The 47,956-nt window shown below is 67.8% G+C and carries 48 protein-coding genes and 1 pseudogene; 27 read left to right on the top strand and 22 right to left on the bottom strand.

Annotated features, from left to right (window positions below):
- The 4 genes from V6M56_RS01110 to V6M56_RS01095 form a co-directional block, all read left to right on the top strand.
- Positions 1 to 1,038 (top strand): endonuclease/exonuclease/phosphatase family protein (locus V6M56_RS01110; protein ID WP_332680724.1); only part of this gene is annotated, 1,038 nt, incomplete at its 5' end.
- On the top strand, positions 1,038 to 1,940 hold the full coding sequence (locus tag V6M56_RS01105) for a PhzF family phenazine biosynthesis protein (RefSeq protein ID WP_442881045.1): 903 nt from the start codon (positions 1,038 to 1,040) through the stop codon (positions 1,938 to 1,940). The genes V6M56_RS01110 and V6M56_RS01105, both read left to right, overlap by 1 nt.
- Complete coding sequence (locus V6M56_RS01100) at positions 1,937 to 2,674, top strand: NUDIX hydrolase (protein WP_332680723.1); 738 nt, start codon at positions 1,937 to 1,939, stop codon at positions 2,672 to 2,674. Before V6M56_RS01105 ends, V6M56_RS01100 begins: the two co-directional genes overlap by 4 nt.
- 163 nt (positions 2,675 to 2,837) lie before the next feature.
- Positions 2,838 to 4,910: a M3 family metallopeptidase gene (locus tag V6M56_RS01095; protein ID WP_332680722.1), complete on the top strand. Its 2,073-nt coding sequence runs from the start codon at positions 2,838 to 2,840 to the stop codon at positions 4,908 to 4,910.
- Between the two features lie 119 nt (positions 4,911 to 5,029).
- Here the strand turns inward: V6M56_RS01095 and V6M56_RS01090 are convergent, their stop codons facing one another.
- On the bottom strand, positions 5,030 to 5,359 hold the full coding sequence (locus V6M56_RS01090) for a hypothetical protein (RefSeq protein WP_332680721.1): 330 nt from the start codon (positions 5,357 to 5,359) through the stop codon (positions 5,030 to 5,032).
- A gap of 112 nt (positions 5,360 to 5,471) precedes the next feature.
- Here V6M56_RS01090 and V6M56_RS01085 point away from each other — a divergent pair, with 112 nt between their 5' ends.
- The 3 genes from V6M56_RS01085 (at position 5,472) to V6M56_RS01075 (ending at position 10,463) form a co-directional block, all read left to right on the top strand.
- A complete protein-coding gene (locus V6M56_RS01085) occupies positions 5,472 to 5,954 on the top strand; it encodes a hypothetical protein (protein ID WP_332680720.1) in 483 nt (160 codons plus the stop codon).
- A gap of 287 nt (positions 5,955 to 6,241) precedes the next feature.
- The gene (locus tag V6M56_RS01080) at positions 6,242 to 7,807 is read left to right on the top strand and encodes a 2-isopropylmalate synthase (protein ID WP_332680719.1); all 1,566 of its coding nucleotides are present in this window, start codon (positions 6,242 to 6,244) and stop codon (positions 7,805 to 7,807) included.
- Positions 7,808 to 7,952: 145 nt separating this feature from the next.
- Positions 7,953 to 10,463, top strand: a complete 2,511-nt coding sequence (locus tag V6M56_RS01075; RefSeq protein ID WP_332680718.1) for a tetratricopeptide repeat protein — start codon at positions 7,953 to 7,955, stop codon at positions 10,461 to 10,463.
- Between the two features lie 108 nt (positions 10,464 to 10,571).
- On the opposite strand, the gene V6M56_RS01070 is transcribed toward V6M56_RS01075, so the two are convergent.
- On the bottom strand, positions 10,572 to 11,054 hold the full coding sequence (locus tag V6M56_RS01070) for an Lrp/AsnC family transcriptional regulator (RefSeq protein WP_332680717.1): 483 nt from the start codon (positions 11,052 to 11,054) through the stop codon (positions 10,572 to 10,574).
- A gap of 122 nt (positions 11,055 to 11,176) precedes the next feature.
- Here V6M56_RS01070 and phhA point away from each other — a divergent pair, with 122 nt between their 5' ends.
- Positions 11,177 to 12,040: a phenylalanine 4-monooxygenase gene (gene phhA / locus V6M56_RS01065; RefSeq protein WP_332680716.1), complete on the top strand. Its 864-nt coding sequence runs from the start codon at positions 11,177 to 11,179 to the stop codon at positions 12,038 to 12,040.
- A 221-nt stretch (positions 12,041 to 12,261) separates the two neighbouring features.
- The gene (locus V6M56_RS01060) at positions 12,262 to 13,536 is read left to right on the top strand and encodes a solute carrier family 23 protein (protein WP_332680715.1); all 1,275 of its coding nucleotides are present in this window, start codon (positions 12,262 to 12,264) and stop codon (positions 13,534 to 13,536) included.
- A 59-nt stretch (positions 13,537 to 13,595) separates the two neighbouring features.
- Here the strand turns inward: V6M56_RS01060 and V6M56_RS01055 are convergent, their stop codons facing one another.
- Together V6M56_RS01055 and V6M56_RS01050 are read right to left on the bottom strand one after the other, a co-directional pair.
- Entirely contained in the window at positions 13,596 to 14,168 is a 573-nt protein-coding gene (locus tag V6M56_RS01055; protein WP_332680714.1) for a SoxW family protein, read from the bottom strand.
- Positions 14,169 to 14,177: 9 nt separating this feature from the next.
- Positions 14,178 to 14,945, bottom strand: coding sequence for a cytochrome c biogenesis CcdA family protein (locus V6M56_RS01050; RefSeq protein ID WP_332680713.1), 768 nt, complete (start codon positions 14,943 to 14,945; stop codon positions 14,178 to 14,180).
- A 23-nt stretch (positions 14,946 to 14,968) separates the two neighbouring features.
- On the opposite strand from V6M56_RS01050, the gene V6M56_RS01045 reads away from it, so the two are divergent.
- From V6M56_RS01045 to V6M56_RS01025, 5 genes are all read left to right on the top strand, one after another.
- Entirely contained in the window at positions 14,969 to 15,382 is a 414-nt protein-coding gene (locus V6M56_RS01045; protein ID WP_332680712.1) for a thioredoxin family protein, read from the top strand.
- Positions 15,379 to 15,759: a metalloregulator ArsR/SmtB family transcription factor gene (locus V6M56_RS01040; RefSeq protein WP_332680711.1), complete on the top strand. Its 381-nt coding sequence runs from the start codon at positions 15,379 to 15,381 to the stop codon at positions 15,757 to 15,759. The genes V6M56_RS01045 and V6M56_RS01040 overlap by 4 nt, the downstream gene beginning before the upstream one ends.
- Before the next feature lie 32 nt (positions 15,760 to 15,791).
- The gene (locus V6M56_RS01035) at positions 15,792 to 16,862 is read left to right on the top strand and encodes a YeeE/YedE family protein (RefSeq protein ID WP_332680710.1); all 1,071 of its coding nucleotides are present in this window, start codon (positions 15,792 to 15,794) and stop codon (positions 16,860 to 16,862) included.
- A 238-nt stretch (positions 16,863 to 17,100) separates the two neighbouring features.
- Positions 17,101 to 17,322: a YgaP family membrane protein gene (locus V6M56_RS01030; protein ID WP_332680709.1), complete on the top strand. Its 222-nt coding sequence runs from the start codon at positions 17,101 to 17,103 to the stop codon at positions 17,320 to 17,322.
- Between the two features lie 112 nt (positions 17,323 to 17,434).
- On the top strand, positions 17,435 to 18,064 hold the full coding sequence (locus tag V6M56_RS01025) for a rhodanese-like domain-containing protein (RefSeq protein ID WP_332680708.1): 630 nt from the start codon (positions 17,435 to 17,437) through the stop codon (positions 18,062 to 18,064).
- Between the two features lie 36 nt (positions 18,065 to 18,100).
- Here V6M56_RS01025 and V6M56_RS01020 read toward each other — a convergent pair whose 3' ends face one another.
- Complete coding sequence (locus V6M56_RS01020) at positions 18,101 to 19,003, bottom strand: MBL fold metallo-hydrolase (protein WP_332680707.1); 903 nt, start codon at positions 19,001 to 19,003, stop codon at positions 18,101 to 18,103.
- A 358-nt stretch (positions 19,004 to 19,361) separates the two neighbouring features.
- Here V6M56_RS01020 and V6M56_RS01015 point away from each other — a divergent pair, with 358 nt between their 5' ends.
- Positions 19,362 to 19,874 carry a DUF1801 domain-containing protein gene (locus V6M56_RS01015; protein WP_332680706.1) on the top strand — a complete coding sequence of 171 codons (513 nt, stop codon included), beginning with the start codon at positions 19,362 to 19,364 and terminating at the stop codon, positions 19,872 to 19,874.
- 6 nt (positions 19,875 to 19,880) lie between these two features.
- Complete coding sequence (locus V6M56_RS01010) at positions 19,881 to 20,300, top strand: DUF1801 domain-containing protein (RefSeq protein WP_332680705.1); 420 nt, start codon at positions 19,881 to 19,883, stop codon at positions 20,298 to 20,300.
- A 115-nt stretch (positions 20,301 to 20,415) separates the two neighbouring features.
- On the opposite strand, the gene V6M56_RS01005 is transcribed toward V6M56_RS01010, so the two are convergent.
- From V6M56_RS01005 to V6M56_RS00980, 6 genes are all read right to left on the bottom strand, one after another.
- Positions 20,416 to 21,249 (bottom strand): inositol monophosphatase family protein, encoded by an 834-nt coding sequence (locus V6M56_RS01005; protein ID WP_332680704.1) that lies wholly within the window; start codon positions 21,247 to 21,249, stop codon positions 20,416 to 20,418.
- A 45-nt stretch (positions 21,250 to 21,294) separates the two neighbouring features.
- Positions 21,295 to 22,137 carry an endonuclease/exonuclease/phosphatase family protein gene (locus V6M56_RS01000; RefSeq protein ID WP_332680703.1) on the bottom strand — a complete coding sequence of 281 codons (843 nt, stop codon included), beginning with the start codon at positions 22,135 to 22,137 and terminating at the stop codon, positions 21,295 to 21,297.
- A gap of 16 nt (positions 22,138 to 22,153) precedes the next feature.
- The gene (locus V6M56_RS00995; RefSeq protein WP_332680702.1) at positions 22,154 to 23,020 is read right to left on the bottom strand and encodes a carbohydrate ABC transporter permease; all 867 of its coding nucleotides are present in this window, start codon (positions 23,018 to 23,020) and stop codon (positions 22,154 to 22,156) included.
- On the bottom strand, positions 23,017 to 23,895 hold the full coding sequence (locus V6M56_RS00990; protein WP_332680701.1) for a carbohydrate ABC transporter permease: 879 nt from the start codon (positions 23,893 to 23,895) through the stop codon (positions 23,017 to 23,019). The genes V6M56_RS00995 and V6M56_RS00990 overlap by 4 nt, the downstream gene beginning before the upstream one ends.
- Before the next feature lie 125 nt (positions 23,896 to 24,020).
- The gene (locus tag V6M56_RS00985; RefSeq protein WP_332680700.1) at positions 24,021 to 25,310 is read right to left on the bottom strand and encodes an ABC transporter substrate-binding protein; all 1,290 of its coding nucleotides are present in this window, start codon (positions 25,308 to 25,310) and stop codon (positions 24,021 to 24,023) included.
- 53 nt (positions 25,311 to 25,363) lie between these two features.
- A complete protein-coding gene (locus V6M56_RS00980) occupies positions 25,364 to 26,407 on the bottom strand; it encodes an ABC transporter ATP-binding protein (protein ID WP_332680699.1) in 1,044 nt (347 codons plus the stop codon).
- Positions 26,408 to 26,737: 330 nt separating this feature from the next.
- Here V6M56_RS00980 and V6M56_RS00975 point away from each other — a divergent pair, with 330 nt between their 5' ends.
- The 4 genes from V6M56_RS00975 to V6M56_RS00960 all read left to right on the top strand — a co-directional run bounded on the left by V6M56_RS00975 (position 26,738) and on the right by V6M56_RS00960 (position 30,736).
- Complete coding sequence (locus V6M56_RS00975) at positions 26,738 to 27,802, top strand: ABC transporter ATP-binding protein (protein WP_332680698.1); 1,065 nt, start codon at positions 26,738 to 26,740, stop codon at positions 27,800 to 27,802.
- A gap of 14 nt (positions 27,803 to 27,816) precedes the next feature.
- A complete protein-coding gene (locus V6M56_RS00970; protein ID WP_332680697.1) occupies positions 27,817 to 28,947 on the top strand; it encodes an ABC transporter substrate-binding protein in 1,131 nt (376 codons plus the stop codon).
- 146 nt (positions 28,948 to 29,093) lie between these two features.
- Positions 29,094 to 29,924: an ABC transporter permease gene (locus V6M56_RS00965; protein ID WP_442881048.1), complete on the top strand. Its 831-nt coding sequence runs from the start codon at positions 29,094 to 29,096 to the stop codon at positions 29,922 to 29,924.
- Positions 29,924 to 30,736 (top strand): ABC transporter permease, encoded by an 813-nt coding sequence (locus tag V6M56_RS00960; protein WP_442881047.1) that lies wholly within the window; start codon positions 29,924 to 29,926, stop codon positions 30,734 to 30,736. Before V6M56_RS00965 ends, V6M56_RS00960 begins: the two co-directional genes overlap by 1 nt.
- An 18-nt stretch (positions 30,737 to 30,754) precedes the next feature.
- Here V6M56_RS00960 and V6M56_RS00955 read toward each other — a convergent pair whose 3' ends face one another.
- Together V6M56_RS00955 and V6M56_RS00950 are read right to left on the bottom strand one after the other, a co-directional pair.
- Positions 30,755 to 31,405: a hypothetical protein gene (locus tag V6M56_RS00955; RefSeq protein ID WP_332680694.1), complete on the bottom strand. Its 651-nt coding sequence runs from the start codon at positions 31,403 to 31,405 to the stop codon at positions 30,755 to 30,757.
- 55 nt (positions 31,406 to 31,460) lie between these two features.
- Positions 31,461 to 31,772 (bottom strand): hypothetical protein, encoded by a 312-nt coding sequence (locus V6M56_RS00950; protein ID WP_332680693.1) that lies wholly within the window; start codon positions 31,770 to 31,772, stop codon positions 31,461 to 31,463.
- Positions 31,773 to 31,901: 129 nt separating this feature from the next.
- Between V6M56_RS00950 and V6M56_RS00945 the strand changes: the two genes are divergently transcribed.
- Together V6M56_RS00945 and V6M56_RS00940 are read left to right on the top strand one after the other, a co-directional pair.
- Entirely contained in the window at positions 31,902 to 32,156 is a 255-nt protein-coding gene (locus V6M56_RS00945; RefSeq protein ID WP_332680692.1) for a hypothetical protein, read from the top strand.
- Between the two features lie 35 nt (positions 32,157 to 32,191).
- Entirely contained in the window at positions 32,192 to 32,464 is a 273-nt protein-coding gene (locus tag V6M56_RS00940) for a hypothetical protein (protein WP_442881046.1), read from the top strand.
- A 2-nt stretch (positions 32,465 to 32,466) separates the two neighbouring features.
- On the opposite strand, the gene V6M56_RS00935 is transcribed toward V6M56_RS00940, so the two are convergent.
- The 6 genes from V6M56_RS00935 to V6M56_RS00910 all read right to left on the bottom strand — a co-directional run bounded on the left by V6M56_RS00935 (position 32,467) and on the right by V6M56_RS00910 (position 39,416).
- Positions 32,467 to 33,855 (bottom strand): M20 family metallopeptidase, encoded by a 1,389-nt coding sequence (locus V6M56_RS00935; protein WP_332680690.1) that lies wholly within the window; start codon positions 33,853 to 33,855, stop codon positions 32,467 to 32,469.
- Between the two features lie 101 nt (positions 33,856 to 33,956).
- Positions 33,957 to 34,943: an ABC transporter ATP-binding protein gene (locus V6M56_RS00930; protein ID WP_332680689.1), complete on the bottom strand. Its 987-nt coding sequence runs from the start codon at positions 34,941 to 34,943 to the stop codon at positions 33,957 to 33,959.
- Entirely contained in the window at positions 34,940 to 35,917 is a 978-nt protein-coding gene (locus V6M56_RS00925) for an ABC transporter ATP-binding protein (RefSeq protein WP_332680688.1), read from the bottom strand. The genes V6M56_RS00930 and V6M56_RS00925 overlap by 4 nt, the downstream gene beginning before the upstream one ends.
- Entirely contained in the window at positions 35,914 to 36,825 is a 912-nt protein-coding gene (locus V6M56_RS00920) for an ABC transporter permease (RefSeq protein ID WP_332680687.1), read from the bottom strand. The genes V6M56_RS00925 and V6M56_RS00920 overlap by 4 nt, the downstream gene beginning before the upstream one ends.
- A 2-nt stretch (positions 36,826 to 36,827) precedes the next feature.
- Entirely contained in the window at positions 36,828 to 37,745 is a 918-nt protein-coding gene (locus V6M56_RS00915) for an ABC transporter permease (RefSeq protein ID WP_332680686.1), read from the bottom strand.
- 144 nt (positions 37,746 to 37,889) lie between these two features.
- The gene (locus tag V6M56_RS00910) at positions 37,890 to 39,416 is read right to left on the bottom strand and encodes an ABC transporter substrate-binding protein (protein ID WP_332680685.1); all 1,527 of its coding nucleotides are present in this window, start codon (positions 39,414 to 39,416) and stop codon (positions 37,890 to 37,892) included.
- A gap of 166 nt (positions 39,417 to 39,582) precedes the next feature.
- On the opposite strand from V6M56_RS00910, the gene V6M56_RS00905 reads away from it, so the two are divergent.
- Both V6M56_RS00905 and V6M56_RS00900 read left to right on the top strand, forming a co-directional pair.
- Entirely contained in the window at positions 39,583 to 40,554 is a 972-nt protein-coding gene (locus tag V6M56_RS00905) for a LysR family transcriptional regulator (RefSeq protein ID WP_332680684.1), read from the top strand.
- On the top strand, positions 40,551 to 42,002 hold the full coding sequence (locus V6M56_RS00900) for an SNF2-related protein (protein WP_332680683.1): 1,452 nt from the start codon (positions 40,551 to 40,553) through the stop codon (positions 42,000 to 42,002). Before V6M56_RS00905 ends, V6M56_RS00900 begins: the two co-directional genes overlap by 4 nt.
- Positions 42,003 to 42,112: 110 nt before the next feature.
- Here the strand turns inward: V6M56_RS00900 and V6M56_RS00895 are convergent, their stop codons facing one another.
- A complete protein-coding gene (locus V6M56_RS00895; RefSeq protein ID WP_332680682.1) occupies positions 42,113 to 42,325 on the bottom strand; it encodes a hypothetical protein in 213 nt (70 codons plus the stop codon).
- 161 nt (positions 42,326 to 42,486) lie between these two features.
- Here V6M56_RS00895 and V6M56_RS00890 point away from each other — a divergent pair, with 161 nt between their 5' ends.
- On the top strand, positions 42,487 to 43,248 hold the full coding sequence (locus tag V6M56_RS00890) for an SDR family NAD(P)-dependent oxidoreductase (protein ID WP_332680681.1): 762 nt from the start codon (positions 42,487 to 42,489) through the stop codon (positions 43,246 to 43,248).
- 69 nt (positions 43,249 to 43,317) lie between these two features.
- Here the strand turns inward: V6M56_RS00890 and puuE are convergent, their stop codons facing one another.
- Together puuE and uraH are read right to left on the bottom strand one after the other, a co-directional pair.
- A complete protein-coding gene (gene puuE, locus V6M56_RS00885; protein ID WP_332680680.1) occupies positions 43,318 to 44,739 on the bottom strand; it encodes an allantoinase PuuE in 1,422 nt (473 codons plus the stop codon).
- Positions 44,740 to 44,813: 74 nt separating this feature from the next.
- Positions 44,814 to 45,167, bottom strand: a complete 354-nt coding sequence (gene uraH, locus V6M56_RS00880; RefSeq protein WP_332680679.1) for a hydroxyisourate hydrolase — start codon at positions 45,165 to 45,167, stop codon at positions 44,814 to 44,816.
- Positions 45,168 to 45,319: 152 nt separating this feature from the next.
- Between uraH and V6M56_RS00875 the strand changes: the two genes are divergently transcribed.
- Positions 45,320 to 46,570: a urate hydroxylase PuuD gene (locus tag V6M56_RS00875; protein ID WP_332680678.1), complete on the top strand. Its 1,251-nt coding sequence runs from the start codon at positions 45,320 to 45,322 to the stop codon at positions 46,568 to 46,570.
- A 316-nt stretch (positions 46,571 to 46,886) separates the two neighbouring features.
- Positions 46,887 to 47,956, top strand: a pseudogene (locus V6M56_RS00870) (hypothetical protein); the annotation flags it as partial.

The following is a 47,956-nucleotide window of genomic DNA, read 5'->3' as shown; positions in this document are numbered from 1 at the left end:
ATCGACTTCGGCACGTCCAACTCCACCGTCGGCTGGCTGCGCCCCGGCATGGAAACGATGATCGCGCTGGAAGACGACAAGCGCCAGATGACCGCGCTGGCGCTGGCGGAGGCCAAGGCCGATCTCTGGATGCTGCAGGAGGTCGATTCGCTCGCCAGCCTGCAGGCCTTCTTCGCCAATTACGTCCACCGCATCGCCGATCATCGCTACGGCCATTTCACCCTGATCGACGGCAATGACCGGCGCAATATCGACATCGGCTTCGCCGCCCGGCGCGATCTCGTGGCGCCGCAGCAGGTCGCGGTACGCTCGCACAAGGAGATGAGCTTCGCGGAAGCGGGCGCCTTTTCGCCCGAGATCGCCGCCTTCGGCATCGGCCCGCGCGACAAGGTCTTCGCCCGCGACTGCCTCTCGGTGACGCTCGATCTCGGCGACCGGGAGCTGACGCTGTTCGGCTGCCATCTCAAGTCGATGAACAATGGCCGCGACGACGGCCGGCAGGCGACGCTGCCGATCCGCCGGGCCGAGGCGCTGGCGGTCAGGCGCATCGTCGAGGAGCGCTTCGGCGGCGGCTGGCACGAAGCGAACTGGGCGATCCTCGGCGACCTCAACGCCTATCGCGTCGGGCTGGGTCCGCTGGCGGCGCCGACGGACGAGGGCGAGAGCGGGATCGAGCCGCTGCTCGACGATTTCGCCATCGACCCGATGGGAGGCTTGCCGGAGCACGAGCGCTGGACGCATTTCCGGCGCTACTGGTCGGAGACGCAGCAGCGCCTGCTCGAGAGCCATATGCCGCTCGATCATATCCTGCTCTCGCCGGCGCTGGCGGCGGCCAATCCGGCGCCGAGGATGCAGATGATCCGGCGCGGCCTGCCCTATCGCGTGCCGCTCGACCCGCGCGAGGCCGACCGCTCGATGGGCAAGCTGGCGCTGACCAATGATCGCTATCCGCGCGTCGGCTGGGACCGGCCCAAGGCTTCCGACCATTGCCCGCTGACGATCGAACTGACGATTCCAAGACCGCAAGGGAAGTCCTGATGCAGCGCCGCTTCGTCACGCTCGACGTCTTCGCCGCCCGTCCTCACGCCGGCAATCCGCTGGCGGTGGTGCTCGATAGCGAGGGTCTCGATGCCGCGGCGATGCAGGCGATCGCCCGCGAGTTCAACCTGTCGGAGACGGTCTTCGTCCTGCCGCCCGACAACCCCGCGCACCGCGCCGCCATCCGCCTCTTCACGCCCGAGCGCGAACTGCCCTTCGCCGGCCACCCGACGGTCGGCACGGCGGTCCTGCTCGCCTTGCGCGACGCGGCCGAGGGCAGGCCCGCCGATCTGCTCGTGCTGGAGGAGAAGGTCGGGCTCGTGCCCTGCGCCGTCGGCCGCAGCACGGCGCGCTCCGGTCGCGCCACCTTCACCCTGCCGCGCCTGCCGGAGCAGGTCGAGCGGGCCGCTGCATTGTCGCTGCTGGCCGGTGCGCTGGGGCTCGACCGGCGCGACATCGGCTTCGACGAGCACGTGCCGAGCGTGTTCTCGGCCGGGCTCGGCTTCACGCTGGTGCCGGTGGCGACGCGCAAGGCCCTGGCCGGCATCCGTCTCGACACCAGCCTGTGGTCGCAGGCGATGCGGCCTGCCGGGCAGGAGAACGCCTTCGCCTATTGCCGCGAGACCGTCGAGACGGGTCATCATTTCCATGCGCGGATGTTCGCCCCCGGCATGGGCGTCGCCGAGGATCCAGCCACCGGCTCGGCGGTCGCTGCCTTCGCCGGGGCGGTCATGCGCTTCGAGAAGCCGGGCGATGGCGAGCATCGCCTTGTCGTCGAGCAGGGCTACGAGATGGGCCGGCCGTCGCAGATCGAGCTCGGGCTGGTGGTCGAGGGCGGCACACTGGTCTCGGCCACGATCGGTGGGGCGGCGGTGATGATGAGCGAGGGCGTGCTGCTGTGACGGGCAATGGCGTCGCCGATGGCAGCATCGTCGCGCTGAGCCGCGTCGAGGCTCTGGTCGAGCCCTATGACTGGGAGTTCGCGCGCGAGAAGGCCGACGGAATCGCCGAACATTGGGCGAAGCTGACCGTTGGCAAGCCTTCGATGTTCAACGGCCGCGTCATGCTGCAGCACCGGGCGGCGATCGAAGACGGCGTCTTCCGCGCCGGCTATTTCGGCGCCGACTACGCCGCCTTCCTGGCCTGGCGCGATTTTGGCCAGCCGCCACCCTCGATCCGCAACGGCTTCGGCATGGCGGCGCTCCGGGCGGCGGACGGCGCCTTCCTGCTCGGCCGGATGGGCGAGCACACCGCCAATGCCGGCAAGGTCTATTTCGCCGCCGGCACCCCCGACCAGGACGATGTCCGGCCCGATGGCAGCCTCGATCTCGCCGGCAGCGTCACCCGCGAGCTCTGCGAGGAGACCGGGCTGGAGCCCGGCGAGATCACAGTCGAGGAGCGCTGGACGGCGGTGATCGTGCCCGGCAAGGTTGCCTTCATGCGCCCGGTCGGGATCGACCTCCCGGCGGAGGCGGCCCGGGCCGTGATGCTGGAACGGATCGGCCGGCAGGAGGAGCCCGAGCTCTCCGACATGGTGATCGTCCGCAATCTCGGCGATTGTGCCGGCCACGACATGCCGCCCTTCATGAGCGCCTATCTCGCCCATATCTTCGGGCGGGAAGCGAAAACGCCGTGACCTCCACGCGCGTCATTCCGGCCGCAGCGCAGTGGAGCGCCGGAATCCATTGTAGAGCGCTGCGCCCTACGATGGATTCCGGAGCTGCGCCGCTACGCGGCTTGTCCGGAATGACAGCGATTGTTTTTGGGTGCCTGAGCCCGGCACGTTCGAGGATGACCAGATGACCGCATCCGAAGCCCTGAACCTGCCCGCGGGCAACCCGTTCGCGCAGGCCTGGGAGACGCCATTCGGCCTGCCACCCTTCGCCGAGATCACCCCCGAACATATCCGCGAGGCCTATCCGGCGGCGCTGGAGAAGCACCGGGCCGAGATCGAGGCGATCAAGGCCGAGCCCGCCGCGCCGGACTTCGCCAACACGGTCGAGGCGCTGGAGCGGGCAGGGCGCGGCATGAGCCGGCTCGGCGGCGTGTTCTACAATCTCGCCGGGGCCGACACCAACGAGGCGCTGCAGGCGATCGAGCGCGAGATGTCGCCGGTGATGTCGCGCCACTGGTCGGCGATCATGATGGATCCGGCCCTGTTCGCGCGGGTCGATGCCGTGTTCCGCCAGCGCGAGGCGCTCGGCCTCGACGCCGAGCAGACGCGCCTGCTGGAGCGGACGCATCGCGGCTTCGTCCGTTCGGGCGCGCAGCTCGGGCCTGAGGACAAGGCCCGGCTCGCGGCGATCAACGAGCGGCTGGCGGGCCTCGGCACCAGCTTCGGCCAGAACCTGCTCAAGGACGAGGCGGGCTATGCGCTGGTGCTGGAGGACGAGGCGGACCTTGCCGGCCTGCCGCCCTTCGTCGTCGCGGCGATGGCGCGCGCTGCCGCCGATCGCGGCCATCCCGGCAAGCATGCGGTGACGCTGTCGCGCTCGATCATCGAGCCCTTCCTGACCTTCTCGACACGGCGTGACCTGCGCGAGGAAACCTTCCTGGCCTGGAGCCGGCGCGGCGAGAATGGCGGCGAAACAGACAACCGCGCCATCGTCGCCGAGATGGTCGAGCTCCGGGCGCAGAAGGCGAAGCTGCTCGGCTTTGCGACCTTCGCCGATTTCAAGCTCGACGATTCGATGGCGAAGACGCCGGCTCATGTCCGAGAGCTGCTCGAGCTGGTCTGGAAGCCGGCCAAGGCGCGCGCCGCGCAGGAGGCCGCCGATCTTGCCGCGCTGGCCCAGGCCGAGGGCGAGAACGGGCCGATCCGCCCCTCCGACTGGCGCTATTATTCGGAGAAGGTCCGGCAGCAGACCTATGCGCTCGATGAGGCCGTGCTGAAGCCCTATCTCCAGCTCGACCGGATCATCGCCGCCGCCTTCGACACGGCCGGCAAGCTCTTCGGGCTTTCCTTCGCCGAGAAGCCCGAACTCGCCGGCTATCATCCCGATGTCCGCATCTGGGAAGTGAGCGAAGAGGCGAGCGGCCGGCATATCGGCCTGTTCCTCGGCGATTATTTCGCCCGCCCCTCGAAGCGTTCCGGCGCCTGGATGAGCGCCTATCGCGGCCAGCGCCGGCAGGACGGCGAGGTCCGGCCGATCATCGTCAATGTCTGCAACTTCGCCAAGCCGGCTGAAGGCAAGCCGGCGCTGCTCTCGATCGACGATGCGCGCACCCTGTTCCACGAGTTCGGGCACGCCTTGCACGGGCTGCTCTCGGACGTGACCTACGGGTCGCTCGCCGGCACCTCGGTGTCGCGCGATTTCGTCGAGCTGCCGTCGCAGCTCTACGAGCACTGGTTCCTGACGAAGGAGGTGATGCAGCGCTTCTGCCTGCATGCCGAGACCGGCGAGCCGATTCCCGACGCGCTGATCGAGAAGATCAGGAAGGCGCAGACCTTCAACCAGGGCTTCGCCACGGTGGAATACACCTCCTCGGCGCTGGTCGACCTCGCCTTCCATTCGCTCGAGGCCCCGGCAAAGGTCGATCCGCTCGCCTTCGAGGCCGCCGAGCTCGCAAGGATCGGCATGCCGGCCGAGATCACCATGCGCCACCGCACCCCGCATTTCAGCCATGTCTTCTCGGGCGATGGCTATTCGGCCGGCTATTACAGCTATCTCTGGTCGGAGGTGATGGACGCCGACGCCTTCAACGCCTTCATCGAGGCGGGCGACGTGTTCTCGGTCGAGGTCGCGGGCAAGCTCAAGCGCTACATCTACTCGGCCGGCGACACGCGCGATCCGGCCGAGGCCTATACGCTGTTCAGGGGCAGGTTGCCGACGCCGGACGCGCTGCTGGAGAAGCGGGGGCTGGCGGCGTAGGGCGGAGCGTCATTCTCGGGTCAAGCGAAGCGCAGACCCGAGAATCTCCGGCAGAAGGCGGCTTGCGTGCCTCTTCCGCAGGAGATGCTCGGGTCAAGCCCGAGCATGACGGACTGTTCTCACGGATAACCGAATTTCGTCTTGGTCGTCCGGAGCTGGGCGAGCGCGCCGCTCTCATTGCCGGAGGCGCAGGTCGCGCGCGCCTTTTCGATCTCGGCGCTGACGCGGACATGCACGTTCCGGGTCGTGTGCCCGGTCTGCACGTCGTTGTCGACAACCGCCTTGAAGCGCTCGATCTCGCCGCCGCAGCCGCTGCCGGCCGGCATGCGGAAGGTGTTCGGGGTCACGCCGGTCGGCGCCTGCTCGGGCGAGGGGGCCGGCGGCGGGCCGGCGGTCTGGCAGGCGGCGAGCGCGAGGCCGAGGGCGATAGCGAGAAGTCCGGCACGCATGATCGACTCCGAAACAGGATCGCCGCCGACCATGACCGATTCCATGCCGGCAGCCAATCAGCGGCGGCCGGCGGACACAGTCTTGTCACCACCCTACTGGATGCTGACCGCCATGACCGTCGAAGCCCAAATCGAGATCGCCGTCTTCGCCGACTATTTCCAGTTCTATGTGCAGGACGAAGCGGCCAACGAGGATTTTGGCCCGCTCTGGACGGACGATGCCGTCGAGCGGCTGATCGCGGTGGCGGAATGCAGCGTCGGCATCGGCACCGTTCGCAACATGGCGGTGCCGATCGTGGTTTCGCTCCACCAGGAGGAGCCGGAGGATGATTTCCGCGAATGGGATCTCGTCAACGAATGCTCCTTCACCGTGCGTTCCGGCCGGATCGCTGTCCTCGGCTGCACGGATGCGCTGCCGGAGGCGGCGCGGCTCTCGGTTCCGGCCGGCCCCTACCGGCTGCGCGCTTCCTATGTCGGTCTCGACAGCCTGAGCGAGGATGGGCTCGACGGTGACGATTTCTACCGCCTGCAGATCTGGCCGGCGCCGCTGGCCGGGCTGAGGACGCTGAAGGAGAAGGCCGGCGCGGCGCGCTGATCGGGCGCCTTGCACAGGCCACGCCAAATCGGTTACACAGCGTCATTCGAAGAGGAACGCCTGTGGCCGCATCCGCCACCCATGCCCTGACGCAGAACCGCGCGACCGCGCGGCGCACCGGCATGCGCTCTCCTCTCGGCCTTGGTCAGCTTCTTCTCCTTATCAGCCCCTGAGGGCCGGCCGGGCATGCATGCCTGGGCGCTCAGGGGAGTGACGAGAGCCGAAATCCAGACCCTCCGCGCCAGCCATACGAAATAGCGGCGCGTTCCGAGCCAAGGAACAGCAGCATGACCGTCTCCAGCAAGCCCGCCTCGTCGAAGGACCGGGTACTGATCTTCGACACCACCCTGCGCGATGGCGAGCAATGCCCCGGCGCCACCATGACCTTCGAGGAGAAGCTCGAGATCGCCGACTTCCTCGACGCGATGGGCGTCGACATCATCGAGGCCGGCTTCCCGATCGCCTCCGACGGTGATTTCGAGGCGGTGTCGGAGATCGCCAGGCGGATCAAGCGCGCGACCGTGGCGGGCCTGGCCCGCGCCATCAGCGCCGACATCGCCCGCGCCGGCGAGGCCGTCCGCCATGCGGTGAAGCCGCGCATCCACACCTTCGTCTCGACCTCGCCGATCCATCTGCAGCACCAGATGCGCAAGACCGAGGAGGAGGTGCTGGAGATCATCACCAGGACGGTCGCCCAGGCGCGCAACCTGGTCGAGGATGTCGAATGGTCGGCGATGGACGCGACGCGGACGCCGATCGACTATCTCTGCCGGACGGTCGAGACCGCGATCAAGGCGGGCGCCACCACGATCAACCTGCCCGATACGGTCGGCTATGCGACGCCGGACGAGTATCGCGCCATGTTCCAGCAGATCCGCGAGCGCGTACCGAACGCCGACAAGGCGATCTTCTCGGTGCATTGCCATAACGATCTCGGCCTGGCGGTGGCCAATTCGCTGGCCGGCATCGAGGGCGGCGCCAGGCAGGTCGAGTGCACCATCAACGGCATCGGCGAGCGCGCCGGCAATGCCGCGCTGGAAGAGGTGGTGATGGCGCTCCGGGTGCGCGGCGACGTGCTGCCCTACGACACCGGGATCGAGGCTGCCCTGCTGACCCGGGCCTCCAAGGCGGTCTCGACCGCCTGCTCCTTCCCGGTGCAGTACAACAAGGCGATCGTCGGCCGGAATGCCTTCGCCCATGAGAGCGGCATCCACCAGGACGGCATGCTGAAGCACCAGCAGACCTACGAGATCATGACGCCCGAATCGGTCGGCGTGACCAAGACCTCGTTGGTGATGGGCAAGCATTCAGGCCGCGCCGCCTTCCGCTCCAAGCTGAAGGAGATGGGCTACGACCTCGGCGACAACCAGCTGGAGGACGCCTTCACCCGCTTCAAGGCCCTGGCCGACCGCAAGAAGCATGTCTACGACGAGGACATCGAGGCCCTGGTCGACGAGAACATCGCCTCCGCCCATGACCGGGTGAAGCTGGTCTCGCTGACGGTGATCGCCGGCACGCGCGGCCCGCAGCGCGCCATGATGAAGCTCGATGTCGAGGGCCGGGTCGTCTGCGAGGAGGCCGAGGGCAACGGCCCGATCGACGCCGTCTTCAACGCGATCAAGGCGATCGTGCCGCATGAGGCGCGGCTCGAGCTCTATGACGTCCACGCCGTGACCGAAGGCACGGACGCGCAGGCCGAGGTCTCGGTCAGGCTCTCCGATGGCGGCTCCTCCGTCACCGGCCGCGGCGCCGATCCCGATACGCTGGTCTCCTCCGCCAAGGCCTATCTCGTCGCGCTCAACAAGCTGATCGCGCGGGGTGCGCGCGTGCATCCGCAGGCGGCTGCCGAGTAGAACGCGCCCGTCGAGCGCCCGCTGTGCCGCGCTGTGACCGGCGCGGCACAGCGGGCGATTTTCTGCCGGCGGCATGGAACAAAATCTGGATTCGCGAAACGGATGCCGCTCTCATGTTGCGGGTGTCATCGCGAGACGTTGTCCCATGAAGTCGCGTCGCCTTGTCCTGTTGGGCGCGCTGGCTCTGCTCCAGGCCGCGCCCGTATCGGCTCATGCGCCGCTACCGTCGATCTTTCCGGCGGAGCAGGCCAGCGAGCGCGCGCAAATCTGCATGGGCAGGATCGAGGCGCCGCGCGGCGAGCGCAAGGCGGCCTGCGACGACAGCCTGCGGGTGGAACTGAACCGCAGCGACCGGGCCGATTTCCTCGCCAGCCGTGGTTGGCTGGCGCAGGGCGAGCGCGCCCATGACGCGGCGCTGCGCGATTTCGAAGCGGCCCTGAAGGCGACACCCGGCCATCTCGCGGCGCTGCGCGGCCGCGCGGCGGTGCTTTCGGCGCTCGGGCGCCATCGCGAGGCGGAAGCGGTGATCGCTGCCGGCCTCGCCGCCGGCATGGCGCCGGCGAGCCTGCTGATCGATCGGGCCGGCCTGCGCGAGCGCCGTGGCGACCTCGCCGGCGCACGAGCCGATCTCGACCGCAGCCTGCAGCGCGAACCCTCCAGCGCCTGGGCTCGTGCGGCGCGGGCCCGGCTGCTGCAAAGCCTCGGCGAGCACGATCTCGCGCTGGTCGATCTCGACATGGCGCTCGAGCTGGAGCCCGCCATCGCCTCGCATCATTATCGGCGCGGCCTGTCGCTATCGGCGCTGAAACGCCCCGGCGAGGCGGTCGCCGCCTTCGACCGCGCCCTGCGGCTCGAACCGGCGGTGCCGCAGGCCTGGGTCGAGCGTGGGCGCGCTTTCGAGACCCTCGGGCATAAGGAGGCGGCGCTCGCGAGCTATGAGCGGGCGCTGCGGCTCGATCCGGATAGCCAGCCCGGCTTGTCTCGCCGCGCGCTGGTGCTGCAGCGGAGCGGCCGGCCGGTCCAGGCCATCGCGGCCTATGGTGCCCTGCTCGAAGCGTATCCGGACACCGTCTTCGCCTTCAACAACCGCGCCTTGCTGCTGATCGAGCAGGGCCGGCAGGCCGAGGCGCTGCGCGATCTCGACCGGGCGCTGGCGCTGGCGCCGCGGGATGGCAACAGCTTGCGCAACCGCGCCCGCCTGCTTCTCGCGCTCGGGCGGAACGGCGAGGCGCTGGGCGACCTCGACCGGGCCGGGCCGGGGCGCAACGCGATCGACTGGGGCGCCATGCGGGCCGACGCCCTGCTCGCGCTCGGCCGCGCCGCGCCTGCCCGCGAGGCCTATGCCTCGGTGCTGCGGGCGCGTCCGAACGATCTGGCGATGCGCTTCGGCCTGGCACTGGCCGAGGACATGCTCGGCGACCGGCTGGCGGCGCACGCGGCCTATGACGCCGTGCTGGCGCTCGATCCCGCCCATGCCGGCGCCATCGAGCGGCAGGAGGCGCTGCTGCCGGCGCTCGGGCGCTCCATCGAGGTCTGGCCGATGCGCCTGGCGGCCTTCCTCCATTCCGCTCGCCAGCAACTCCAGCGCGAGCGCGAGGCCTTCTGGCAGGCCTATCATGCGGCGCGGCCGCAGCCGGCCAGGCCGGCGCGCAACGAGATCGCCGAGCTCGATGCCGCCCTGGCGATCGACGGCCTCGACGTGGCGCGGCTGGTTCGCCGGGCCCGGTTCGGCATCGGCCAGCCGCAGCGCGAGGCGCAGGCGCGCCAGGATATCGCGACCGCGCTGGCGATCGAGCCCGGTCATCCCGTGGCTCTGGTCCAGCGGGCAAGGCTGCATTTGCGCGACGGCGCCTTCGCGGAAGCGGTTGCCGATTGCGAGGCGGCGCTGCGGCGCGCGCCCCGTTCGGTCGAGGCGCTGTTCCAGCGGGCCCGCGCGCTCGAGGCGCGGGGGCAGGGCGCGGCCGCCCTGAAGGCCTATGACGAGGTGCTCGCGGTCGCCCCGGCCAACCATGCGGCATTGCTCAATCGCGGGCAGCTTTTGCAGCGCTCGCGGCAGTTCCAGCGGGCGCTCGCCGATTTCGACGCGGCGCTCGCCATCGACCGTGGCGATGCCGATGGCTGGCTGTCGCGGGCTGCGGTGCGGCGCGCTCTCGGGGAGCCCGAGGCGGCGATCCCGGATTACCGCGAGGCGCTGGCCCTGGCGCCGCACCGCATCGACGCGGCGCTGGGCCTGACGCAGGCGCTGGTCAGCGCGCAGCAGCCGAGCCTCGCCATCGACGAGCTCGGCCGCCTGATCAAGCGTCATCCCGAGCAGGCCGGCTTCTGGAACATGCGCTGCCTGATCCGCGCCGTCAGCGGCCAGGTGGCCGGGGCGCTGCCCGATTGCGAGGAGGCGCTGCGCCTCGCACCGAACCAGAGCGGGGTCCTGCACACGCGGGCGCTGGTCCTGCTCAAGCGCGGCAATCTCGACGGCGCGATCGCCGACTACGACAAGGCGCTCTCGCTCGATGCCCGGCTGGCGCAGGCCTGGTATGGCCGGGGCATCGCGCATCAGCGCCGCGGCGACGCGGCCGAGGCAGCCTCCGATTTCGCCAGGGCGCTCGATCTCGACGGCAGCGCCGGCGAACGCTACCGCGCCTATGGCGTGACGCCCTGATTGCAAGGCCGAGCACCCAGAGTTCGCTCGGAAGGCCTTCGCGCCCTGACCTTCGAGACGCCGCTGCGCGGCTCCTCAGGATGAGGGCCGTGCGTTTCCAAGCAGCCCTCAGATCGGCCAGCCACGGTCGGGCTTGATCGTCGCCAGCACGAAGGAGGAGCGCATGTCGGCGATGCCCGGCAGCGTCAGCAGGCGCTGCATGGCGAACTCGCCATAGGCCTCGATGTCGCTGGCGACGATGTGGACGAGCAGGTCGCATTCGCCGGTCATCGCCTGGCAGGAGATCACCTCGTCGAAGGCCTTCAGCTTCTCGATGAGGCGGGTGCGCCAGTCCGGATCCGATTGCGCGAGCTTGACGAAGGCATAGGCCTCGACGCCATGACCGAGCGTGCGGCGGTCGATCAGCGCCCGGTAGCCGGAGATGACGCCGTCCTCCTCCAGCGCTTTCAGCCGGCGCAGGCAGGGCGAGGGCGCCATGCCGATCCCCTCGGCGAGCGCGGCATTGGTCAGCCGGCCATTGCGCTGCAGGGCGCGCAGGATACGCCGGTCGGTCTCGTCGAGGCGTGACGGCGGTTTTGCAGAATGAGGCATGATCGGACCTCATTATTTGAATTCAGGTCGGATTATTCTCGATGACGCCCGGGTTGGCAAGAGAAAGGCAGGACATGACCCGGGGCCGGGAGCAGCATGTTCCCAGCATTGGGAGGTGCGCCATGTCATCCGATCCCTTCATCCGCTCCGGCTTGCAGCCGCATCAGATTCCGGCCGATTTCGTCGTCGACCAGCGCCACGGGAGCTACACCGCCGCCGATCACGAAACCTGGTCGAAGCTCCACCGCCGGCAGTTCGAACTGCTGCGCGGCCGCGTCTGCGACGAGTACTTCGCCGGCCTCGCCGCGCTCGGCATCGCCGCCGACGGCATCCCCGATTTCCGTGACCTGAACCGGGCGCTGAAGGCGGCGACCGGCTGGGAGATCGTGGCGGTGCCGGGGCTGGTCCCGGACCGGGTCTTCTTCAGCCATCTCGCCGAGCGGCGCTTTCCGGCCGGGTTCTGGATCAGGCGGCCGGAGGAGTTCGACTATATCGAGGAGCCCGACATCTTCCACGATGTCTTCGGCCATGTGCCGCTGCTGATGAACCCTGCTTACGCCGATTTCGTCGCGGCCTATGGCGCAGCCGGCCTGCGCTATGGCGACCCCGAAGATCTTGCCCGGCTGGCGCGGCTCTACTGGTACAGCGTCGAGTTCGGGCTGGTCGAGACGGATCAGGGCCTGCGCATCTTCGGCGCCGGCATCGCTTCCTCGCCCGGCGAGACGGTCTATGCGCTGGAGAGCGGCAAGCCGAACCGCATCGCCTTCGATCCGGTGCGGGTGATGCGTACCCGCTACAAGATCGACGATTTCCAGCAGAGTTATTTCGTCCTGCCCGGCTTCGAAACCATGCCCGACCTTTCCGCCGAGCCGCTGGAGCGGGCGATGGCGCAGGCGCGGGCGCTGCCGGAGCTCGAGGCCGACGCGCTGATTGCCGAGGACAGGCGGATTGCGATCGATGACCGGCGGAGGCGGCCGGCGGCCTGAGCGAACGCCGATCCTGGTGGCCCGTGTGAGAGTATCGCCCTCATCCTTCGAGACGGCCGCTTTCGCGGCCTCCTCAGGATGAGGGCTGGATTCTTGATCAGGTTCTCGGGCGGCGCGCGCTGTTTGCGGTGGACGGCGCGCGCTGCTCGCTTGGCGCAGGCCCGATTCTTGCCACTATTCCGCTCCGATGCGCATGCGCGCGGTGGCTGGGAGCGGGCACGATGGCTGGCTATTTTCCGAACTGGACGCTGAAGACCTCGGGCGAGGTGATGCCGGATGAGCGCCTGCCGACCGGGCAGACCATCATCGCCGGGCTGCAGCATGTCGTCGCCATGTTCGGCTCGACGGTGCTGGCGCCGATCCTGATGGGCTTCGACCCCAATGTCGCGATCTTCTTCTCAGGCATCGCGACGCTGCTGTTCTTCGTCATCACCGGCGGGCGGCTGCCGAGCTATCTCGGCTCCTCCTTCGCCTTCATCGGCGTCGTCATCGCCGCCACCGGCCATTCCGGTTCGGGCCCGAACGTGAACCTGCCGGTCGCGCTCGGCGGCATCATCGCTTGCGGCGCGGTTTATGCGTTGATCGGCCTGGTCGTGCAGGGCGTCGGCACGCGCTGGATCGAAAAGACGCTGCCGCCGGTCGTCACCGGCGCGGTGGTGGCCGCGATCGGTCTCAATCTGACCTCCGTCGCGATGAACATGATCTCGGCCAGCCCCTATACCAAATGGATCGCGCTGTTCACGGTCGTGGCGGTGGCGCTCGTCGCCGTCTATGGCCGCGGCCTGGCGCAGCGCCTGCCGGTGCTGATCGGCGGGCTTGCGGCCTATATCCTCTATGCCGCGACGGCCGCGAGCTTCGGCGCGCCGCCGGTCGATTTCGCCAAGGTCAGCGCCGCCGCCTGGTTCGGCCTGCCGAACTTCGTCGCACCGGTGTTCGAGCCCAAGGCGATGGCGCTGATCGTGCCGGTCGCGATCATCCTGGTGGCGGAGAATCTCGGGCACATCAAGGGCATCTCGGTGATGACCGGGCGCAACCTCGACCACCTGATCGGGCGCGGCTTCTTCGCCGACGGCGTCGGCACGATGATCGCCGGCTCCGGCGGCGGCACCGGCGTCACCACCTATGCCGAGAACATGGGCGTGATGGCGGTGACCCGGGTCTATTCGACGCTGGTCTTCGTCGCCGCCGGCGCGATCGCGCTGCTACTCGGCTTCTCGCCCAAGTTCGGCGCGGTGATCGGCACGATCCCGGTCGCGGTGCTCGGCGGCCTCGCCGTCGTCGTCTTCGGCCTGATCGCCGCCACCGCCGGCCGCATCTGGGTCGAGAACAAGGTGAACTTCGCCGAGCCGAAGAACCTGCTGACGGTCGCGACCGCGCTGATCCTCGGCGCCGGCGACCTCAAGCTGCCGATCTTCGGCTATGAGCTCGGCGGCATCGGCACCGCGACCTTCGCCGCGATCGCGCTCTATCACCTGCTCGATCGCCGGAGCGCCTAGATGCGAGCGCATGCTTAGAGGCCAGAACGGGCTCGAGGCGCATGCCAGCGGGTGCCCGGTCAGCCGGTCTTGGGCAGGTTGCGCTTGAGCCAGTCGCTGAACGGGGCGCCCTCATAGCCCTTCTCGCGGACATAGCGGAACATCGCCAGGAATTGCGGCGGGTCGAGCAGGCCGGGCATCCGCGCCACTTCGCGCTGCTGCGGCTTGCGGTCCTTCAGCCCGGCGACGCTTTCCGGCAGAAACTGGATGGTCGGGGTGAACCTGACGCCGTAGCGCTCGCCGAGCGCCTTCTCGCCGAGCTTGCCGCCGTCGAAATCGGTGACCTCGCGGGCGCCGATATGGTTGAGGTGGAGCACCTCGAAATTCGCCTTGATGTAGCCTTCGATCGCCGGGTCGGCGAGGTGGACCTCGTGCATGCGGCGGCAGGCGGGGCAGCCCTTGAGCCCCCACATGATGGCGAGGCGCTTGCCGTTCGCGGTTGCGCCCTGCAGGTCCTCAGTGAGGTCGAGGAAGCTCTCGAGATACCAGTCGAGATGGTAGAGCCCGTCCTCGCCCAGCGTCGCACGGGCGGCGGCTGGCCTGGCCAGCGTGGCCGCGAGGGCCGTGCCCATCAGGGTTCTGCGCGTCAGCATGAGCCGCTCCTATCCAATCGTGCCGAGGGCCGGAATCGTCTGCAGGAGCCAGCCGGCAAGGACCGGCATGGCCCCGGTCATGAACAGCAGGCCGGTGACGACGAGCGCTGCGCCCATGGTCTTCTCGACCATCGGCATATGTCGGCGAAAGCGCGTCATCAGATTGAGGAAAGGTCCGGCGAACACGGCCGACAGCAGGAAGGGCACGCCGATGCCGAGCGAATAGGCCGCCAGCAGGACGGCGCCACGCGACGCCGTTCCCTCGGCGCCGGCCACCATCAGCACGGTCGCCAGCACCGGCCCGACACAGGGCGTCCAGCCGAAGGCGAAGGCGAGGCCGACCAGATAGGCCCCGAACAGGCTCGCCGGCTTGCGCTCGGTCTGGAAACGCGCCTCGCGATAGAGCAGCGGAATCCGCAGCCAGCCGAGGAAATGCAGGCCCATGACCAGGATGAGCCCGCCGGCGATGATCGAGAGCGTCTCGAAATAGGCGGTGACGATCGTCCCGATGGTCGAGGCCGTCGCTCCCAACGCCACGAACACGGTGGTGAAGCCGAGCACGAAGGCGCCGGCCATCATGACGATGCGGCGCGACTGGCGGGCCTCCAGCCTGCCGCTCGAGCCGGAGAGTTCGGCGATGCCGACGCCGGCCAGGAAGCAGAGATAGGGCGGGACGAGCGGCAGCACGCAGGGGCTCAGAAACGAGAGCAGCCCGGCGGTGAAAGCGCCTGCGATCGAGATGTCGAACACGCGTAGCCTTACCTCTAGTGTAAACATCTGAATACGACTATGTTAAGCGGATGAATGCAACTGCCAATGTCGTGCGAAGCGCCCTGGTCGGCTTGTCGGCCATGCTGTTGCCTGCGACGGCTGCCGGCAGCGCCGAGCTCCTGATGTTCGAGCGCGAGGGCTGCATCTGGTGCGCACGCTGGGATCGCGAGGTCGGCCCGGCCTATGACAGGACCGCGGAAGGGCGGGCCGCGCCGCTGCGGCGCATCGACCTCGGCAGGGGCGGTGCGGCCGATCCCGCTCTTGCCAGGCCGGTTCGCTACACGCCGACTTTCGTCCTCGTCGAGGACGGTCGCGAAGTCGGCCGGATCACCGGCTATCTGAGCAACGAGACTTTCTGGGGTTTGCTTGGCAGGATGCTTGCTGACATAGAAAAGCCCATTCAGCGAACGAGAGGCGTGGCCGCGACGATGGAAGCACAATGAGCGCGATCGTTTCCAAGGCTCTCGAGACCGAGCTGCGCGACGGCGAGGAGTTCTCGCCCGAGCTCGACATCCTGATGCGGAAGGCGCGCAAGGCGAGCGATTTCCTCAAGGCCCTGTCGCATGAGAATCGGCTGCTGTTGTTGTGCCTGCTCGCCGAGCGGGAGCGCACGGTGACCGAGCTCGAACACATCCTGTCGCTGCGCCAGCCGATGGTGTCGCAGCAACTCGCCAGGCTCCGGCTCGACCAGTTGGTGACGACGCGGCGCGACGGCAAGGCGATCTATTACAGCCTCGCCAATGACGATGTCCGGCGCATGATCTCGGTGATCTACGACATCTTCTGCGGACCGCAGAAGCCGGTGGCCGACGACCGATGACCGGCATCGCTCCGTCGCATTCGCGCTGAGCCATGGGTCCGTTGTCGCCTTGGGCGGTGACGCTGGTCGGCGCCGCGATCGGCGCCGCCTGCGGTTTCACGGCACGCCGGGCGCGGTTGTGCTCCTTCGGCGCCGTCGAGGATGTCTGGATCGGCGGCGATACGCGCCGGCTGCGGATCTTCGGGCTGGCGCTGGCCGTCGCTCTGCTCGGTACGCAGCTCTTGATCTGGCGCGGCGACCTGTCGCCGGGCTTCTCGACCTATGTCCCCAATGCGATCGCCTGGTTCTCGATCATCCTCGGCAGCACGCTTTTCGGCATCGGCATGGCGCTGGTGGGCACCTGCGGCTTCGGTTCGCTGATCCGGCTCGGCGCCGGCGATCTGCGCAGCCTGATCGTGATGATCGTCTTCGGCGCCGTGGCCTATGCGACATTGCGCGGCATGCTGGCGCCGCTGCGCATCGACGTGCTGGAGCAGGTCGCGATAGCCGTGCCCGGCTCGGTTCAGGGCGATCTGCCCTCGGTGCTGAAATGGCTGGGGGCGGGGGAGGTCGGCCTCGCGCTCGGCGTGACCGCTTCGGCCGTGCTCCTCGTGGCCGTGCTGATCGATCGGCGACTGCGGCGCTCGCCGCGCCTGCTGCTGGCGGGGCTGACGCTGGGCCTCGGCGTGGTGCTGGGATGGTGGGCGACCGGCGTTGCCATCGACGAGTTCACCATCAACCCCAGGGCCCAGAGCCTGACCTTCGTCTCGCCGATCGGCCGGGCGCTCTATGCCGTGCTGACCACGCCCGCCGGGCTGCTCGATTTCGGCGTCGGCACGATCTTCGGCGTGGTCTGCGGCTCGTTCGCCTCTGCGATTTTCGATGCGGAGTTCCGCTGGGAGGCCTTCGACGACCATCACGAGATGCGCCGGCATCTGCTGGGCGCGGTCTTCATGGGCGGAGGCGGCATCCTTGCCGGCGGCTGCACCATCGGGCAGGGCATCTCGGCCGGCTCGATGATGGCGCTGTCCTGGCCGATCGCGATTGCCGGCATGATGATCGGCGCCAGGCTCGGCATCGCCTTCCTGATGGAGGGCTCGATCCGGAACATCTTCCGCCATTGAGCGGATGTTGCGGGCGGTCTGCGCCTCCCGCCACTGCAGGCCCGTCGGGCGCCACGATGAAGAATCGGTGGTCGCAGCCATCGGCGCGGCGATTGATCGAGATCATCGCGCCTCGCCGTATTCCTTCTCACAATCGATTTCGTCGGCCGGCAGAATCTCGGTCGTCGCGAGGTGGTCGCTTGACAACTAATAATTCAAACATATGAATGTAAGAATGTTTTGACCGAGGAGCAGGTCGATGAATGTCGGTGTCCTTGATCGCTGGGTACGCTTCGTCTTTGGGCTTGTGCTCGTCATGGCGGCGTTCGTCTCGCCGTTTGCCGAACTTGTCGCTGGTTGGGGGGCGTGGAAATACGCGCTGACGATCTGTGGCGTGGTCATGCTGGCGACGGCACTGTTCCGCTTCTGCCCGGCCTACACCTTGCTCGGCATCCGTACCTGCGAGCGGGCGCAGCCCTGAGCGGGAAGGCCGCAAGTTTCGACACGAGCGCGGCTGCGTCGGTGACGCATCAAGCGACCGATCGCGGCGCGCTGCGTGAACGCGCATTTTGAAAAGGGCAGGGAAGTCCGCCATGAAACGTCAGATCGTCATCCTGTCGGTGATCATGATGGTCGCCGCTTCCTCTCCGAGCGGCGCCCAGGCACCGGCGCAGCCCGCCGCGCCGTCAGCGGGCATTGCCATCGCGGTGCCCAGAGCGGAGGTTCCCAAGGCCAAGCAGACCTCTCTTGGCCTCTATATGAGGCCGCGGGATGCAGCAGAGGCGATGAGCAAGGATGGCTCGCGCACCTTGTTCATCGACGTGCGAACCCGCGCCGAAATGATGTTCACCGGCTGGGCGCCGCTGATCGACGGGCATGTTCCCTTCGTCGAGGTGACCGAGTTCTGGGATTGGGACGATAGGGAAGGACGCTACAAGCTCGACGCTAATCCGGTCTTCAGCCAGAGCGTCCAGCGGCTGCTGGCCGCAAAGGGGCTGAGCAAGAATGACCGGGTCATCCTGATGTGCCGCTCCGGCGACCGCTCGGCCCGTGCCGCCGACAAACTGGCCGAGGCCGGGTTCACCCAGGTCTACAGCCAGTATGAAGGCTTCGAGGGCGACCTTTCGCCCTATGGCCAGCGTAGCGTCAACGGCTGGAAGAATGCCGGACTGGCCTGGACCTACAAGCCCGACAAGGCGAAGTTCCATGTCGGAGGCCGGTAAGCCAGGGGCAGCCGGCATCCGCTGCTTCGCCCGATGTCAGCCTGGGGTCGCGAAGCGGTAGGCATTGCCCGCGCGCTCGACCCGGCCGATGCCGCCCTCGAGATGATAGCCGATCACCTGCGCCTTCTCCGTGGCCGCCCGGTCCAGCAGCCGGCGCCTTGTCGCAACCGCCAGATCGGCATCGTGGTCGGAGGTGGGGCGCCATTCGGGATGGGCGAAGGAGGCGATCTTGTGCGTCAGCGCATCGCCGAGGACGAAAACCGGGCCGCTGGCATCCTTGAGCTCGAACGAGACGTGCCCGGGCGTGTGCCCGGCAGTGTCGAAGGCTGCGACGCCCGGGATCCATTCAGAGCCGGCATCGTGCAGTTCCAGCGTCTCGCCCAAGGCCTTGACGATCCGCTGCGCACCGGCGGCGAAGGCGTGCCGGTCTTCGGACAGCTTTTCGTAGACTTTGGCGTCGGTCCAGAAGGCGACCTCGCGCCTGTCGGCATGCCAGCGGGCATTGGGAAAGAGCGGCGTATCGAAATCGTCGAGCGCGCCCCAGAAATGGTCCGGGTGCAGATGCGTGAAGAGCACATGGGTGACGCTGTCCGGCGCGATGCCGGCCGCCTCCAGGCTGGCGCCGAGCTTGCCGGTGCCGGGCAGGAAATTCGAGCCCGAGCCGCAGTCGAACACGATCACCTGATCGCCCTGCCTGAAACAGGTCACGTTCAGCACGCTCGTGCTCGGGCCAGCCGCCCCGGTCGCCTGCGCGATGGTCTCAATCGGGATATCGCGTGCCAGCATCGAGCGCGGCATCTCGAAGGCGCCGTCGCTGAGAACCGAGATCGCGCGTTGTCCTTGCGCGGCGGTGGCGATCACCTGGGCGCGGGTTTCCGAGATCGACCCGGCCAGCGCAGCGGCCGCGCCGCCCACCAGCATGTCACGACGGTTCAGCATGTGGCTCCCCAATAGCTTGCCGAGTATCTAGCTCTATGTATCGTATTTTTTGAATATATCGAGTTTCCACGCGGGGGCAAGGCTGGTCCATCACAGCCGGCGAATCGAGGCCTATCCCTGGAATCGAGGCCTTCCTCAACCGGAACAAGGAGCCGCTCGCCCGCGCTGCCGACAGGGCTTGCGGCACCCTCGAACGCTTCTTGCGCCGCATGCAGGACCTGCGCGGGCTCGTAACCTGCTCCGAAAAAACCGCCGCAAAGCTGGATCATGCGTGTTGCCAGATGCCGGGAAAATTGAGACCACATCCTGAAATCAAGCATCCTTGCGCATTCATCCGTCCCTCAGCGGAGCGAACATAATGGCCGACAAGACGTCGATCGAAGCAACGAAGGGCGCGGCGAAGACGGTCAAACCGCGCAAGACGGCCGCCAAATCGGCAGCTCTCGAGCCCACAGCCGCGGCGGCCGCGGAGCCGACCCTCCTCTCAGGCGGCAACCCCCAGATCGCGAAGGGCTATGGCGATGCGCCGGTGCAGGCCTATATCGCGGCCATGCCGGGCTGGAAACGCGATGTCGGGCAGCGCCTCGACGCGCTGATCGCGCGCACCGTCCCCGGCGTCTGCAAGGCGGTCAAATGGAACTCGCCGCTGTACGGCGTCGAGGGCCAGGGCTGGTTCCTCAGCACCCATTGCTTCACGAAATACGTCAAGGTGGCCTTTTTCCGCGGCGCGTCGCTGCAGCCGGTTCCCCCAGGCCCGTCCAAGCAGAAGGAGGTGCGCTATCTCGACATCCATGAGGACGACCAGTTCGACGAAGCTCAGCTGGCCGCCTGGGTGAAGCAAGCCAGCCAATTGCCCGGCGAACGGATGTAAGCGGATATGAGGAAAGCGACCGCGACCATGAAGCAGAGCGAAACGAAGGCAGCAGAAGGCGGGGACACTCCCTCCCAGCTGATCGATGCGAGAATCAAGGAGCTGGGCGATTGGCGGGGCGAGACGCTGGCCCGGGTCAGGGCGCTCATCAGGCAGGCCGACGCCGAAGTGGTCGAGGAGTGGAAGTGGAGAGGCGTTCCGGTGTGGTCGCACGCCGGGATCATCTGCACCGGAGAGACCTACAAGAATGCCGTGAAGCTGACCTTCGCCAAGGGCGCTGCGCTGGAGGACCCCGCAGGCCTCTTCAACGCCAGCCTCGAAGGCAACACCAGGCGTGCCATCGATTTCCATGAGGGCGACAAGATCGACGAAAAGGCGCTGAAGGCGCTGATTCTCGCCGCCGTGGCCCTGAACACTTCGAGGTGAGCGCCGGCTCCGTCCGCTCTCGGAAGAGGCGACGGTCGAAACGGGAGATTGGCGATCCAGGAAATCCTCGGCGCCCGTCGCTCATCGCCGGGGCGGCGTGGTCTTGCCACCCGTCTCAGGCGAAGGAGGGCGCCAGAATGGCACGGGTCCGGAGCCAGCTTTCTTCGTCAGGCGCGCAGAGCAGGCCGAGCGTGGGCCTTGCCGGCTGATAGGGCTGCCCGTTCAGCGTGCGGACATGGCCGCCGGCCTCGCCATAGATCAGCGAGCCGGGCGCATGGTCCCAGGGGCTGAGGCGGCCATAGAGCAGGAAATGGCCGTTGCCGGCGGCGGCGAGCCGGTATTCATGGCCGCAGCAGCGCAGCGACGAGACATTGGCGAAGGCCGGCAGGCGCCCCGGAATCTCGCTGCGCAGCGGCTCGGGGAAATACTGCCAGCTGACCATGCCGGTCATCGCCGACGGATCGGCTCCCGGCGCCACCCGCAGGTCGCGGCTCTTGCCGTCGCCGCGGGCGAGCCAGGCGCCTTCGCCGCGCAGCGCCATGGCGCTGTCCTCGACGACCGGATCATGGATCACGGCGGCGACGACCTCGCCCTTGACGAGCGCCGCCGCCATCACCGCGAAGAGCGGCAGGTCGGAGGCATAGTTGAGAGTACCGTCGATCGGATCGATGACGAAGGCGAGCTCGGCATCGGCGAGGGCCTCGAGCAGGGCCGGGTCGGCGGCGACCGCTTCCTCGCCGATCAGGGCGGCGCCCGGAAAGGCGCGGGCGAGCTCGGCACTGATGAAGCGTTCCGCCGCCTCGTCGGACTCGGTCACCAGATCGGTGGCCGAGCGCTTTTCGCGGATCTCCCCCTCGTTCAGGTTGCGGAAGCGCGGCATGACCTCGCGGCGGCCGGCCTCGGCGAGGATACGCGCGAGCGTCTCATGGTCCTGGCGGGTGAAGATCATGCTGTTCCGGTCTCGGGAGCGGCGCCGTGATTCGGCGGGTGGTCTTCAATCGACGTCGAATTCGACGAGGATCGGCTGGTGGTCGGAGACCTTGGTCTCGACATCGCAGGTGATCGAGCGGGCCCGCGCCGCGAGATCGGGCGTCGCCAGCACATAGTCGAGGCAGCCGGGCTGGCCATAGGTCTGGTCGTACAGGTTGGCGGTCGGCGGATGCGGCGCCTCGCCCATCACCGAAGGCCAGAGGTCGACGAGGGGCGGCTCGCCGCCGTCGAAGGGCGCCATCAGCCGCGCCAGCACCGGGTCCTGCGGCAGCATGTTGAAATCGCCGGTGAGCACGGCGCTCGCCGAGCTCGGCGTCATCTTGTAGGTGTGCGGCCCGGCGGAGCGGGGTTTGGCGTGACGCGCCAGCGCCATGCGGTGGGCCTCGCGGATGCCGTTCACCTGCGCGGCCCGCAGCTCGGAGGACGAGTATTCGAGATGCGTCGTCATCAGCCTGACCGGGCCGAGCGGCGTCAGCGCCATCGCCTCGACCAGCATGCGCGGCATGTTGCGGGTCTCGGCCGCCTCCCAGGGCAGGAGATGGCGCAGCGCCTGGGCGACGGGATAGCGCGTCAGCAGCAGGTTGCCGAAGCGCCGGCGGCCGCCCTTGCCGTCGTCGACATCGACGCCGATGCCCTCGATCGCGGTGAAGCCGGGCAGCAGTTCGGCGAAGCGCGCGAACTGGTTCGTCTCGTCATTGCCGTCGAGCTCGGGAAAGTTGTCGGCGACCTCCTGCAGGCAGAGAACGTCGAAATCCGCCATCTGCCTTGCATGGGCGACGATGCGCGCCGGGTCGACGCGGTTGTCCATGCCGCGGGCCCACTGAATGTTCCAGGTGATCAGCTTCATCCGAACCGCCGTGTCGTCACTTGATTCCTGCGCGCATAAAACTCTGCACGAACTGACGCTGGAACAGCAGGAAGGCGAGCAGCAGCGGCGCCGAGGTCATCAGCGTCGCGGCGCAGATCACCGCCCAGTCGATGCCCTGGTCGCTCGAGGAGAAGACCTGGAGACCGACCGTCAGCGGCCGCGACTCGACCGAATTGGTCACCAGCAGCGGCCAGAGGAAGTTGTTCCAGTGATAGCTGACCGAGACCAGCCCGTAGGCGATGTAGGTCGGCTTGGCGAGCGGCACATAGACCTTCATCAGCACCTGGAGGGGGGAGGCGCCCTCGACGCGGGCGGCGTCGTCGAGCTCCTTGGGCACGGTCTTGAAGGTCTGGCGCAGCAGGAAGATGCCGAAGGCCGAGGCGATATAGGGCAAGGCGATGGCGGTGATCGTGTCGATCAGGTTGAAGCGCGCCAGGGTGCGGTAGTTCTCGACGATCAGCGCGTCCGGCATGATCATCAGCTGCGCCAGGATCAGCGCGAAGGCGACATCGCGGCCCCAGAAATCCTGGCGCGCCAGCGCATAGGCGGCGAGGGTGCCGAGCACGAGCTGGCAGCACAGGATCATGGTGACGAGCACGAAGGTGTTGAGGAAATAGCGGGCGAAGGGGGCGGCGGCCCAGGCGCGGGTGAAGTTCTCCAGCGTCAGCGGGGCGCTCAGCACGAAGCGGGTGGTGTATTCCGCCGGGTGGATCGCGGCCCAGACGGCATAGGCCAGCGGCAGCACCCAGAGCACGGCGAGCAGGATGGCGCCGGCCGATTCCAGCGAGAGCGCCAGCCCCTTCGGCGAATAGGGATCGGAGCGCGCGGCGGTCGCGGCCTGCGGCGTGGAGGGCGCGCTCATCGATAATGCGTCCTGCGTTCGAGCCAGCCATATTGCGCGAAGGCGACGAGCGCGAGCAGCAGCAGCAAGACGCAGGTCAGCGCCGCGGCATAGGCGGTGTCCCAGAAGCTGAAGCCGACCTGGTAGATGTAGAACAGCAGCAGGGTCGTCGCGTTGTCGGGCCCGCCGCGCGTCATCACGAAGATATGGTCGACCATGCGGAAGGCGTTGATCACCGCGTTGATCAGCACGAACAGCGTCGTCGGCATCAGCAGCGGGAACTGGACGCGCCGAAAGAAAGTCCAGCGCGAGGCGCCCTCGATCGCCGCCGCCTCGCCGAGGCTGGGCGGGATCGCCTGCAGCGCGGCGAGGTAGAAGATCATGAAGAAGCCGGCTTCCTTCCAGATCGCGACGACGGTGATGGCGTAGAGCGCGGTGTCCTGCGAGCCGAGCCAGTTGGTGCTGCTGCCGCCGAAGAAGCCGACGATCTGCTCGAGCAGGCCGTATTGCGGGGTGAAGAAGAACAGCCAGATATTGGCGACCGCGATCATCGGCAGGATGGTCGGGGTGAAATAGGCCATCCTGACCCAGGTCCGCCCGACGATCCTGTCATTGACCCAGACGGCCATCAGCAAGGCGAGCGCGATCGAGGTCGGGATCGTGCCGGCGGCGAACCAGAGATTGTTCGCCATCGCCTTCCAGAAGATCGGGTCGGCCATCATCTGCTGGTAGTTTTCGAGCCCCACGAAGCGCGCGGGGCGGCGCGCCCGCGGGGTCGACATGAAGCTGTCGATGAAGCTCGCGATCGCCGGCCAGTGCGTGAACAAGGCCAGGCAGGCCATGGCCGGCAGCAGCAGCAGCCAGCCATGGATTGTCGCGGTCGCGCGGCTGTTCATCGGCTCAGCCCTCCGTCATTGCGAGGAGCGTGAGCGACGAAGCAATCCAGGGTCGGCCGAGTTCTACGTCTCCCTGGATTGCTTCGCTTCGCTCGCAATGACGGTTGGGCTTCATCAACGATACTCTAGCGATAGGACTTCAGGATGCGCTCGGCTTCCGCCTGGGCGTCGGCCATCGCCTGCGCCGGCTGCTTGGTACCGGTCAGGGCCGCCTGCAGTCCGTCGTTCAGCGCCTTGGTGACGCGCTGGTTCTCATGGGTCGAGAGCTCGGCGACGGCGGTCGGCAGCTGGTCGCGGGCGACGAGGGCCTGCGGGAAGCCGGCGACGTATTTCTTCATCGCCTCGGTCTCGTAGGCCGCCGGCGTCACCGCGACATAGCCGGTTTCGGCGCTCCACTGCGCCGCCCGTTCCGGCGTGGTGATCCAGCGCACGAACTTGAACGCCGCCTCCTGCTCGGCCGGGCTCGCCTTCTTGGAGAGGTAGAAATTGCCGCCGCCGGTCGGGCTGCCGGGCTTCTTGCCGGCGGGCAGGACGGCGACGCCGAAGGGGAACTTGGCGTTGGTCCTGACATTGGTCAGGTTGCCGGTGGTGGTCCACATCATCGCGACCTTGCGCTCGAAGAAGTCGCGCGGCGTGGTGCCCCATTCGACGATGCCGGGCGGGTGGACCTTGTGCTTCTGCGCCAGGTCGACCCAGTATTGCAGCGCCTCGACGACGGCGGGATTGGCGAAGTCGGTCTTGTCGCCGGCCGGATTGGCGAGGATGGCGCCGGCCTGCGTGGTCAGGCCCTGGAAGAGCCAGTAGGGGAAGCCGGAGGAGGGGATCTGGATGCCCCACTGGCTGGTGTTGCCGTCGGCATCGCGCTTGGTCAGCTTCTTGGCGAATTCGAGCTGTTCGGCCCAGGTCGTCGGCGGCTTCTCGGGGTCGAGCCCGGCCTCCTTGAACAGTTCTTTATTCCAGTAGAGCACCACCGTGGAACGCTGGAACGGGATGCCCCAGGTCTTGCCGCCGGTCTGGCTGTTCTCCATGAAGCTGGGGAAGAAACCCTTCAGCCACTTCTTGTCGTCTTCGGTCTTGATGAAGGGATCGAAGGGCACGATGGCCTCTTCGTCGATCAGGGTGAACATGTCGGTCGAGAGCAGGACCGAGAGCACCGGCGGCGTGCCGCTCTTATGCGCGGTCAGCGCCTTGACGATGGTCTCCTGATAGGTGCCGGCATAGATCGGCTTGACCTTGATGGTCGGGTTTTCCTTCTCGAAGCCGGCGGCATAGGCGTCGATCAGCTTGGTGATCGGCCCGCCGACGGCGACGGGATAGAAGAAGGAAAGTTCGGCCGTTTGGGCCAGCGCCGGTCTTGCCATGGCGAGCGAGCCTGTGAGAGCCGCAGTGCCGCTTAAGAATTCACGCCTGTCCATGTCTCATTCTCTCCCCTGCTACGGCGTTTGAACGCCTGGTTATTCAGGCGTCGTCAGTCGAGGACGAGCCTGTGCTCGGTCTTCAGGTCGAACCAGTGCACCGCCGATTGTGACAGCCTGATGTGGACCCGTTCGCCCGGCGCGGCGCGGACCTTGCCGGGCCGGCGGACGATGAAGGAGTGGCTGTCGACGCGGGTTTCGACCAGCGTGTCGGCGCCGAGATATTCCACCGCCACGACATCGGCCGCAATGCCGGTCTCGGCGAGTTCGGTCATCTCGGGGCGGATGCCGACGGCGAGCGTTGCCCGGTCGGCGTTGGCCGGTGGCGCCAGGTCGCCGCCACCACCCTGCGCCAGGACGGAGGCGAGCGGGATGACGTTCATCGGCGGCGTCCCGACGAAGCGCGCGACGAAGATCGTCGCCGGGTTCTCGTAGAGCTGGTCGGGCGGGGCGTCCTGCTCGATGCGGCCCGAGCGCATCAGCACGACCTGGTCGGCCATGGTCATCGCCTCGACCTGGTCGTGGGTGACATAGACCATGGTGATGCCGAGACGTTGCTGCAGTTCCCTGATCTCGCGCCGCATCTCGACGCGCAGCTGGGCGTCGAGATTGGAGAGCGGCTCGTCCATCAGGCAGACCGGCGCCCGCGCCACGATGGCGCGGCCGAGCGCGACGCGCTGCTGCTGGCCGCCGGACAATTGCGAGGGCTTGCGATCGAGCAGCGCGCCGAGGCCGAGGATCTCGGCGGCGCGCGCCAGCCGCTCGTCGCGCTCGGCGCGCGGCAGCTTGCGGACCTTCAGCCCGAACAGGATGTTCTCCGCCACCGAGAGATGCGGGAAGAGCGCGTAGTTCTGGAACACCATCGCGATGCCGCGGCGCGAGGGCGGCGCATGGGTGACGTCGTTGCCGCCGATCGCGATGACGCCGGCGCTGGCATCCTCCAGCCCGGCGATCAGCCGCAGCGTCGTCGACTTGCCGCAGCCGGACGGCCCGAGCAGCGCCACGAGCTTGCCCTGCCCGACGGTGAAGGTCACCCGGTCGACCGCCGGCGTCCCGCCCCAGTCCTTCGAAACGGCTTTGAGCTCGACTGAAACCATTCGCTGACCGGCTCTTCCCGAAGACGCTGCGCTGCCCCGCCGAATCCGCGGCGCATCCGCCCCGGCTCCGATATGCGCGAGCATGACGCGAAAATTTTTCTCCGCACAAGGCCCCCACCATGGCGGTGGCTCGCTCGCTCGGCAGGCAGCCGCGCCACCGGCCCCCTTCACAAAGCTGTTGCACGCGGGTGCAACTGTCCGCTACGCTTATTCCAAGCGAGACCGAAAATGGATATTTTATTCCATTCTGTCGGGATAAGATCGCGAGAGGGAGAAGGCGTTTTGCAGGCGGCTCGGCAACACGGTTTGCGTTCCGGCGAGGCCATCAGCGTGCGCGACCTGCACGTCGGCTACGGCAGCACGCGCGTCCTGCACGGCGTCGATCTCGACTTTTCTCCCGGAAGCTTCACGGCGCTGCTCGGTTCCTCCGGCTGCGGCAAGACCACGCTGCTGCGCTCGCTGAGCGGCTTCGTGCCGGTCCAGTCCGGCTCGATCATCGTCGGCGGCAAGGATGTCGCGGCGCTGCCGCCGGAGAAGCGCGGCATGGCGATGGTGTTCCAGTCCTACGCGCTCTGGCCGCATATGAGCGTGCTGCAGAACATCGGCTACGGGCTGAAGCTGCGCGGCGTGCCGAAGGCGGAGATCGCCGCCAAGGTCGCGGCGATGCTCGAATTCCTCGGCCTGCCCGGCTATGAGGACCGGAAGGTCACGGCGCTCTCGGGCGGCCAGCGCCAGCGCGTCGCGCTCGGCCGGGCCCTGGCGATCGATCCCGGCATCCTCTTGCTCGACGAGCCGCTCTCCAATCTCGACGCCAAGATCCGCATGACGATGCGCCATGAGATCCGGGCGATCCAGCAGCGCCTCGGGCTCACCGCCGTCCATGTCACCCATGATCGCGAGGAGGCGATGACCATGGCCGACCGCCTGGTCATCATGGAGGCGGGGCGGATCGCACAGGTCGGCACGCCGGAGGAGATCTACGACCGCCCGGCCAGTGCCTTCGTCGCCAATTTCATGGGGGCGGAGAACATCCTGCCGCTGCGGGTCGAGCATTCCGGAGACAGCGCGTCGCTCACGGCCGGGGACGCCGTGGCCGAACTGCCGCCGGCGCTGCGCGATGCCCTGCCGGCCGGCCGGGCCGTCGCCTATTTCCGCGACGATGTCGCGCGGCTCGACGCGGCCGATGCGCCGGCGTCGGGCGATCTGGTGATGACGGGCCGCGTCGCGGCCCGTGCCTATCCGGGTGGGGTCTACCGCTATCGCGTGGAGACCGGCGATTGCGAGATCACGGTCGACGACGTCACCCGTCACGAACTCGGAACGAAGGTCGGGCTGCGCATTCCCGTGCAGCGCCTTCACATCTTCCCGGCATCCGAGGCCGGGATCGCTGCCTGACAGGGGTTGATCACATGCGCACGCTCACGATTGCCTGTTCGATCGCAGCGCTGATGGCGGCGACGCCGCTTTCGGCGCAGACGCTGAATGTCGCCACGGCCGGCGACCAGAACATGGTCGACTATGTGAAGGACTATCTCGGGCCGATGTTCGAGAAGTCGCATCCGGGGGTGAAGGTCGTCTCGGTCGGGACCGGCCCCGGCGATGCCGGCTCCCAGAAGATCTTCGAGAAGCTCGACGCCCAGAAGGCCTCCGCCGCCACGGATTTCGACGTCGTCGTGATCCACCAGAAGGCGGCCGGCACGATGGTCAAGGAAGGCCTGCTCGCCAAGTATACCGACAAGGTCGAGACTGCGAAGCTGGTCTCGAGCGAGGCGGCGAAGAACGCGCTCGGCTCCGACGTCTCGGGCTATGTCCTCCCGATGTTCCAGTCGCAGACGGCGCTGGCCTATAATGCCGACCTGCTCAAGACCCCGCCGAGCAGCTACGCGGAGCTCAGGGACTGGGCCAAGAAGAACCCGAAGCAGTTCGGCTATAACGGCATCAAGGGCGGCATGTCCGGCGTCGCCTTCGTCACCGGCTGGGTCTACGCCTTCGGCGGCGATGCCGAGAAGCTGATCAAGGGGCCCTATGACCCGGCGGTGAAGGCCAACTGGGACGGCGCGCTCGCCGAGCTCAAGGACTTCAACAAGAACGCCGTCATCACCCCCGGCAATGCCGGCACGCTCGACATGCTGAACCGCGGCGAGATCGCCATGGGGCCGGTCTGGGTCGACATGTTCTATTCCTGGCAGGCCGACGGCAAGCTGCCGCCGAACATGAAGCTGAAACTCGCGGCGCCGGGCATGCCGGGACAGCCGATGTACTACGCCGTGCCGGAGAAGACCGCGCATCGCAAGCTGGCCGAGGAGTTCATCGCCCTCGCCACCAGCCCGCAGGTCCAGGCCGACGGCATCGTCAAGCGGTTCAACTGGTATCCGGGCATCGACGCCAAGAACCTCGAGGGCAAGCTCGACCAGGCCGCCTGGAACAAGCTGTTCACCGACATCACCCCGGCGGACCTCGCCAGCAAGGGCAAGTCCTTCCCGATCGCGCCCTATTTCAACGACATTCTCGAGAGCTACGAGAAGAAGGTCGCGAACTGAGCCGTCCTCGTCCGCTCCACCGTCATTGCGAGCGTAGCGAAGCAATCCAGAACCGCATGTTCCGGCCCCTGGATTGCTTCGTCGCTCCGCTCCTCGCAATGACGGATGGCGTTCCCACGCATCACTGATCGGCGATCCTGCCCATGCTGTCTCAACGCCAACTGGCGCTGATCCTGATCGCTCCCGGCCTGTTCCTCGTCGCGGCGCTGTTTCTCTATCCGCTCGGCTTCTCGCTGGTCTCGGCGTTCACGCGGCCCGACGGCTCGCTGACGCTGGAATGGTTCGCCAAGGCCTTCGAGCTCTATTCCGGCGACATCCTCTTCACCATCATCATCGTGGTCACTTCCTGCGTGCTGACGGCGCTGGCCGCCATCGCCATCGCCGGCACGCTGACGCTCGGCGAGAATCCCTGGATCGTCGGCACGCTCAAGCTGCTCTATCGCTGGCCGCTGTTCATCCCGTTCATCGTCGCGGCGCAGTGCATGCGCACCTTCCTCGCCAAGAACGGGCTGATGAACAACACCTTCGTCTCGCTCGGGCTGATGGACCCGCTGAGCGCCATGAGCTTCCTCGACTGGCGCGGCATCATCGCCACCTTCGTCTGGAAGCAGACGCCGTTCGTCGCCCTGCTGCTCGCCGGCGCGCTCGCCTCGATCGACCGCGCGACGCTGGAGGCCGGCCGCAATCTCGGCGCCTCGCGCCTGCGCGTGCTGGTCGAGCTGGCGCTGCCGCAGGTGATGCCGACGCTGCTGGTGGCCCTCGTCCTGTCCTTTGTGACGATGCTCTCGGTGCTCTCGGTGCCGATGATGGTCGCCGGCTCGCAGCCGACCATGCTGACCGTCGACATGGCCTTCCGCATCAACGCCTATGGCGACTACTCGACCGCCAACGCGCTCGGCGTCATCACCTATCTGATCAGCGCCGGCGCGGCGATCCTCTACCTGAAGCGCGGCATGTCCAAGGAGGCTGCGCCATGATGCGGCTCGCCTCGGCCTTTCGGGCGACGCTTGCGGCAGCGGTGCTGACCGCCTTCGCCTTCGTGCTGATCGGCCCGCTCGCCAATCTGGCGCTCTGGTCCGTGGCGGAGCGCTGGTACACGCCCCACAAGCTGCCGGTGACCTATGGCACGCGCTATTGGGAGCAGGTCTTCCGTCCCACCGGCGACGCCATGGCCTCGCTCGGCACCAGCGTCTGGATCGCGGTGCTGACCGTCATCGTCGCGCTCGCGCTGTCGATCCCGGCCGGCTATGCGCTGGCGCGGCTGAAGCTGCCGGCGCGGGCGCTGTTCATGGTGCTCTTCCTGCTGCCGCAGGCGTTTCCGTCGGTTGCGATCTACATCAACGTGGCGCGGATCTTCTATCAGCTCGGCATCAACGGCACGGTGCTGGCGGTCGTGCTGGTGCATGCGGCGCACGGGCTGGTCTATTCGGTCTGGATCGCGGCCGCGGCCTTCGCCGCCGTCGACAAGGATCTCGAGCTCGCCGCCCGCAATATCGGCGCCTCGCCCTTGCGGACCTTCGCCACCGTGACGCTGCCGCTGGCGATGCCGGGCATCATCGCCAGCGGCATCTTCGTCTTCCTTGAATCGCTCGACGAGTTCACCGGTACCTTCTTCGTCGGCGTGCCGCAGGTCACGACCCTGCCGCTGCTGCTCTACAATGCGGCGATGGGCGGCAATTATCAGGTCGCCTCGATCACGGCGCTGATCCTGCTGGTGCCGTCGGTGCTGTTCATGCTGTTCATCGAGCGTTTCCTGCGGGCCGATGTCCTGGCCAAGGTCGGTGCCTGAGGCGCCGGCAAAGAGCGGTCAGTCCGCCCAGGACAGCAGGATCTCGCCGATGACTGGTTTCACCGCCCGGATGTCGGCGTCGCTGGAGGCGAACTCCCGGTCGCCGGATACCCGCTCCAGCGCTGCGCCATTGGCGCCCGGCGTGTCATGGAAGCGCACCAGCAGGCGGCAGCCGCCTCCCGCCTTGGTCAGCTTGCCGCCGCGCCAGTCGGTCGCGGTGCCGGCATAGTCCCAGCCGAAGCCGAGGATGGTGAAGGGGCGGCCATTGGCCTTTTCGACTTCGGCGAGCGTCGTGCCGATGGCGATGCGCGCGCCGTCCGGAGCGAGCACGGCCTGCTGCGAGCCCTCACGAATATAGATCGTGGCGGGGCGGCGGCGCTTGGCGCCGTCATGCCAGGTCAGTTCGATCCGGCGCTTGCGATCGTTCGGAAAGAGGATTGCGCCGGGCTGCTTCTCGCCTTCGCCGACTTCGATCCGGGTCCGGCGGACATTCGCCGCCCCGAAGGCCCGGATCAGCGCCGCTTCGTCGGCATTGCGAGCGAAGGGGCCGCTGCAGGCGATCGGGGAGGGGGCCTGCGCGAACGCCGGCAGGGCGCCGAGTGCCAGCACGGCGGCAAGCGGTGCCGGGCGCAGCCACCGGCGAGTATTCGGGCGATTGGCGAGGCTCATGCGTCAAGCCTAGCGCAGCGTCCGGGTTTGTCACCTGCCCGCCGCGCTCGCTGCGTCAAACCTTCGGCGGCTTCGAGCCGCGGTCGAAGACCGGGGTCGCCTCCGTCGGGCCGGCAGGGTCCCGGCCCGACGGGATGTCCTCGGCGGCGTGCCGGACGGCTTCCTCCTGCTCGGTCAGCCCGTCGACGGTTTCATTGGCGTCGCTGCCGGCATCGTGGACATTGGTTTCGTCGCTGACCCGGCGCCGGTCGCTGCCGACCAGATCGGGATCGGGGCGGACCGAGGCGTCTTCCGGCCGGATGGGATCGGAGGCGATCCGCTCATCCAGCAAGGCGGGGTTCTCGCGCGGCTTGGCATTCTCCGGCATGGCGGCTCTCCTGGCTCGGCTGATGCCGAACCAAGCGCCGAGCGCCGGCATTGTTCCACGCCCCCGGCGGCCGCGCGCGACCGAACTTTCCGGCGCGCGATGCGTTGCGACAGGCAAAGGGAGAATTCGATGATCGCAGAACAGCAGGTCGCAGGTGAACCCGGCGGCGACCCGATGCCGCCGATTCCGCCGCCCGAACTGCCGCCATTGACGCCGGGCGAAGTGCAGCCGGTGCCCCCTGTCGAGTCGCCCCCCGACACGGAGCCGGCCGGGATTCCCACGGACCCGCCGCCCGAGCTGCCGCCGAACGCCCCGCCCGAGACGCCACCGGCGACGCCGGTCGATCTGCCGCCGTCGCGCGATCCGCGCCAGCCGCAGGAGTGAGGCGAGAAGGAGCAAGGCCGATGGGCGCGGCGCCGATCGACAGCGACCTCGACGACATGAGCCGTGAGCGCCTGATCGAAGAGGTCAGGCGCCTGCGCGCCGGTATCCGCGAGCATCGCGATTCGACCGGCCACGACCTGTGCTGGCACCATCCGGAGCTTTGGGGATTGCTGCCGGAGCGGACCCTGCTCGAGATCGCCGTCCCGCCCTGGCCGAAATTCCTGCGCGGCTGCCTGCGCTATCGCGAGAGCCTGGAACGGCAGCGTCCGGACGCTGCCGTCTTCGACCGCGAATATGGCGGGCGCTGAGCTCAGAGCGGCGGCGTGTCGCCTTCGCCGAGATCCCAGTAGAGACCCGCCATCATCGCCAGCCCCTCGCGCGCTATCGCGACCGGCAGGTGCTCGTCGGGTGCATGCTGCGAGCAGCCGGGATAGGAATGCGGCACCCAGATCGTGCGCATGCCGACGATCTCCGAGAAGATGTCGTTGGGCAGACCGCCGCCGAGATTGGGCAGCAGCGCCGGCTTCTTGCCGGTGCTCTTTTCGACCGAGGCGAGCGCCCAATGCACCCAGGCGTCCTCGGGGTCGAGCCTTGTGGCGTTGAAGACCGCATCGCGCGCCTTGGTGACCTCGACCATGTCGAAGCCGTGGCGCGCAAGATGGCGCTGCAGCGCCGGCATGACGTCGTCGGGATCGATGCCGACGACGAAGCGCAGCGCGCAGCGGGCCCAGGCGCTCGGCGGCACGGCGTTGACGGGGGTCTCGGGCACGCCCGACTTCATCGCCAGCACGTCGAAGGAGCACCAGCCAAAGACCTGCTCGGCCGGAGACAGGCCGGGCTCGCCCCAGCTGGGATCGATGGTCGGGCCGTCGGGGCCGCCGTCGATCTCGCAATCGGCCAGCGCCTTGCGCACTGCCGGAGGCAGTTCCTTCGGAACCCATTCATGAATGCGGATCTGGCCGGTCGGCGAGGTGATCGAGGCGATGGCATGGGCGAGCTGGATCGCCGGGTCGGAGAGGATGCCGCCCCAGTTGCCGGAATGATGGCCGCCCTCGCGGGCATTGATCGTCAGGTCGAAGGTGACGCCGCCGCGCGCGCCGAGGAAGAGGGTCGGGCGCTCGGCATTGAGGCGCGGCCCGTCCGAGGCGATGAGCACGTCCGATTTGAACAGCTCCTTCTGCTCGGTGCAGAGCTCGCGCAGGCCCGGCGAGCCGCATTCCTCGCCCATCTCGATCAGGTATTTGGCGTTGAAGCCGAGCTTGCCGCGCGATTCAAGAACGGCGCGCAAGGCGTTGATGTTGATGACGTGCTGGCCCTTGTTGTCGACCACGCCGCGGCCATACCAGCGGTCGCCGCGCTCGGTGAGCGTCCAGGGCGAGAGGCCCTCGCTCCATTGCGCGTCGAGCCCGCGGATGACGTCGCCATGGCCATAGCCGAAGATCGTCGGCAGGGCCGGATCCTCGATGCGCTGCGCGAAGAGGAAGGGACCGCGGGCCTTCGGATGCGTCAGCGTCGTGCAGGTGAAGCCGAGGCCTTCGAGCAGCGGGCGCATCTCCTTGTCGAGGTATTCGCCCAGCACCGGCGCGCGCTCCGGGTTCTGGCTCTCGGTCGGCATGGCGACGAGCCGGGCGAGATCGGTCTTGAAGCTGCCCGAGTCGAAGTAATCCTGGGCATGCGCGATCGCCTTGGCGCGGGTCATGGGGTCGTCTCCTCGCTGAATTTGGCTTGTCTCAGCCCTCATCCTTCGAGACGCCGCTGCGCGGCTCCTCAGGATGAGGGCTGAGGGATTGGGCGGGCATGTCAGGCTGACGCGGTTGCCGCCGGCTCGTCATAGAGATGACAGGCGACCAGCCCTGCCGGGCCCGCCTTCAGCGCCGGCGTCACCGTCTCGCATTGCGGCATCTTCGCCGGGCAGCGTGGGTGGAAGGGGCAGCCCGGCGGCGGGTTGAGCGGGTCGGGAAAAGCGAGGCCAAGGCCGGTCTCGGGGATGCCCTTGCCCGGTTCCGGCGTCAGCACGGAGGCGAGCAGCGCCTTGGTGTAGGGATGGCGCGGCGCCTTGAAGAGCGTCGCAGTATCGGTCAGCTCGACGACGCGGCCGAGATACATCACCGCGACCCGGGTCGCGATGTGCTCGACGACGACGAGGTTGTGGCTGATGAAGACATAGGTCAGGCCGAGCTCGCGGCGCAGGTCGTTGAGCAGGTTGAGGATTTGCGACTGCACCGAGACGTCGAGCGCCGAGGTCGGCTCGTCGCAGACCACCATCTCGGGATTGAGGATCAGCGCGCGGGCGATGGCGACGCGCTGGCGCTGGCCGCCGGAGAGCTCGCGCGGATAGCGATCGGCGAAGCGGCGCGGCAGGCCGACCTTGTCGAGGATGGCGATGGCGCGCTCGCGGCGCTCCTTGCCCGTGCCGATGCCCTGCACCGCGAGCGGCAGCGCCACGATCGAGGCGACGGTGCGGCGCGGGTTCAGCGAGGAATAAGGGTCCTGGAAGACCGGCTGCACCCGCTTGGCCATGCCGAGCCGGCCGAGCTTGCCGACATCCTCGCCGGCGAGCTCGATCTCGCCGCTGGACGGGGGCAGCAAACCGAGCAGCATGCGCGCCAGGGTGGACTTGCCGCAGCCGGATTCGCCGACGATGCCGAGCACCTCGCCCTTGGCGATGGAAAGCGAGACGCCGTTGACGGCGTGGAGCTTGCGCTTGGCCTTGAACAGGCCCTGGCTGACCGAGAAGGAGCGGGTGAGGTCGCGCGCCTCGAGCAGGATCGGGGTGGTCGCGCTCATGCCGCGTCCTCCAGGATGCAGCGCCAGCGATGCCCGTCCGGGCGCTGGCGCAAGGGCGGCTCCTCGGCACAGACCGGCTGAGCGTGCTTGCAGCGGTCGCGGAAGCTGCAGCCCCTGATCTCGCCGACGAGGGAGGGGACGACGCCGGGGATGACGCCGAGCCTGCCGCCGGGCTCGGTGCGGCCGGGCACCGGGATGCAGTCGATCAGCCCTTGCGTGTAGGGATGGCGCGGATTGCGGAAGATCGCCTCGGTCGGGCCTTCCTCGACGATCTGGCCGGCATACATCACGCCGACCCAGTCGGCGATGCGGGCGACGATGCCGAGATCATGGGTGATCAGCACCATGGCGATGCCGAGCTCCTTCTGGAGGTCGGCGAGCAGGCGCAGGATCTGGGCCTGGATGGTGACGTCGAGCGCCGTGGTCGGCTCGTCGGCAATCAGCAGGTCAGGCGAGCACATCAGCGCCATGGCGATCATCACGCGCTGGCGCAGGCCGCCGGAAAGCTGATGCGGATACTGGCCGAGGCGCTGGGCGGCGTTGGCGATGCCGACCTTGCCGAGCAGCAGGATGGCGCGTTCGCGGGCTTCAGCCTCGCTCGCCTTGCGGTGCAGCGTATAGGCCTCGGTGAGCTGGTCGCCGATGGTGTAGGCCGGATTCAGCGCCGTCATCGGCTCCTGGAAGATCATCGCCATGCGGTCACCGCGGAGCGCATTGATCCGCTTGGCGCCGGCCCTGGAGAGATCCTCGCCGGCGAAGGCGAGGCGCTTGGCGCTCTTCTTCGCCGCCTTGGGCAGGAGGTCCATGATGGCGAGCGAGGTCATCGACTTGCCGCAGCCGGATTCGCCGACGAGGCAGAGCGTCTTGCCCTTCTCGACGGTGAAGGAGAGCTCGCGCACCGCATGCAGCGGGCCGCGCGGCGTGGCGATGTCGACGCTGAGGCCGTCGACCTGGAGGATGGCTTCGCTCGTCACGTGCGGCCCTCCGGCGAGATCACGTCGCGCAGGCCGTCGCCGGCGAGGTTGATGGCGAAGATCAGCAGGGCAAGCGCGCTGCCGGGCAGGGCGATGAGCCAGAACGAGAAGAACATGTAGGCTTTGGCTTCCGAGATCATCAGGCCCCAGGAGGGCAAGGGCGGCTGCACGCCGAGGCCGAGGAAGGAGAGCGCCGCCTCGAGCAGGATGGCGCTGGCCGCCTCGAGCGTCGCGACGACGATGAGGTGCGGGGCGATGTTGGGCAGCACCTCGCCGAGGATGATGCGCGCGGTCGAGGCGCCGGCGGCCTGGGCGGCGGCGACATAGTCGAGCGAGCGCACCTGCTGCGTCGCGCTTCGCATCACCACGGCGAAGCGGTCCCATTTCAGCAGGCCGAGCACCAGGATGACGATCCAGAGCGAGGAACCGACGATGGCGACGACCGCCAGCGCGACCAGGATCACCGGCATGGAGAGCCGCGTGGTGACGAGGAAGGTCATGACCATGTCGACCCGGCCGCCGAAATAGCCGGCGAGCAGGCCCATGGTCGTGCCGATCAGGCCGGAGATGATGACGACGCTGATGCCGATCAGCAGCGAGATGCGGGCGCCGTAGATCAGCCGCGAGAGATAGTCGCGCCCGAGCGGGTCGGTGCCGAGCGGATGGAGCCAGTTGCCCTTCTCGTACCAGAAGGGCGGCACATTGCGCGCCGTCAGGTTCTGCAGATAGGGGTCGTGCGGCGCCAGCAGGGGGGCGGCGAGCGCCACCAGGATGAACAGGACGAGCAGGCCGAAGCCGAAGACGAAGGCCTTCTGGCCGAGGAAGCGGCGCAGTAGCTTGCGGCCTTCGGAGAGCTCGGGCGCGTCGGCGACGGAGAGGGCGGTCAACTGCGAGTCAGGAGCTTGCATGGTCAGGCCACCCTGATGCGCGGATCGAGCCAGGCATTGGCGATGTCGGCGGCCAGCGTCAGCAGGACGTAGACCACCGAAAGCAGCAGGACGACGACCTGCATGACCGGGAAATCCTTGTAGGTGATGCTCTGATAGGCGAGGTAGCCCAGCCCATCGAGCGCGAAGATCGTCTCGATCACCACCGAGCCGCCGAGCAGGAAGCCGAGCTGCACCGCCGCCAGCGCCACCACCGGCACCACGGCGTTGCGCAGTGCATGCTTGAAGATGATCTTGCCGGGCGGCAGGCCCTTGGCGCGGGCGGTGCGGATATAGTCGGCCGAGAGCACCTCGATCATGCCGGCGCGGATCAGGCGCATGAAGGCCGGTGCGGCATAGTAGCCGAGCGCGATGGTCGGCATGACATAATGCTGCCAGGTGGCAGAGCCCGAGACCGGCAGCCAGCGCAGCGTGATCGAGAACAGCATCACCAGAATCAGGGCCAGGAAGAAGTTCGGCATGGCCTGGCCGAAGACGGCGACGGCGAGCGCCAGCCGGTCGATCCAGCTATTGGCGTAGATCGCCGCGAGCACGCCGAGCGGGATCGAGATCAGCAGCGCGAAGGCGAGCGAGGTCAGGCCGAGCATCAGCGTCACCGGCATCTTCGCCAGAACCAGGGAGGCGACGTCGGTCTTGAAATAGATCGAGGTGCCGAGATCGCCGCGCAGGGTCTTCCAGAGCCAGTCGAGATACTGGACCAGCAGCGGCCGGTCGAGCCCGTAGGTCTTGCGGATCAGGTCGATATCGGCCTGGTGCGCGCCTTCGCCGGCGATCGCCACCGCGACGTCGCCGGAAAGGCGCAGCAGGAAGAAGGCGATCGCCGAGACCGCGAGCGCGACGAGCAGCGCCAGGCCGAGGCGTTTGAGGATGAAGCCGAGCATGGGGCTTCCTTCGCACTTTGAAGGGTTATGTTCGCCAGGCCCGCGAGCAAGCGGCCCTGGCGTCATGGTCGGCCTTGAGCCGACCATCTCGTGATTGAGGTTCTCGGATCTACGCTTCGCTGCGCCCGAGAATGAGGCTGCGCGTCACTTCCAGCTCATCTCCCAGAAGCGCACCACCTCGTCCGGATAGGCCTTGAAGTTCAGGTCCTTGTTGGCGACGTAGTAGACCGGCAGCGAATAGAGCGGCGCGGCATAGGCCTTGTCGGCGATGATCTTGAGGGCGCCCTTATAGGCTTCCTTGCGCGCTGCCGGATCGACCGAATTATTGCCCTTGTTGAGCAGGTCGCGGACCTGCGGATCGCGGGTGATGTCCTCGCTGCGGAAGGCGAAATAGTTCGGCGTCGCGGCCGAGACGTCGTTGACCGAGAACGAGCCCCAGGTCTGGTGCGTCAGCATCGCCTTGTTGGTGGCGATCTGCTCGCGCATCGCGGCGTATTGCAGGAAGCGCAGATTGGTCTTGATGCCGACGGCCTGGAGATAGCCGATCAGCGCCTCGGTCTGGTTGCGCTCGCGATAGGCGACGATGTCCAGGGTCAGGTTGGGATGGCCGGCTTCGGCCAGCAGCGCCTTGGCCTTGGCAGGATCGTAGCTGTAGCGCGCCGCGCCCTCGTCGGTGCAGCCGAACTGCGAGGGGAAGCAGATGGTGTTGATGACGCGCGAACCCTCGCCGACGATGTTCTTGACCATCGCCTCGCGGTCGATGGCGTGGATGATCGCCTTGCGGACGCGCTCGTCCTTCAGGGCGGGCGAGGGCGTGCCTTCCTGGATGTTCATCTGCATGAAGACGATGCGCATCGTCTCGCCCGAGACGACCTGCAGGGTCGGCACGGTCTTGAGCTGGTCGGCCTGATCCTTGGGCACGTGCATGATCAGGTCGCCGCCGCCCGAGAGCATCTCGGCCATCTGGGTCTGGCGGTCGGGGATGAAGCGGATCTCGATCTTGCCGATCTTGGCCTGCGCCTTCGGCGAATCCTTGAAATAGTCCTTGTTGGTCTCGAGCGTGATCGACTTGCCGGGGACGTAGTTCGTGACCTTGTAGGGACCCGAGCCGACCGGCTTCTCGTTCTGGCCCTTGGGGCCGACCTTCTCGTAGTACTCGTTCGGGTGGATGACGACCGGGCCGGCGAGATACTCGATCGCGGCCGGGAAGATCTCCTTGGTGGTCAGCCGGACCTTGTATTTGTCGAGCTTCTCGGCCTTCCCGATCCAGTTGACGTTGCCCTGGGTGACGACCTTGTTCTCCGGCTTGGAAATGAAGTTCAGCGTGTAGACGACGTCGTCGGCGTCGAACTCCTCGCCATTGTGGAACTTCACGCCCTGGCGCAGCTCGAACTCGATGGTCTTGTCGTCGACCTGCTTCCAGCTCTTGGCGAGCTGGCCCTTGTACTCGTTGCTGACCGGGTCACGGTAGATCAGCGTGTCCCAGACATTGGCGCCGATGATGACGCCGATACGGACATTGTTGAAGAACGGGTCGACGTTCTCCGGCGCCTGGTCATAGGCGAAGCGGATGGTGTTGGCTGCCTTCTGGGCGAAGGCGGGCATCGCTGTCAGCGCCGCGATGGCCGAGCCGGCCAGCGCCAGAGCGATCGTCCTCGTCGGAGTTCTCATTGGTCTTCCCCTCACAACTTCGTTGTCCGTGCTGACACGGCGCAGCCACGGCGTTCGTGCCGCAGTTTCGCTTTGGAGGAAATCTGCCCAAGGATCGCGCTTGCCGCCATAAGAATGAATCGAAGGGATCGTTGCCGAACCGGCAAAGCTTCTCTAAATCCGGCCGATGCAGACAGCGGCTCTCCGATATTTCCTGGCGGTGGCGCGGACCGGCTCGGTCAGCGCCGCGGCGCAGCGCCTGCGGGTGGCGGCCTCGGCCGTCAGCCGCCAGATCGCCAATCTCGAGAAGGAGCTCGATGCGAATCTGTTCGAGCGGCGCTCGCACGGCATGATCCTGACCCAGGCCGGGCAGACGCTGGCTGCCTATGCCCAGCGCCTCGCGCTGGAAGCCGAGCAGGTCGTCAGCGAGATTCGCGAGCTGCACAGCGCCGGCCGAGGGCTGATCCGTCTCGGCGTCACCGAGGGCTTCGCGGTCAGTTTCATTCCCGAGACGATCTACGCCTTCCGCGAGCGGCACCCCGACGTCGCCTTCGACGTCAAGGTGATGTCGCCGCAGGCCGTGACCGAGCATGTTCGCATCGGGGCGATCGATCTCGGGCTGACCTTCGTGCTGCAGCAGGAGCGCGGCGTCGCCATCAACTGGCAATGCGCGGCCCGCACCTACGCCTTCGTCGCGCCGCATCACCCACTGGCGGGAAAGCCGCATGTCGAGATCGAGGACATCTTCGCCCATCCGGTCGCGCTGCTCGACGGCGAGGCGACGGTGCGCAAGATCGTCGACATCTATTTCTCGGCGCGCGGCCTGACCGTCGATCCGGTGCTGGTCTCGACCAATGTCGCGAGCCTCCGGCATTTCTGCAAGCTCGGCGGCGCGGTGATGTTCGCCAGCTCGATCTCCTTCGGCGCCTCGATTCGCGACGGCTCGGTGGTGGCGCTGCCGCTGAGGGACGGCGAGCTGCCGCCGCGCAGCCTGCAGGTGCAGACCATGTCGGGCCGGGCGCTGCCGCGGCTGGTGACGAATTTCCTCGGCCTGCTGGTCGGGCGGCTGCAGGCCGAGGAGGCGGCGGTCGCGGCGGCTGCGCCATTGGCCGGCCATCCCGCCGCCCCGGGCGGCCTGGCGGGAGCGCCGCGGGCATGAGGCGGGGCGGCGAGCCGGGGCAGGGCGCTGCCGAAGTGATGGTGCCGCATCCGCACCAGATCGTGGCGCGCGATGCCATCCTCGCGGCGCGTGCCGCCGGCAAGCCCGGCTTCCTGCTCGGCGACCTGACCGGGCTCGGCAAGACGCTCTCGGCCTGGCTGGCGCTCGCCGCGATGCCGGAAAGCGAGGTGCTGGTGATCTGCCCGAAAGGCGCGATCCCGCAATGGCGGCGGACCATCGCCCATGCCGGCCTGCCGGAAAAGAAGCTGACGCTGATGAATTTCGAGCGCACCAAGTCGCTGCTCGCCCCGCCGCCGGCGAGCAGCAAGCGCTCGACAAGGGCGAAGAACAACGAGCTCGCCAAGCATGGCACGCCGAAGCGGGTCTGGCCGCTGGTGGTGATCGACGAGGCCCACCGCATCCGCAATCCCAACTCGCAGCAGGGGCTGGTCTGCCGGCAGATGGCGGCCGCCGCCGAATTCACGATCTATATGAGCGCGACCGCCGGCCAGGCGCCGCATGAACTGTCCTATCTGGCGCGGCTGCTGGGCGCGGCGGCGGGGCTGCCCGGCGCCGAGCTCGACGGCTTCCGGGCGCTGATGAAGCGGCTGAAGATCGGCCGGGCCAAGGGGCGCTGGAAGAACTGGAGCTGGGAGCCGAACGAGCAGGACCGGCGGCTGATGGCCGACCTGCTCTATCGCGGCGCCAATGCCATCGGCCTGCGCCGGCGACCCGAGGAGATCGCCGGCTGGCCGGAGGTGCAGCGCGAGCTGGCGCCGGTCGGGCTCGATGGCGCCGAGCGCAAGCTCTATGACGCGACCTGGCGCGAGTTCCGGCGCGAGCTCGGCCTAGCCGGCGGCTCGACCCGCAAGCCCGCCGGCTGGGCCGCCGATCTGCGCTTCCGTCAGAAGGCGAGCCTGCTCAGGACGGCGGGTACGGCCGATTTCTGCGAGGACCTGCTCGACAACGACCAGCAGGCGGCGATCTCGGTGGCCTTCCTGGAGACCGGGGCGATGCTGGCCGAGAAGCTCGCGGGCCGGGGCTGGCGCGTCGGCTCGATCACCGGCGAATATTCCGGCGAGGCCAACGAGGCGACCCGGATCGCCTTCCAGACGGGCCAGCTCGATGCCGTGATCTTCACCGTGACCGAATCGATCTCGCTGCATCGCGGCGAGATGCCGGGCGGCGAGCGCGAACGCTCGCTGGTCGTCCACGATCTGCGCCACAGCGCCATCCAGCTCCAGCAGATCGAGGGCCGCTGCCACCGCGACGGCCAGCACGCGACGATCTTCTACACCTATGCCGAGGACACGGTGGAGGAGAAGGTCGCGGCGACGGTGCTCGCCCGCATGGCGGCGATGGAAGGGCTTGCCGGCGACGAGACGGCGCTGATCGAGGCGATCGCCGGCGAGATCGAGCGCGCGGCGCTGGCGCGCGAGGCGGCGTGAAGCCGAACTCCTGCGTCATTGCGAGCGAAGCGAAGCAATCCAGCCTCATAGAACTCTATGGCCCCTGGATTGCTTCGCTTCGCTCGCAATGACGGGGAGGAATGGCGAGCTCAGTTCATCTGCGTGCGCGGCGGTTCCTCGCGCAGCGGCTGTTCGGGGCGCGGCTCCTCGCGCGCCGGCTCGCCGATGCGCTTGGCCTCACCGACGAGGCGCTCCGTCGCGCCGACGACATTGTACCAGGCGCTGCGCGTATAGGCGCCCTGATGGACGATCGCGTCGTAACCGATGGCGATCACGGCGATCAGCAGCAGAATGCGGAACATGGGTCCCCCTCATCGAGAATCTTCGCCGGACAAACGTCCCGGGGCGCGGGCAGGTTCCCCGGAGCGGCCATCGGGCGGCCGGTTGACCGGGCCGGCGCGGCGTTGTCCCCTCCGGCGCGGAAAGCCAGGAAACGCTTCAGTGGGCTGCGGGAGAGAACGGCATGTTCGGGGATCTGAGCGGCAAACGGGTGCTGGTGACCGGCGCCTCGTCCGGGCTGGGAGCGCATTTCGCCCGGTTGCTGGCGGAACGGGGCGCCCATGTCGCCGCCGCGGCGCGGCGTACCGACCGGCTCGCCGCCTTGGCGCGGGATTGCGAGAGCCTGCCGGGGCGGATCGTGCCGCTGGCGCTCGATGTCGGCTCGGTCGCGGCGATCGAGGCTGGGATCGGCGAAGCTGCGAAGGCGCTCGGCGGGCTCGACGTGCTGGTCAACAATGCCGGCGTCGCCGAGACCGAGCGGGCGCTCTCGGTGAGCGAGGCGCAATGGGACCAGCAGCTCGACGTCAACCTGAAGGGCTGCTTCTTCGCGGCGCAGGCAGCGGCCAAGGTGATGGCGGAGCAGCCGGAGGGCGGGGTCATCGTCAACATCGCCTCGATCCTCGGCGAGCGCGTCGCGGTCAGCGTCGCGCCCTATGCGATCTCGAAGGCCGGGCTGGTCCAGATGACCAAGGCGCTGGCGCTGGAATGGGCGCGGCACAAGGTGCGCGTCAACGCGCTGGCACCGGGCTATGTCGTCACCGACATCAACCGCGAATTCTTCGCCGGCGAGGCGGGCGAGGCGCTGAAGAAGCGCATCCCGATGCGCCGGCCGGGCGAGCTTGCCGATCTCGACGGGCCGTTCCTGCTGCTCTGCTCGGACGCCGCCCGCTACATGACCGGCGCGGTCGTCGCCGTCGATGGCGGGCACCTGGTCAGCGGGCTGTAGGGGACGGGGCCACCACTGTCATTCCGGGGCGACGCGCAGCGGCGAGCCCGGAATGACGAAGGAGAGCTGTCAGCCCGGCAGCAGCTCCCTCAGTCTGATCAGAGCGATCTTCTCGACCTGCGCCAGCGCGGTCTCGAACTCCTGCTCCGGTGTGCTTTTCAGCCGCGCCTCGAAGGCGGCGAGGATCGCGTCCTTGCCCAGCCCCTTCACGGCGAGGATGAAGGGGATGCCGAAACGGGCCTTGTAGGCCTCGTTCAGCGCGGTGAAGCGGGCGCGCTCGTCGCTGGTCAGCCGGTCGAGCCCGGCCGAGCCCTGTTCGCCGGCCGATTCCGGCGTCAGCTCGCCCGCCGCCGCGATCCTGCCGGCGAGATCGGGATGGGCGGCGAGCAGCGCCTTCTGCCTGTCGCGCGGGCTGGCGCGCAGCACCTTCAGCATCGCCCGGTGCAGCCCTTCGGCATTGTCCTGCTCCGGCCCGATCCCGGACGCATGGGTCGCCTCGGCGATCCAGGGCGAATGCTCCCAGACCCGGCCGAAGACCTCGACGAACAGCGCTCTCGGCACGGCAGAGGGCCGGTAGCCGCCGGCCGGTGGATGCCGTCTGATCCAGTGGCGGGCGATGTCGAGCCTCGTCGCGATCCAGACGCGATCATGGCTTGCGACATAGTCGAGGAAGCGCGCCAGCGCCGCGGCGCGGCCGGGCCGGCCGACAAGGCGGCAATGCAGGCCGACCGACATCATCTTCGGGGCGGTTTCCCCTTCCGCATAGAGCGTGTCGAACGAGTCCTTGAGATAGGCGAAGAACTGGTCGCCGGCATTGAAGCCCTGTGGCGTGGCGAAACGCATGTCGTTGGCATCAAGCGTATAGGGCACGGCGAGCTGCGGGCCATGCGGGCCTTGGAGCCAGTAGGGCAGCTCGTCGGCATAGACGTCCGCCGTGTAGAGGAAGCCGCCTTCCGCCATGGTGAGCGGAATCGTGTTCTGCGAGGTCCGGCCCTGATAGAAGCCGAGCGGGCGTGTCCCGGCGATCTCGCTCTGGATACGGATCGCTTCCTCGATATGGGCGCGCTCGGTCTCTGCCGGCAGATCGCGATAGTCGATCCATTTCAGCCCGTGGCTGGCGATCTCCCAGCCGGCCTCCTGCATCGAGGCGACGATCCCGGGATAGCGCTGGAGCGCCGAGGCGACGGCGAAGACGGTGACCGGCATCTTCCGCTCCGTGAACATCCGCCAGAGCCGCCAATAGCCGGCGCGCGAGCCGTATTCGTAGATCGACTCCATGTTCATATGGCGCTGGCCGGGCCAGGGCGCGGCGCCGACGATCTCGGAAAGGAAGGCTTCCGAGGCGGCGTCGCCATGCAGGATGTTGTTCTCGCCACCCTCCTCGTAATTGATCACGAACTGCACCGCGATGCGAGCCTCGCCCGGCCAATGCGGGTGTGGGGCGTCGCGGCCATAGCCGACGAGGTCGCGCGGATAGGGGGAGGCGTTCATAGGGTGATTCAAGTCCATCTGACGGCGATTCAGGAACGGCCTGCAAGCTGTTGGAAAAGGATTCGTTTTTCGACTCAGCTGCCGCGATAGGTCGAATAGTTCCAGGGCGAGGCGAGCAGGGGGACATGATAATGCCCCTCGGCCTCGGCGATGCCGAAGCGGATCGGCACCAGGTCGAGGAAGGCCGGCTCGGGCAGGGCCGTGCCGAGGCTGCGGAAATAGTCGCCGATGTGGAAGGTCAGCTCGTAGCTGCCGGTCGTCAGCGTGCCGCTCAGCAGCGGCGCGTCGGTGCGGCCGTCGGCATTGGTGAGCGTCTCGGTGACGCGATTGCGCGCGCCGCCCGGAGCGATCCAGTCGAGGGTGATGCGCACCCCCGCCGCCGGCCTGCCATTGACCGTGTCGAGCACATGCGTCGACAGGCGCCCCATGCCTGAACCTTTCGCTGAAGCCGCCGCCGGGCGGCCGGAATGATGCTTGCGTTCCGGAAAAGGCCGAACCTAGTCTGGACGCCGCATGCAAGTTCCATCCCCGAATCCACCCTGTCAATTCGAGCGCTTCGGCCCGGTCGCGGAGCGCCTGCATGCTTGAGGCCTATCTCCTCGAATGGGGCGGCATGCTGCTGCGCTGGCTGCATGTCATCGCGGCCATCGCCTGGATCGGCTCGTCCTTCTTCTTCATCCATCTCGACGCCTCGCTGCGGGCCGCGCCCGACGCACCGCTGAACGAGGCCGGCCAGCCGACGCAGTACCTCGCCTGGCAGGTGCATGGCGGCGGCTTCTACGCGATGCGGAAATATCTGGTGGCGCCCGAGGTGCTGCCGAAGGAGCTGACCTGGCATAAATGGCAGGCCTACTGGACCTGGATCTCCGGCTTCTTCCTGCTGGTCTGGGTCTATTACGCGCAATCCGAGCTCTATCTGATCGATCCGGCGGTGATGGCGCTCTCGCCCTTCGCCGCCGGGGCGATCGGCATTGCGGCGCTCGCCGGCGGCTGGCTGTTCTACGATCTTTTGTGCAGGTCGCCGCTGGGGAAGAACGACGTCGTCCTCGGCCTGCTCGGCTTCGGCTATGTCGTCGCGGCGAGCTGGGCTTTCGCCTCGGTGTTCTCGGGGCGCGGCGCGCTGATCCATACCGGCGCGCTGATGGCGACGATCATGTCGGCCAACGTCTTCTTCGTGATCATGCCGAACCAGCGCAAGACCATCGCGGCGCTGACGGCGGGAGAGCGGCCCGATCCGGCACTCGGCAAGCAGGCCAAGCAGCGCTCGCTGCACAACAACTACATCACCCTGCCGGTGCTGTTCCTGATGCTGGCGAACCACTACCCGGTGACCTACGCCAATTCGGCGGTGATCCCGCTGCTGGTCGCGCTCATCATCGTCGCCGGCGCGCTGATCCGGCATTTCTATAATCTCCGCCATGCCGACCATGCCAGATCGCCCTGGTGGACCTGGGCGGTGGCGGCGCTGGCGCTCTGGCTCGCCTTCTGGGTGGCGATGGCGTCCTCGCCGGGCGGGCGCGCGCAACTCGGGCTGAAGCCGCTCGAACCGGCAAGGACCGTTCAGCTCGCCGGCCTCGTGCCGCCGCCCGCCGAGGTCGCCGACATCGTCACCGGGCGCTGCGCCATGTGCCACGCGCCGGAACCGTCCTGGCCCGGCATCCAGATCGCACCCAAGGGCGTGCTGCTGCATGAGCCCGAACTGATCGCGCGCCAGCGCCGCGCCATCGCGGTGCAGGCGGTGATGACCCATGCGATGCCGCCGAACAACCTGTCGGGGATGACGGCGGATGAGCGCCGCATGCTCGCCGCCTGGGTGGCGCAGAAGCGCTGACTCTCGTCAGAGGCTGCCTCCAGCGCTCATTCTGAGGAGCGAGCGCAGATCGCGTCTCGAAGGATGTTCAGGAGGCTCAGGAGATCGCTGAACCATCCTTCGAGACGCCGCTGCGCGGCTCCCCAGGATGAGGGCTGAGGGGATGGTGCCGCGTCGGTAGTGGCGTGTTGACGCTGCCCGGCGAATCTGAATCGCGCAGTGGTTTCATTCAGTTTCGGTTCACATCGCGCACCGCATCGTCTCGCCCGATCAAATCGGCGTGAGCGGTCTTCCGGGAATCGGGAGGAACGTACGCCCCAGGGACCGGGGGGTCCGCTTGAACGCCTTGAAGCAGGGCGTCAGCTACAAGCTGGCCGCCGCGATGTTCCTTTGCGCCTGGGCGCTGCTGTGCTGGCCCTGGCTTTCCGGGGCGGTGACGATTCCGTTCGATGCCAAGGCGCATTTCCAGGCGCAGATCCAGTTCCTCGCCCAGGCGCTGCATTCCGGCCAGTCGCCGTTCTGGACGCACAACGTCTTCGGCGGCTCGCCGCAGATCGCCGACCCGCAATCGCTGATCTTCTCGCCGGCGATCCTGCTCGCGCTGCTCAACCCCTCGCCGAGCTTCCGGGCGGTCGACGCCTATGTGCTGGCGCATCTGCTCGTCGGCGGCCTCGCCTTGCTGATGTTCTTCCGCGATCGCCGCTGGCATCCGGCCGGCGGCCTGCTGGCGGCGCTGGTCTTCGCCTTCGGCGCCTCGGCCGCCTGGCGCGTCCAGCATGTCGGGCAGATCGCCAGCCTCGCCTTCTTCGCGCTCGCCTTCTGGCTGACGGCGCGGATGCTGCAGCGCGCCTCGCCGCTCTATGGCGTCCTGGCCGGCCTGGCCGCCGGGCTGATGGTGCTCGACCCCGACCAGGTGGCGCTGCTCGGCGCCTATGTGCTCGTCGGCATGGTGGTGGCGCACTGGATCGCCGAAGGCCGGACGGGCTTCCGTACCAGCCTGGCCCCGGTCGCGGCCGCCTGCCTCGCCGGCCTCGCGACGATCGCGGTGCCGCTGCTCTGGACCTGGCTGTTCGCCGAGGCGACGACGCGCCCGGCGGTCGATCTCGTCGAGGCGGGCAGGGGATCGCTGCACCCGGCCTCGCTGCTGACCGCCTTCGTCGGGGACCTGTTCGGCGCCGGCGATCCGGCCGTGGATTTCTGGGGGCCGTACAGCCCGCAATGGGATGCCAAGGAGCTGTTCCTGTCGCAGAACATGGGACAGATCTATGCCGGGGCGCTGCCCGGCCTGCTGCTGATCGCGCCGGGCCTGAGCCGCGGCTGGCTCTGGGACAAGGCGATCCGGCCCTTCACCATCCTGTTCGTGCTGATGGTGCTGTTCTCGCTCGGGCGCTACACGCCGTTCTTCCA

Source organism: Allobosea sp., from assembly GCF_036675845.1.
Lineage (GTDB): Bacteria > Pseudomonadota > Alphaproteobacteria > Rhizobiales > Beijerinckiaceae > Allobosea.
The sequence above is the reverse complement of the archived record's forward strand: the minus strand, read 5'-3'. Positions and strand labels throughout refer to the sequence as shown.

Coding starts and splice junctions, on each gene's coding strand:
- V6M56_RS01020 (WP_332680707.1), bottom strand. CDS start 19,003: ATGCTGAACCGTCGTGACATGCTGGTGGGCGGCGCGGCCGCTGCGCTG.
- V6M56_RS00895 (WP_332680682.1), bottom strand. CDS start 42,325: ATGTTCCGCATTCTGCTGCTGATCGCCGTGATCGCCATCGGTTACGAC.
- V6M56_RS01010 (WP_332680705.1), top strand. CDS start 19,881: ATGAGGAAAGCGACCGCGACCATGAAGCAGAGCGAAACGAAGGCAGCA.
- phhA (WP_332680716.1), top strand. CDS start 11,177: ATGTCATCCGATCCCTTCATCCGCTCCGGCTTGCAGCCGCATCAGATT.
- V6M56_RS01005 (WP_332680704.1), bottom strand. CDS start 21,249: ATGATCTTCACCCGCCAGGACCATGAGACGCTCGCGCGTATCCTCGCC.
- V6M56_RS01055 (WP_332680714.1), bottom strand. CDS start 14,168: ATGCTGACGCGCAGAACCCTGATGGGCACGGCCCTCGCGGCCACGCTG.
- V6M56_RS01025 (WP_332680708.1), top strand. CDS start 17,435: ATGAAACGTCAGATCGTCATCCTGTCGGTGATCATGATGGTCGCCGCT.
- V6M56_RS00955 (WP_332680694.1), bottom strand. CDS start 31,405: ATGAGCCTCGCCAATCGCCCGAATACTCGCCGGTGGCTGCGCCCGGCA.
- V6M56_RS01050 (WP_332680713.1), bottom strand. CDS start 14,945: ATGTTTACACTAGAGGTAAGGCTACGCGTGTTCGACATCTCGATCGCA.
- V6M56_RS00930 (WP_332680689.1), bottom strand. CDS start 34,943: ATGAGCGCGACCACCCCGATCCTGCTCGAGGCGCGCGACCTCACCCGC.
- V6M56_RS01105 (WP_442881045.1), top strand. CDS start 1,038: ATGCAGCGCCGCTTCGTCACGCTCGACGTCTTCGCCGCCCGTCCTCAC.
- V6M56_RS01030 (WP_332680709.1), top strand. CDS start 17,101: ATGAATGTCGGTGTCCTTGATCGCTGGGTACGCTTCGTCTTTGGGCTT.
- V6M56_RS01040 (WP_332680711.1), top strand. CDS start 15,379: ATGAGCGCGATCGTTTCCAAGGCTCTCGAGACCGAGCTGCGCGACGGC.
- V6M56_RS00950 (WP_332680693.1), bottom strand. CDS start 31,772: ATGCCGGAGAATGCCAAGCCGCGCGAGAACCCCGCCTTGCTGGATGAG.
- V6M56_RS00935 (WP_332680690.1), bottom strand. CDS start 33,855: ATGACCCGCGCCAAGGCGATCGCGCATGCCCAGGATTACTTCGACTCG.
- V6M56_RS01075 (WP_332680718.1), top strand. CDS start 7,953: ATGAAGTCGCGTCGCCTTGTCCTGTTGGGCGCGCTGGCTCTGCTCCAG.
- V6M56_RS00960 (WP_442881047.1), top strand. CDS start 29,924: ATGCGGCTCGCCTCGGCCTTTCGGGCGACGCTTGCGGCAGCGGTGCTG.
- V6M56_RS01045 (WP_332680712.1), top strand. CDS start 14,969: ATGAATGCAACTGCCAATGTCGTGCGAAGCGCCCTGGTCGGCTTGTCG.
- V6M56_RS01080 (WP_332680719.1), top strand. CDS start 6,242: ATGACCGTCTCCAGCAAGCCCGCCTCGTCGAAGGACCGGGTACTGATC.
- V6M56_RS00900 (WP_332680683.1), top strand. CDS start 40,551: ATGAGGCGGGGCGGCGAGCCGGGGCAGGGCGCTGCCGAAGTGATGGTG.
- puuE (WP_332680680.1), bottom strand. CDS start 44,739: ATGAACGCCTCCCCCTATCCGCGCGACCTCGTCGGCTATGGCCGCGAC.
- V6M56_RS00985 (WP_332680700.1), bottom strand. CDS start 25,310: ATGGACAGGCGTGAATTCTTAAGCGGCACTGCGGCTCTCACAGGCTCG.
- V6M56_RS00920 (WP_332680687.1), bottom strand. CDS start 36,825: ATGCAAGCTCCTGACTCGCAGTTGACCGCCCTCTCCGTCGCCGACGCG.
- V6M56_RS00890 (WP_332680681.1), top strand. CDS start 42,487: ATGTTCGGGGATCTGAGCGGCAAACGGGTGCTGGTGACCGGCGCCTCG.
- V6M56_RS00910 (WP_332680685.1), bottom strand. CDS start 39,416: ATGAGAACTCCGACGAGGACGATCGCTCTGGCGCTGGCCGGCTCGGCC.
- V6M56_RS00905 (WP_332680684.1), top strand. CDS start 39,583: ATGCAGACAGCGGCTCTCCGATATTTCCTGGCGGTGGCGCGGACCGGC.
- V6M56_RS00980 (WP_332680699.1), bottom strand. CDS start 26,407: ATGGTTTCAGTCGAGCTCAAAGCCGTTTCGAAGGACTGGGGCGGGACG.
- V6M56_RS00995 (WP_332680702.1), bottom strand. CDS start 23,020: ATGAGCGCGCCCTCCACGCCGCAGGCCGCGACCGCCGCGCGCTCCGAT.
- V6M56_RS01085 (WP_332680720.1), top strand. CDS start 5,472: ATGACCGTCGAAGCCCAAATCGAGATCGCCGTCTTCGCCGACTATTTC.
- V6M56_RS01060 (WP_332680715.1), top strand. CDS start 12,262: ATGGCTGGCTATTTTCCGAACTGGACGCTGAAGACCTCGGGCGAGGTG.
- V6M56_RS00970 (WP_332680697.1), top strand. CDS start 27,817: ATGCGCACGCTCACGATTGCCTGTTCGATCGCAGCGCTGATGGCGGCG.
- V6M56_RS00990 (WP_332680701.1), bottom strand. CDS start 23,895: ATGAACAGCCGCGCGACCGCGACAATCCATGGCTGGCTGCTGCTGCTG.
- V6M56_RS01090 (WP_332680721.1), bottom strand. CDS start 5,359: ATGCGTGCCGGACTTCTCGCTATCGCCCTCGGCCTCGCGCTCGCCGCC.
- V6M56_RS00875 (WP_332680678.1), top strand. CDS start 45,320: ATGCTTGAGGCCTATCTCCTCGAATGGGGCGGCATGCTGCTGCGCTGG.
- V6M56_RS01015 (WP_332680706.1), top strand. CDS start 19,362: ATGGCCGACAAGACGTCGATCGAAGCAACGAAGGGCGCGGCGAAGACG.
- V6M56_RS01070 (WP_332680717.1), bottom strand. CDS start 11,054: ATGCCTCATTCTGCAAAACCGCCGTCACGCCTCGACGAGACCGACCGG.
- uraH (WP_332680679.1), bottom strand. CDS start 45,167: ATGGGGCGCCTGTCGACGCATGTGCTCGACACGGTCAATGGCAGGCCG.
- V6M56_RS01035 (WP_332680710.1), top strand. CDS start 15,792: ATGGGTCCGTTGTCGCCTTGGGCGGTGACGCTGGTCGGCGCCGCGATC.
- V6M56_RS00945 (WP_332680692.1), top strand. CDS start 31,902: ATGATCGCAGAACAGCAGGTCGCAGGTGAACCCGGCGGCGACCCGATG.
- V6M56_RS00915 (WP_332680686.1), bottom strand. CDS start 37,745: ATGCTCGGCTTCATCCTCAAACGCCTCGGCCTGGCGCTGCTCGTCGCG.
- V6M56_RS01000 (WP_332680703.1), bottom strand. CDS start 22,137: ATGAAGCTGATCACCTGGAACATTCAGTGGGCCCGCGGCATGGACAAC.
- V6M56_RS01095 (WP_332680722.1), top strand. CDS start 2,838: ATGACCGCATCCGAAGCCCTGAACCTGCCCGCGGGCAACCCGTTCGCG.